This window comes from Jatrophihabitans sp. YIM 134969, assembly GCF_054456675.1.
Genome location: NZ_JBTJEQ010000003.1, coordinates 114499 through 172169 on the forward strand (window position 1 = coordinate 114499; position 57671 = coordinate 172169).

A 57671-nucleotide genomic window follows, 5' to 3' on the forward strand; every position below is an offset into this window, starting at 1 on the left:
TGAGCTCGGCCGCGTACATCGTGGCCGGGGCGTAGCGGAAGGTGAAGCCGAGCTTGGTCTTCAGACCCTTGGACTCCGCGAGGTCGGCCGCGCGGATCACCTCGCGGTAGTCGTGGTTCACGGGCTTCTCGCACAGCACGTGCTTGCCGTTCTCCAGCGCGGCCATGCTCACCTCGAAGTGGGCGGTGTCGGAGGTGACGACGTCGATGACGTCGATCTCCGGGTCCTCGACCAGTTCACGCCAGTCGGTCGCCACCCGGGCGATGCCGAAGTCCTCGCCCACCTGCTTGGCCGCCGCGTAGTCCTGGTCGGCGACCCCGACGACCTCACAGCGCGAGTCGCGCTGCCACCCGGGGATGTGCGAGCGGACGGCCCAGCGACCCGTCCCGACAACTCCCACTCGCAGCGTTTCACTCGACATCAGCGGACACTCTCCCTGTTCTGCTTGGACAACTCGACGGTGGTCTCGGTCGCTCGGCGGCACCGACTGAGGTGGTCGCTGCCGAGGTCGATCAGTTCGGTGCTCCACGTGTCACACGCGGATTCGTGCAGAGGGCAACGGTCGGCGAACCGGCACGTCGCCGGCGCCTCCAGCAGCGAGGGCGGGGAGCCTGCGACCGTCCGCAGCCGTTCACCCCGGCGCACGGCCGAGGGCAGGGCCCCGATGAGCGCACGGGTGTAGGGGTGGCGCGGACTCGAGAGCAACGTCGCGGTGTCCGCCTGTTCGACGATCTGACCCGCGTACATCACGGCGACGCGGTCGCACACCTGCGAGATGACGGCGAGGTCGTGGCTGATGAGCACCAGGCTCATCCCGAGGTCGCGCTGCAGGTCGAGCAGCAGACCGAGGATCTGGTCCTGGATCAGCACGTCGAGCGCCGTGGTCGGTTCGTCGGCCACCAGCAGCCGCAGCGGGCGGGCCAGGGCGATCGCGATGAGCGTGCGCTGCAGCATCCCGCCGCTGAACTGGTGGGGGAAGTCGTCGAGCCGCGACTCCGCGGCGGGCAGGCCGACCTTCTTCAGCAGGTCGACCGTGCGGGCCCGGCGTTCCCCCCTCGGCACACCCGCCGCCGCCAGCGCCTCGGCGACCTGGTCACCGATGCGCATGACCGGGTTCAACGAGGTCATCGGGTTCTGCGGGATGAGCGCGACCTCGTGGCGCCAGAGGGCCCGCAGTTCACGGTCGGACATCGTCACCACGTTGCGCGCGGCACGGTCGTCCGCCGGGCGGATCGTCACCTCGCCCGCGACCCTCGTGGCACGGGTGGGGCGCAGCCCGATGAGCGCCCGGGAGGTCACGCTCTTGCCCGAGCCGGTCTCACCGACGATCCCGAACACCTCGCCCTCCCGCAGGGTGAGGTCGACACCGTCAGTGGCGTGGACGTCACCCGACGGCCCGGGGATGGTGACGTGCAGGTCGCGGACCTCGAGCAGCGGCGCGTTCACGCGTTCCCCCGCAGGGCGTCGTTGAGACCGTCGCCGATGAGGCTGAGCGACACCCCGAGCAGCACCAGGGCGAGGCCCGGGAACAGGGCGAGGGTCGGGTTGGTCAGGATGTAGGACTGCGCCCCCGAGATCATCGCGCCCCACTCGGGCGTGGGCTGGCGGATACCGACACCCAGGAAGCCGAGGGAGGCACCGAGCAGGACGTTGCCCACCGCGTCGACCATCGCGAACGTGGTGACCAACGGCAGGATGGTCGGCAGGACGTGCCGGACCATGATCCGCCACCGTCGGAACCCGAGGCACCGGGCGGCGATGACATACCCGTAGCCCTTGGCGGACAAGGTCTGCGCGTGGGCGATGCGGGCGTAGCTGACCCAGCTCGCGACCCAGAGCGCGATGTAGAGGTTGAACAGGCCGGGTCCGAGCGCGGCGATGATCGCGATCACGAGCACGACGAACGGGAACGCGAAGAACAGGTCGACCACCCGCATGACGAGCTGGTCGAACCAGCCGCCGAGGTAGCCCGAGACCAACCCGATCGCGGTGCCGACGACCAGGGTGACGAGCGTGGCACCGAACGCGATGCCGAGGTCGTACCGCCCGCCGTAGAGGATCCGGGCGAGGATGTCGCGGCCGAACTCGTCGGTGCCCAGGGGGTGACCCGCCGTGAACGGTGCCGCGAGCGGGTTCACCGGGTCCAGCGACGTCGGCGACAACGACGTGAACAGCGGCGCTCCGACGCACGCGACGACGATGACGAGCAGCAGCACCACGCCGATCCACAACCCGGGCCGCCCGGACAGGCGCCGGGGCATCGGGATCCGGATGGTGCGCCGGGCACCGGCGGCACGGGCCGCCGTCCGCGGGTCGAGCGCGTCGGTGGCGTCGAGGGCGAGGTCGTCGGCGATCGGGCCGGGCTGCTGGGCGCCGGGGGACGTGAGGGTCATGCCGTCACCCCGCCGTCACGGCCGCGACGCGCGGGTCGAGCAACCCGTGCACGGCGTCGGTGAGCAGGTTGACCAGGACCACGAAGACCGCGAGGACGAACGCCACCGCCTGCACCACCGGGTAGTCGCGGTTGTCGACCGACCCGACGAGCAGGCTGCCGAGGCCGGGGATGGAGAAGACGTTCTCGATGACCACCGTGCCTCCGACGAGGAAGGCCAGGTTGATGCCGAAGACCACGACGACCGAGCTCAACGCGCTGCGCAACACGTGACGGCGGATCACGGCGGCCGGCGAGATGCCCTTGAGCCGCGCCGTCGTGACGAAGTCCGACTGCAGGACGTCGACGGCGCTGGCCCGCAGGCTGCGCACCAGGACGGTGGAGAACGGGATCGCGAGCGTCACCGCCGGCATGATCAGGTGGTAGAGGTGACTGAGGAAGCCGCTGCCGTACCCGCCGATGGGGAACCAGTCGAGCTTGAGGCCGAAGACGTAGATGACGAACACGCCGAGCGCGAACGAGGGCAGGGCGTACCCGAGCGTGAAGAACATGCGGGTGCCCTGGTCGAGCGGACCCCCGCGACGGACGGCGGCGGCGATGCCGAGCGGCAGGCTGATCAGCACGCACAGGATGCCCGTCATGAGCACCAGCAGCAGGCTCGGTACCAGGCGTTCACCGATGAGCGCACCGACGTCGCGCTTGTACTGGTACGACGTGCCGAACTTGCCCTGGAACACCGAGGCCATGAAGTGTCCGTACTGCCCGAGCAGCGACTGGTCCAGGCCGAGCGACTGACGCAACTGGGCGCCGGAGGCGTCGGTGTAACGGTTGCCGAGGATCTGCTGGACGGGGTCGCCCGGGACGATCCGGATGAGCAGGAAGCTCACCACACTGATGCCGAACAGGACCGGGATGACGTTGCCGATGCGGCTCCAGGTGATGCCGGTGCGGTTCACGCGGTCCTCCTCTCTCCGATCACGGGCGGGGTCGTTCGGGTGCCGGGCGACTCGCCCGGGCGGGACACGCGGCGGGGGTCCGCGTGTCCCACCCGGTTGGTGCGGGACGTCAGTGCTGGTCGACGGTGAGGGTCAGCAGCGCGTCGAGGTAGGAACCCAACGGCGAGACCGAGAAACCCTTGACCCAGGCGCCGGTGGCGTAGCGGAACGGTGCGTAGGCGAGCGGGATGTAGGGCGCCTGCTCCGAGATGTTCTGCTGGACCGTCTTGTAGGCCGCGGCGCGGGCGGTGGCGTCGGTCTCCGAACGCGCCTGCTCGACGAGGGCGTTGGTGGCCGGGTCGCTCCAGTACGAGCTGAACACGTTGGCGCCACCGGTCGAGTCGGCACCGAAGGTGGCGACCTCGTCGGGGTCGATGATGTCGTTGGTCCAGTACCGCATGCCCATGCCGTTGGTGCCGGTGCGTTCCTTGGCGTACGCCGTCGACTGGTCCGAGGAGTCGATGTTGACGGTGATGCCGATCTTGGCCAGCTGGCTCTTCACGACGACGGCCTGGGCCTGGCCCGCGGCGTCACCGCTGACGGCGATGAGCGGGATCGTGAAACCGCTGGGGTATCCCGCCTCGCTGAGCAGCTGCTTGGCGCCGTCCACGTCGGTCTTGGTCGTGGTGGCGGCGCTGTCCCAGTAGAGCGACTTGTACGGGAAGAACGTCGTGGCCGGCACCGCGTTGCCCTGGTAGGCGAGCTTGTTCATCTCGTCGAGGTCGAGCGCCATCTTGATGGCCTGGCGCACCTTCGGGTTGTCCAGCGGCTTGGTCTTGACCGGCAGGATCATGAAGTCGACCCGGGTGGAGGGGAACAACCCGACCCGCAGGTCCTTGTTCGCGGTGATCTGCTTGAGCACGTTGCCCGGCGGGTTCTCGATGACGTCGACCTGCTTGGACTGCAGCTGCAGCACGCGCGTGTTGTCGTTGGTGACGACGCTGATCTCGACCTTGTCGATCTTGGGCTTGGTACCGAAGTAGTTCGGGTTCGCCTTCAGCGTCACCAGGCTGTTGGGGTCGTAGCTCGACACGGTGAAGGCACCGCTGGTCACCGGGTGCTCGAAGAACTTGCTGTCGCTCTCGACCTTCGCCTTCGGCAGCACGGAGAACGCGTACATCGCGAGATCCGCGAGCAGCGGGGCGTGCTGCTGCTTGAGCTTGATCACGACCGTCTTGTCGTCGGGCGCGGTGACCGACGTGACCGGGGTGATGAGGAATCCCCAGCCGTCCTCGACGTTGCGCGCCCGGTCGATCGACCACACGACGTCGGCCCCGGTGATCGGGCTGCCGTCGGAGAACTTCGCGTCGCGCAGGTGGAACGTGTAGGTGAGGCCGTCGGAGCTCGTGTCCCAGCTGCTCGCGAGGTCCGGGATGATCTCGGTGCCCGCGGAGTCGGTGCGGACCAACCGGCCGTAGAGGTTCTGGTCGATCCAGATCGTCTCGTTGGCCGAGTTCTCGGCGGGGTCGAGCGTGTCGATGGCGACGCCGTTCGCGATCTTCAGGGTGTCGACGGCGCTGGTGGCGTCGGGCTTCCCGACGTCGTTCGACGACGACGCACTGCTGCTGCCGCCCCCGGAGCCGCCGCACGCGGACAGGGTCAACGCGGCGACCGTGGCGGCGACGACGAGGCCACGGGTACGGCGGGATCGAGCGGTGAGAGGCACGGCTTCTCCTGGGTTTTCGGGTGGGGGAGCGTGTTCTGGTGGAGGGGCTCGTTCGGGTGGAGCGCGGCTACGTCGCCGGGACGGGCACGGGGTCGAGCAGGTGGCACGCCGCGACGTGGCCGGGCGAGCTCTCGATCGCGGGGGGCTTCTCGGTGCGGCACACGTCCATGACGAACGGGCACCGCGTGTGGAACGCACACCCGGCGGGCGGGTGCACCGGGTCGGGCAGTTCGCCCTGTGCCGCAGGCGTCGTGGAACGCCGCTTGCCGAGCGTCGGCGCGGCCACGAGCAGGGACTGCGTGTAGGGGTGCGCGGGCTCGGCGAGCACCCGCTCGGCCGGTCCCTGCTCCACGACGCGGCCGAGGTACATGACGGCGACGTCGTCGGCGAGGTGCGCGAGGACCGCGAGGTCGTGCGTGATGAACAGGTAGGCGAGACCGAGGTTCTCCTGCAGGTCGACGAACAGGTTCAGGACCTGGGCCTGCACGCTGACGTCGAGGGCCGACACCGGCTCGTCCGCGACGATCAGCTGGGGCTCGACCGCGAGAGCGCGGGCGATGCTCACGCGCTGGCGACCGCCGCCGGAGAGCTGGCCCGGTCGACGGTCACGCCACGACACCGGCAGGCCGACCCGGGTCATGAGCTCGTCGATGCGGGCGTCACGTTCGGACCGGGCCGCCATGCCGTGGACCCGCAACACCTCGCCGAGGGTCTGCTCGACCGTGCGGTACGGGTTGATGGAGCTGTAGGGGTCCTGCAGCACCACCTGCACGTCACTGCGGAACGCCCGCTCCTGACGGCCCCGCATGGCGGCGAGGTCGCGGCCACGGTAGGTCACCCGCCCGCTCGTCGGGCGTTCGAGCCCGAGAGCCAGCCGGCCGAGCGTGCTCTTGCCGGAGCCGGTCTCGCCGACCACGCCGAGGGTGCGGCCGCGCCGCACGGCGACGTCGACCCCGGTCACCGCGTGGAGGCGGTCACGACCGCGGCCGAACACACCGCCGCCGCGGACGGGGTACGTGCGGCCGACGTCGTGCGTCTGCAGGAGCACGTCGTCGCTGTCCTGCGGGGCGGTCTGCGGTGCGGACACGGTGACTCCTTCCACGGCGCTCGATGGCCGACTGTCGACAATCGCCACTCTGGGCCCACGTCGGAACCGGTGTCAAGACCCCGCGTGTTCCGAAGTCGTGTCGCGATGTTTCGCCGACGTTTCCCCCGTCGTCACCGACTGATCCCCGCCTGATCAGGCTCGCCACACCGTGGACAAGGCGATCGGCCGGGTCTACGGTTTGTCGACAATCGACCGCCGGGAGGCCCGAACCGTGACACCCGTCGACGTGGTGGTCACGTCGTACCTCGAACCCGAACTCGTCACGGCCATCGCCGCCGTCGACGAGTCCCTCCGCGTCCTCTACGACCCGGCGCTCGTGCCGGCGCCGCGGTACGCGTCCGACCACGGCGGCACCCGACCCGAACTCGACGACGCGGCGCAGCGCACGTGGGAGGAGTGGCTCGGCCGGGCGCGCATCGCCTTCGACTTCGACTGGCAGGACCCGGCGGGTCTCCCCCGACGCGCGCCGCACCTGGAGTGGGTGCAGGCGACCAGTGCCGGGATCGGCTCGTTCGTCACCCGCACAGGGCTCGACCGCACCGACCTCGTGCTCACCACCGCGGCCGGTGTGCACGGCCGTCCCCTCGCCGAGTTCGCCCTGACCGGTGTGCTGCACTTCGTCAAGGGCGTGCCGTACCTGCGGGCGCAGCAACGCGAGCACCGGTGGGAGCGGTACACGACCCGCTCGGCCGCCGGTCTGCACGCGGTCGTCATCGGTCTCGGCTCGCTCGGCCGGTCGACGTGCGACCTGCTCGGCGCCGTCGGCCTGCGGGTGACGGGGGTCGGTCGACCGGGCCGGACCTACAACGTGCCGTCCGCTGCCGCCGTCGTGTCCACCGACGACCTCGACGACGTCGTGACCGGTGCCGACGTCGTCGTGCTCGCCTGTCCACTGACCCCCGAGACCGAAGGCATCTTGTCGCGGGCACGTCTCGAGCGCCTCGCACCCGGCGCGGTCGTGGTCAACATCGCCCGGGGCCAGTGCCTCGACGAAGCGGCGTTGCTCGAGGGTCTCGCCACCGGCCGGCTCGGTGGCGCCGCCCTCGACGTGTTCGGCGTCGAGCCGCTGCCGGCGGACTCCCCGTTCTGGGACCGTGACGACGTGGTCGTCTCGCCGCACTCGGCCTCGACGCTGGCCAGCGAGAACGCCTCGATCGTGGACCTGTTCTGCCGCAACCTGCGGGCGTGGCTCGACGGCCGACCGCTCACCAACGTGTACCGCCGAGACCTCGGCTACTGACGAATCCCCGACAGGAGAACCCCGTGACGTCCCTGTTCCACCTCGCCGTTCCGGTCCACGAACTGCCGGCCGCCGAGCACTTCTACGGCGAGGTGCTCGGTCTCGAGCGCGGCCGGGAGAGCGACCACTGGATCGACTGGGACCTCGGCGGCCACCAGATCGTGACGCACGTCGTCGGCGAACGGTCGACACCCGCGGGGTACAGCATGGTCGGCGACCACGAGGTCCCCGTGCCGCACTTCGGGTTGGTGCTGGACCTCGAGTCCTTCCACGCCCTCGCCGGCCGTCTGCGCGACGCCGGCCACGAGTTCGTCATCGAACCCACCCTGCGGTTCGAGGGCGAGCCCGGCGAGCAGTGGACGATGTTCTTCCTCGACGAGTCGGGCAACGCCATGGAGTTCAAGGCGTTCGCCGACGTGTCCCAGCTGTTCGCGGTCTGAGCGCCGTGGACGTCACCTTCGACTACACCGGCCGGGTCGTCGTCGTCACCGGCGCCGCCCGCGGCGTGGGGCGCGCGCTGGTCACCGCGTTCGTCGAGTCCGGCGCGTCGGTGTTCGCGACCGACCGCGACGCCGACGGCCTCGCCGAGACCTGCGCTCCGCACGGCGACCGCGTGGCGTCACTGGTCGCCGACGTCAGCACCGAGGACGGCGCCGACGCGATCGTCGCCGGCGCGGTCGCGGCGTTCGGCGGGCTGGACTTCTGCGTGAACAACGCCGCTGTCGCCCCGCACGCCGCCCTGCTCGAGGAGCGGGTCGAGGTGTGGGACACCGTCTTCGCGGTGAACACCCGCGGCACGTTCCTCATGACGAAGGCCGCGGCGAAGGTCCTCATCGACCAAGGCCGGGGCGGCCGCATCGTGAACTTCTCCTCGGGGGTGAGCAGCCGCGGCTCGGCGGGCGCCGCCGCCTACGCGAGCAGCCGGGCGGCCACCGAGGCGTTCTCCCGTGTCGCGGCCATCGAACTCGCGCCGTACGGGATCCTGCTCAACTGCGTGAGCCCCGGGCTGATCGACACCCAGCCGAAGCCGCTGCCGCCGGGCATGGCCGCCGCCCTGTCCCAGCGCATCCCCGCCCTCCCCCTGGCCCGGCCGGGCGAACCCGAGGAGGTCGCCCAGCAGGTGTTGTGGCTGTGCAGTTCGGGCGCGTCCTACGTGCTCGGCTCGGTCCACCACGTCGACGGCGGTGCCCAGGTCGGATCGCGCGCCGGCCACGCCATCGTCGACGAGGACGTGCGGTACGACTGGGTGACCGGTCGCGCACGCTGACACCACGTGGGCGCATCGCGTCAGTCCGCACTTCGGGTGGCGGCGCGGGCGTACAGCCGCGCCCGGCGCCAGCCCCGCAGCGAGCTCACCACCGCCAGCTCACTGGCCGTGGTCAACTCCTCGGAGCGGATGTCTCGCTCGACCAGCACCCCCGCATCGAGCAGCCGCTGACGCTCCACCCCGGGGAGGCAACCACGGGTCAGCGGCGGTGTGCACCACTGATCTCCGGACCTCACCACGAGATTCGCCCGCGTCGTCTCCATGACGAAACCGTCGGCGTCGACCAGGACCACGTCGTCGGAGTCGGGGTGACGCGCGGTGGCGGCCTCGTAGTGGGCGCGCCGTGTGGTCTTGTGCCGCGTCCACTCACCCGCCGCGGTGACGGCCGTGTCGAGCGTCAACCCGACGACGGCGTCGGGGTCGTCCGCGGTGAACGGCGCGTCCTCGATCCGTGCGGCGCCGTCCGCGCCGACCAGCAGCCGCACGCGACGTGGCTGGTCCACGAACCCTTCGACGGCGGAGTCGATCACGCCCCGGACCACCCGCAGGTCGACCGGGACGCCGAAGTGGACACCGGACGCGTGCACCCTCGCGAGGTGGCGGTCCAGGTTGCGGAGCCCGGTCCCCGGGTCGAACCTCATCGTCTCCAGCAGCTCCGCGCCGCCGAGAGGGCGCCGGTCGAGAACCCCGGCTTTCGCGAGGAGTTCGTCCCACTCCTGGGCCGCCTCCGAGCTCCACGTGATGCCACCGCCCGTGCCGTACACCGCGTGCCGGGTCTCCGCGTCGAGAACCACCGTGCGGATGGGAACCGAGAAGCGAGCTCGGAACTCCGATCCCGGGGGCGCGACCATCCCGACGGCTCCGCAGTAGACGCCGCGCGGCGCGTCCTCCTCCTCGGCGATCAACCGCATCGCGGCGACCTTCGGTGCGCCGGTCACCGACCCGCACGGGAACAGGGCTGTGAACACGTCGAGCAGATCGGTGCCGGAGCGGGGTTGCGCGCTGACGGTCGACGTCAGCTGCCACACCGTCGGGTACCGCTCGGCCGTCAGCAGCGAGTCGACCCGCACCGTCCCGGGCCGGGCGATGCGTGACAGGTCGTTGCGCAGCAGGTCGACGATCATCACGTTCTCCGCGCGGTCCTTCTCGCTGGCCAGGAGCGCCGCACGGACCTGCTCGTCCTGCGGCGCGGTCGCCCCGCGGCGCGCGGTGCCCTTCATGGGTCGCGTCGTGATCCCGGAGTCGTCCCACGAGAAGAACAACTCGGGACTCGCGCTGACGACGACCGGCCCGCGCCCACGGAACGGCCGCTCGTCGACGAAGGCGTTGAACGCACCGCCCTGCGCGTGGACCAGTTCCGCGTACAGGTCCAGGGGATCCTCCTGCGGCGTCGCGCGCACGCGGGTCGTGAGGTTGACCTGGTAGGCGTCACCTCGGGCGATGGCAGCGCGGATCCGCTCGACCCGGGCCGCGTGGTCCGCCGCCGTCCAGTCGGGTCGCCAGTCCGGGCGGTCGGGAGTGCCGTCGACGACACGCCGCGCGAACCCGATGGCCCGCTCCCGGCTGGGCGGGCCGCCGAGGCCGAACCAGACCAGCGGCGTGGACCCCGACTCGACCGGACGCACGCGCATCGCCGGGTCCAGCGCGGGCGCAGCTTCGTAGGCGACGTGACCCCACGCCCACGCGCCGGCACGCGTCTCCGCGTCGACCACGGCCAGCACGTCGCGGACCTCGTCGAGTCGGCGGGCGGCCACCACGCGGTGCGGCGGCGCGAAGACCCAGGCGGTGTCCGCCCGCAGGTCGTCGAACCGGGCGGCGGTCGTCTCCACGCCCGCATGGTCGCAGCAACGCCCGTGCCTGCGGCGGAGCCCCTTGCGCGCAGTCATCGAAAGCGGGCGGGGTACCAACACCACTCACCCGGGCTTGTCCGTCGCTTCCCTGCCGAGCCGCGCAGAACGAGCCTTACGCGCGCACTGCCAGCGAACGGTCGCGCCGCGCAGAACGACGCCTCTTTGTGTCAAGTGCCCGGCGGTGGGTCGTGGTTCTAGGCTGGTGACGGGCCCGGGAGTGACCTGTCCGAAGAGCCGGTGTCGGGGTGTGAGCCGGTCGCGCTGGAGTCAGAGTCGTGCCCCGGTTGTCCTCCCGGGCTCCCTTCTCGTCGTGGTCGGCGGGTGTCGTTGACCATCGCTCGATAGAGGGCGGTGGTGATCTGCCGCTTGAGCGATCGCAGGGCCATCTTGGGGCTTTGACCCTGGGCGATCTTGCGGTCGTAGTAGGTGCGGCCGATGCTTTCGCGGTGCGCGATCTGCGTGACCGCGACCAGCTGAACCGCGTAGTTCAGTTGCCGGTTTCCCCTGCGTGACAGACGAAAGACCTGGTGCGGACCCGACGACACCTCGATCGGGGCGGTGTCGGCGTAGGCGGCGAACCGGTCCGCTGATGGGAACCGGCGCACGTCCCCGGTCATCGCCAGCACCATCGCAGCGACCACCGGCCCGACACCGTAGATGTCGGTCAGGCTCGTGCCGGTCATACCGATCTCGGCCCGCAGCCGCTTGTCGATCTCACGCAGCTGCTCGTCGAGGCGGCGCACGTCGGCGACGAGATCGCGGGCGACCTCGAGCCGGGCCGCGGCGACCGGGCCGACCGGGGTGAAACCGTCGAGCAAGGCGGCGGCCTGGCGGGCCGACAGCCTGCGGTCGAACCCGCCGGCGATGAGCTCGCCGAGCACCGTGTGCAGCTGGTTGACCACCCGGGTGCGGTGGTTGCCGAGTTCACGGCGGCGGCGGACCCAGATCCGGATGACCTCGACGTGGTCGGTGCTGCTCAGCGCGGTGAGGCCGGGGTTGCGCAGTGCGACGACGGCATTCGATCGGGCGTCGTTCGGGTCGTTCTTGTTCACGGCTGTCGTGCCGAGCAGCCGGACTCGCGCGGCCAGCTTGGGTTGGACGTCGACGACTCGTTCGCCGGCGCCGATGAGCTGCTGCGCGAGCAGATAGCCGAGCCCGGACGCGTTCTCGACCGCCCAGGTGCGTTGCGGCCACGGTGCCGCCCACTCCAGCAGCCGTTCGAGCTGCACCGCCGAGGACCGCACGCGCAGGTTGCCCAGCGGCAGCTCCTGCTCGTCGACTGCGACCGCGGTGTGTGACGCCTTGTGCGGGTCGACCCCGATCACCACTGCCATTTGCTTGTCCTTCCGTCGCTCCGGTGGGACCGTCGCGGCGGGCAACTCTGATTTCAGAACATGCGCGTTCGCGCCTCTTTTGAACCACGCAGCGACGAGACCCGGCAGGCCAGCACGTCGTTATCAAGCCAGACCACGACGGCCGGCAGAGGCTTAGCGAGCCGACCCACCGGATCCCCGGACGCTACGACCAAACGGCCGCCTGCGCCCAGACCCAGTCTCAATCAGAGGCGTACGGGCGCGTTCCGGTGAACGCGGTCCGCCCCCAGAACGAGGCCCTCGGCGCGCGTCGACCTGAAGGTGGCGGCCCTCGGAATGACGTGTAGGCGTGGGCGCAGCGGAGCGCCACGGCGGCGTGGTCGGTCTTCGTCTTCGCCGGTGGTGCTACGTGTGTCGAGCCTCGCGGCAGTTCCGAGACAGGTCAGCGTGCGTGCACCAGCCCATGCACGATGCTGGTCAGACAGGCCGTGAACGTGACATCCGGGTCATCGTGCTCGAGCGCGGTGAAGGCAGCTGCGATCAACGGGAAGGCATCGGCGGCGGGTGGAGCGCTGCCGCCAGTGTGGTCGGCTTGCTCCTCGAGTGCCCACCCGACCACGAAGCGTGAGATCGCCACGGTCACTCGGGCGGCGCTGGCGGCGCTGAACCCGAGCCGTCTGAGCACGTCGAGTTGGGCCTCGATGCCGGGGTACTGAGCGGCTGGCGGTGTGGAGCCTGCGTGGATACGCGCGCCGTCGCGACGCGACAGCAGGACGCGACGGAACTGCTCGCCCCGCGCCACCAGCCACCGCTCGACAGCCTTCACGCTCGGCCGGGGTCCAAGGGTCTCGAGGGAGGTGCCGGCGTCGGGTAGCTGGCGCATCATTGCCTCGGCCATCGCGGTGACCACGTCGTTCTTGGCTCGGAAGTGCCAGTACAGCGCCGGCGACTGCACTCCGAGGCGCTCGGCGAGCAGTCGTGTCGACAACCGGTCGAGGCCGACGTCGTCGACCAGGTCGAGCGCGGTCGCGACGATCACGTCTTGGTCGAGTCCGGCCCGCGGCATGACAACAGACCTTATCAGCGCTAAGGTTGCTTGATGCTTATCAGCGATAAGGACGCGGTCGACGTCGTGGTCGTCGGGGCGGGGCCCGTCGGGCTGCTGCTCGGCGCGGAACTCGCCCTCGGCGGAGCCCGGGTCGCCGTGCTGGACCGGCTGACCGAGCCGGTCGCGACCATCAGGGCCGGCTCGATCAACGTGGCGAGCGCCGAACTGCTCGGTCGGCGCGGGTTGCTCGACCAGCTACGAGCGGCTCAGGCGCACACGGTGGAAGCCATGGCCGCCGGGGTCGGCGGTGTCGGCGCGGAGAGGCTGGCCGCGATGGCCCGTCGTGGCGTCCGCGCGGCGCACTTCGCGGCGATCCCGCTCGACGCCACCCTCGCCAACGACGACGACCGACGCCTCGCGGGCCACCTCGAGGCCGTCGACGCCACGTTCGTGCCGCAGCAGGCACTGGAGACGGTGCTCGCCGCGCACGCCGCCCGCTCGGGCGTGCAGGTCCACCGTGGTGTGGTCTTCGCGGGATGTGTCGAGGACGGGACCGGGATCACCGTCGAGACCGACCACGGTTCCATCCGCGCGTCGTGGTTGGTGGGGTGCGACGGCGGCCGCAGCGCGGTACGGCACGCAGCCGGCTTCGAGTTCCCCGGCACCGATCCGGAGATCACCGGCCGGCAAGCCGTGGTCGAGCTCGCCGACGACTCTGGTCTGAACCGGGGATGGAACTGGAGCACGCGCGGGGTCTACTGCTACGGACCCACACCGGGTCGGGTCCTGACGGTGGAGTTCGGCGGAGCGCCGACCGAGCGCGACGCGCCCGTCACCGCCGACGAGGTGCAACGGTCGTTGCGCCGGGTCACCGGCCTCGACGTCGAGGTCACCGGCCTGCGCGGCGCGGCGACCCGGTGGACTGACAACGCCCGCCAGGCCACCACGTACCGCCTCGGGCGGGTGCTGCTCGCCGGCGACGCCGCGCACGTCCACTCCCCGTTCAGCGGTCAGGGACTGAACCTGGGTCTCGGCGACGCGATGAACCTCGGCTGGAAGCTCGCCGCCGTTGTCACGGGAAGGTCACCCGCCTCGCTGCTCGACACCTACAGCGCCGAGCGGCACCCGGTGGGTGCCTGGGTGCTCGACTGGACCCGGGCCCAGATCGCGTTGATGCGTCCTGACGACAAGGTCGGCCCACTGCGTGCGGTTGTCGGCGACCTCGTCGGGACCCGCGACGGGATGACGCACATGGTCGCCGAGATCTCCGGCGTCGCCCGCCGCGTCCTCCACGACGAGGACGACCCGGCGGTGGGTCGCACCGTCCCGGACCTCACCCTCGACGACGGTGCGTCACTGCGTGACGCCTTCACGGCGGGCTTGTTCGTCCTCGCCGGACCCGACGTGGCGACCGATCTGGTCCGGCCGTGGGCGGGCCGCGTCCGCACGGTGGCACTGCAGGGCCGCCGCGCCTTGCTGGCTCGACCCGATGGCGTCATCGCCTGGACCGGCGACGTCGCACGTGACCCGGCTGGCCTGCAGTGCGCTCTTCGACGCTGGATCGGTGGCGAACGACCCACATCTGTCCCCACGTGATCCGGAGGCGTTCGACCGGGTGTCACAGCCGAGTTGGAGGCGCAACCAATCGAGGGGATCACGCAGTCATCTGTCTCGGCGACACGTACCGACGCAACGCGCAGATCGACTGATCTGGCGGTCGGGCAGCAGGAGCTTGCGTCTGCACCTATCGAGGCGTCGGTGCGCGCCACGGAGACAACAGCGACGAGCGGGGTTCCGGCACTCGGCGGAGAGCCGTGGCGCGACAACGCGGGACGCGTCCGCTCGATGTGATCTCGGAGCGCGTCGCGCGTACTGCAGGACGAAGCGAGGAGCGGCCGGGAGCTCAGAACCCGTCGTCGACCTCGAACTGGACGCTCTGCATCGAAGCGACATGCTCGCGCGGTACTGCGACGTGCGCAGGGTGGACGAGGTACGCGCTGAAGTCCTCCGTGCGCTCGAACTCCGTGACGACCGCGTAGTCCGCGTTGGTCGGGCGCACACCGAGGTCAGGTCCCTGCCGGATCCGGATGCGGAACGGCACCTGATCCGGGAGAGCGGCGAGCGCGGAGCGGAACGCCTCGATGTCGACGCCCGAAGCCGAGTCCTTGAACACCAGCGTCAGGCAGTGGATGAGCATGTCGACCTCCTCGGGGCATCGAGGTTCCCTCGTGAGGCAACACCATGTCAACCCCTAGCAGTTAGCGATCACTGACAGATCCGCTGGACACCGGTTGCCTGAGACATGCCGGGGCCAGACAACGCGTTGCAACAGCTCGGAACACCGATTGCCTTGTGGAGCGAAGGAGTCCACTGACCTCTCCAGCACAGCACTCTTGTAGTTAGTGCTCATTGACATCCTGCCTCAGCACTGCCTACGTTCTCCCCGCCGGCACCTGCACGTCATCCGGACCCCCGTCGAGCACAGAGGAGTGACGATGAAGCTGGGATGCTCGTTCGCGACGTCGCTGGAGACCCCGGAGCACATCCGCATCGCGGAGCAGCTCGGATACGAACGTGCGCTCTGCTACGACTCGCCCGCGCTGTACCCCGACGTGTGGATGGCCCTGGGGCGAGCCGCAGAACTCACCGAACGGATCGTGCTCGGCACCGGCGTGCTGATCCCGTCGCTGCGCCACCCCATGGTCACCGCCTCCGCGATCACCACCCTGGTCAGCGCGGTCGGCTCGGACCGGGTGCTGATCGGTGTCGGCAGTGGGTTCACCGGCCGGATGGCGATGGGCAAGCCCGCGGTGCGGTGGGCCGAGGTCAAGCACTACATCGAGATCGTCCAGGCCTTGCTGCGAGGCGAGCAGGTGGAGTGGGACGGCGCGATCATGCAGATGATCCACCCCGACCAGCGCTTCGGACCCGGACCGGTGGAGGTCGCGTGGGGCGTCGCGGGCGAAGGCCCGATGGGCACGAACGTCGCGCGCGACGTCGGCGCCGAGCTGTTCCGGATCAGTGCGCCAGAACCGGGCTTCGACAGCCAGATGATGATCGTGTCCGGCACCGTCCTGGACGACGGCGAGGACCCCGACTCCCCGAGGGTCGTCGACGCCGCCGGCGGCTACGCCGCTCTGTTCCTGCACTGGGCCGTCGAGCACAACCAGATCGACGCATTGCTCGGCGAACCGGGACACGTGTGGGCCGCCGCGTACGACCACATCCCGAAGAACGTCCGGCACCTGGCGATGCACGACAAACACGTCGTCGGCGTCAACGACGTCGACCGGCCGTTCGTCAACGGCGCGGTGCTGACCGCGTCCGGCGCCGCCCTGCCGGCCGCCGCGTGGCGAGAGCGCATCGACGCGCTCGAAGCAGCCGGCGTCGAGTACCTCCACTACCAGCCCGCCGGTTCCGACATCCCGCGCGAGCTCGAGGCCGTCGCCTCCGTCTTCCACCGGTGAGCGGCGAGAGGGGAAAGCCCGTGCGGGAACTGCGTTTCGTCGAGGTCGAACCCGACGGGCCGATCGGGACCGTGTGGCTGAACCGGGCCCCGGTCAACGCCACCGACCAGCAGCTGTACGACGAGATCCGTCACCTCTTCAGCAACCTCACCGACCACCTGCCCAACGCCCGGGTCGTGGTCCTCGCCGGACGCGGGCCCCACTTCTGCGCCGGCAACGACCTCGCCGAGTTCCAGACCATGGATCCGGAGAACGCGCCCGACCGGTTGAAGACCGCCAGGCAGGCGTTCTGGGCGATCTACGACTCACCGGTACCGGTGATCGCCGCGGTGCACGGTGTCGCCGTCGGCTCCGGTCTGGCGATCGCCGCCTCCTGCGACCTGGTCGTCGCCGCCGAGGGTGCCCGCTTCGCCACCCCCGAGGTCAACGTCGGTGTGCTCGGCGGCGCGAAGCACCTCTCGCGCCTCGTCCCCCAGGGCATCGTCCGCCTCATGCACTACACCGGCGACCTCTACCCGGCCGAGAAACTGCTGCCCTACGGCGGCATCGTGGAGATCGTCCCCGCCGACCAGCTGCTCGACACAGCCCGCGAGCTCGCTCGGTCCATCGCCCGCCACAGCCCGGTGACCCTCCGCCTCGCCAAGCAGAGCCTCAACGGCATCGAGTACCTGGCACTGAAGCCGGGCTACGAGTTCGAGCAGAGCCTGACCCGCGAGCTGTCGGGACACGACGACGCCAAGGAAGCCGTCACCGCGTTCCTGGAGCACCGCCCACCCGTCTACACCGGACGCTGAGGCCACCGTGACCTCCGGCAACGCCGAACCGATCGAGCAGTTCCGCGCCCGCGCACGCGCCTGGCTCGCCACCGTCGACCTCCCAGTCGTCGAGGAGGATCTCGACAGTCGCTTCACCGTCCTGCGGGAATGGCAGCGGACGTTGTACGCGGCCGGCTGGCTGGGCATCGGGTGGTCGACGGACCCGGGCGGACCGGGACGTGGTCCGCTCCACCGACTGGCGTTCTCCGAGGAGCTCGCCCGGGCCGGCGCCCCGTCGCCGATCGGCCTCATCGGTCTCGAGGTGGTCGGGCCCTCGATCGACCGCTACGGCACCCACGCGCAGCGCGCTGAGTTGCTACCCCGGCTGCTGTCCGGCGACGACATCTGGTGTCAGGGCTTCTCCGAACCCGACGCCGGTTCCGACCTCGCCTCGCTGCGCACCCGCGCCGTCGTCGACGGTGACGACTTCGTGGTGTCCGGTCAGAAGATCTGGACCAGTTGGGCCCACGAGTCGCAGTGGTGCGCTCTGCTCGTCCGCACCGACACCACCGTGCGCAAGCAGGCCGGCATCAGCTACCTGCTCGTCGACATGAGCAGCCGTGGCATCACCACCCGCACGATCGAGCAGATGACCGGTGACCGTGAGTTCTGCGAGGTGTTCCTCGACGAGGTGCGCGTGCCCCGCAGCGCCCTGCTCGGCGCCGTGAACGAGGGCTGGTCGATCGCGTCGCACACGCTGGGCAGCGAACGGGCGTCCGCCGCCGTGCGCCGCCGCGTCGAGTGCGATGTCGCGCTCGGCGAGGCGGTCGCCGCCCTGAGCGAGCACCTGGCCGCGCATCCGGACATCGACGCCGGGCAGCGTCGACGGGTCACGTCGGCCATCGGTCGGTGCCACACCGCGCTGCGGGCGCTCGAGGCCCAGACCCGCCAGACCGCCGTCCGGCTGGCCGACGGGGTCGGCCCCACGCCGGTCGACTCCGTCGACAAACTCCTGCTCAACGACGTCGAACAACTCGTGTTCGCCGAGGTCGCCGCGCTGCTGGGACCGTGGCGCGCCGTCGCCGACTCCCGACCGCTCGGCCTGCGCAGCGACCGGTGGTCCCGTGAACACCTCTACTCCCGCGCCGCGTCGATCTACGGCGGCTCCGCCCAGATCCAACGCACCATCGTGGCCGAGCGACTCCTGGGACTCCCCCGTGGCTGACACCTCCGACCAGTTCGCCGTCGCGGCCGACGAGTACCTCACGCGCCGCTACGCCGCCGACCGCCGCCGCGCCCTGCTGCGCACCGGCGGTTGGGACTCGGCGCTCGCGGCCGAACTGGCTGACCTCGGGTGGTACTCCCTCGCCGTTCCCGAGTCCCGGGACGGGCTCGGCGCGTCCTTGTCCGACCTCGGCGCGATGTTCACGCAGGCCGGCCGGCACCTGCTCATCGGTCCGCTGCTCGAGAACATGCTGCTGCCGGCTCTGCTGGACCGGCCCGGTGACGAGGTCGGGCGCGTCGCCGTCGCGTCCGCTGTGCGCACCGGAATGCCGCTGGCCCTGGTCGACCCTGGCGCGTCCGAGGTCTGGTCGCAGGATCTGGGAGCAGTCACCCTGACCGACGGCACGCTGCACGGCAGCATCGCGGCCGTGAGGTTCGCCCAGCACGCGGCCGCGCTCGTCGTGGTCGCCAGCCACGGCACCGGCACCGTCGTGTGCCTCGTCGACCCGCACGACGACGGCGTCAGCATCGAACCGTTGCACAGTGCGGACCCGGGGGTCGCCTTCGGCCGGGTCGACCTCACGGGTGTCCGCGTCGACGTGGCCGTCGACCGGGACGACGCGGAACTTGTCACGCGCCTCCGGGCCTGGGCCCGACTGTTCCTCGCCTGCGAGCTCGACGGGCTCGCGCGCAGTAGCGTCGACGACACCGTCGCGCACCTGAAGACCCGCGAACAGTTCGGCCGCCCGATCGGGAGTTTCCAGGCGCTGGCTCACATCGCCGCCCAGATGCACACCGCGTCGGCCGGCCTGCACAACCTGTGTGTCGCCGCGCTCGCGGACGCCCACACCGCTGACCTCGCCGACCTCGAACTGCTCGCGATGACGGCCAAGGCTCACGCCGCCGAGACCGCGGTCGCGGTGTGTGAGTACGCGATCCAGCTGCACGGCGGCATGGGGTTCACCGCCGAGACCGACGTCAGTTGGTACTACCGACGCGTCCTGGCCCTGCGGGCCTGGTACGGCGACGGACCTGAACTCCACGACCGGATCGGCACATCGCTACTGGACCGGGCCCTCGTCACGGCGCAGGGCAGCAGGACGGAGAACCCGACGTGAGACCCACCCGGCTCGACCCCGAACGCGCCCGCCGGCACGCCGCATCCGGAGAGTGGATCGGCACCCTCGTCGACCAGCACCTCGCCGCGGCGACGCTGAGCACGCCCGACCGCATCGCGGTGATCGACCGCGAACGGTCCTGGACGTACGCCGAACTCGATCAGGCCGTCGACCGGTTCGCCGCTGTCCTGCAGGCCCGCGGCGTCGACGCCGGTGACGTCGTGTCGTGGATCCTCCCGAACTGGGCGGAGGCGGTCGTGGTCCACCTCGGCACACTGCGGGCTGGAGCGGTGAGCAACCCCATCATCCCGATCTACCGCGACCGCGAGACCGGCTTCATCCTGCGCCAGGCCCGGACGAAGGTGCTCGTGGTTCCCGGCGTTTTCCGCGGTTTCGACTACCCCGAGATGGTCGAGGAGATTCGCGGCGACCTCCCCGATCTCCGCACGGTCGTCGTGGTCGGGGAACCGGCCCACGCGAACCACGTTCCCTTCGCGTCCTTCCTCGCCGACGGTCGCCCCGACGCCGTGCGGCGCGATCCGCGAGACGCCGACGACGTCGCCCTGCTGCTGTACACCTCGGGCACCGTCTCGGCGCCAAAGGGCGCTCTGCACAACCACAACACCCTCGACTACGAGAACCGCGGCATGATCGAGTTCTTCGGCCTGAGCGGCTCCGACGTCGTCTTCATGCCGTCACCGGTCGGTCACATCATCGGTGTGCTCTACGGCATGCAGCTGCCGTTCATGCTCGGCACCACCGTCGTCCTGCTCGACATCTGGGACCCGGGCCGAGCCCTCGAGCTCATCGAACGACACCGGTGCAGCTTCGTCGTGGCCGCCACCCCGTTCCTCCACGGCCTCGTCCACCACCCGGACCTGCCCGGACGCGACGTCAGCTCTCTGCGTGTGTTCGCCTGTGGCGGCGCCGACGTTCCACCCGAACTGGTACGCACTGCAACGACCGCCCTGGACTGCATGGTCAGCCGGGGCTACGGATCAACTGAGTTCCCCACCGCGAGCGCCTGTAACGACGCCGATCCGCTGGGCAAGCGGGCTCACACCGACGGCCGCCCGATCGAGGCCGCCGAGGTGCGCATCGCCGACGACGGCGAGCTCCAGGTCCGCGGGCCCGAGCTGTTCTTGGGCTATCTGAACAGTGCCCTCAACGACGATGCGTTCACCGGCGACGGTTGGTTCCGTACCGGCGACCTCGCCCGGATCGACTCCGAGGGCTACGTCGAGATCACCGGCCGCAAGAAGGACATCATCATCCGTTCCGGCGAGAACATCAGCGCCAAAGAGATCGAGGACGCGCTCTTCGAGCATCCCCGTGTCGCGGACGTCGCGGTCGTGGCGTCGCCGGACCCCGTTGTCGGTGAACGCGTGTGTGCCGTCGTCGTCCCGCGATCCGACGAGAGCGTGACCCTCGACGAGCTCGTCACCTGGCTCGGAGAACGGCGCATGGCGCGGCAGAAGCTGCCCGAGCGGCTCCTGGTCGTCGACGAACTCCCCCGCAACGCCAGCGGCAAGATCCAGAAGTTCAAGCTCCGCGAGCTCGCCCGCGAGTCCGCCGCTGCCCCCGCCCCGGTGCCGGCGACCTGACCACCCCACCCACGAAGGAGACAGCGATGCAGCAGCACACCCGCACCGAGTTCGCGTCCGGACACCAGTTCCTCGAAGGTCTGCGCTGGCACGACGGCCGCCTGTGGGCCAGCGACTTCTTCAGCAAGCAGGTCATGACGTTCGCCGACGACGGGACCGCCACCGTCGTTGCCGTCGTCGACGGCGCCCCGTCGGGACTGGGCTTCCTGCCGGACGGAACACCCGTGGTGGTGTCCCAGGCCGGTGCGACCGTCGAACGGATCGAGGCCGACGGCACGACCACCACCTTCGCCGAGTTCGACTCGATCGCGGGCGGCCCCGGCAACGACATGCTCGTGACCGAGGCGGGCCACCTCTACGTCGGCAACTTCGGCTTCGCGATCGGGACCGAGGACCCGAAGCCCACCACCCTCGGGCACATCGACGCGCAGGGAACGCTGACCGCGGTCGAGGGTGACGTCTTCTTCCCCAACGGCATGGCGATCACCCCGGGCGGCAAGCTCCTACTCGCCGAGACCTTCCGGCACCGGATCAGCAGCTACGACATCGCTGCAGACGGATCGCTGTCGAACCAGCAGGTGTGGGCGCAACTCGACGAGGCCTACAACCCGGACGGCATCGCGCTCGACAGCGACGGCGGGGTCTGGTTCGGCAACGCCCTCACCGAGGGCGACGCCAGCGGCTTCTACCGGGTCGTCGAAGGCGGAGAGATCACCGACAAGGTCGGGGTGCCCGACGCGCAGGCCGTCGCGTGCGCCTTCGGCGGCAACGACCTCGCCACCCTGTACATGACGTGCAACGCCACGACCCTCGCCGACTTCGTCCAGGGCCGGTCGACCGGCACGATCGCGACGGCGTCGGTCGGACGCACGGGAGCCGCCGGCTCGGCCGGCGGGTGAGGACGCCGGTCAGCCGCGTCGGTCGGACCCGGAGTTAGGATCCCGGAAACGGACACGAGGAGGGCACAGGCTTGAGCCGTGCTGCCCCGGACCCGTCGGCGCGGTCGACGTCCCGGCCACGCGAGCGCCGTTCCGACATCGCACGGAACGCCGGCGAGTTGTTCGCCGCGCGCGGGTTCCACGCCGTCCGCATGGACGACATCGCCGAGGCCAGCGGCGTCACTGCGCGTGCGCTGTACCGCCACTACGCGAACAAGCAGGCGTTGCTCGCCCACGTCGTCCTCGACGACCAGCAACGACTCGTCGACACCCTCGACCGGCTGACTTCCACCGCCGCTGCCGACCGTGACGTCGACTCGACCTTGCACGCGATCGCCGATGCGGCCCTCGAGAGCCGTCAGCTCTCACCGTTGTGGCAACGCGAGGCCCGCCACCTCGACCCCGAGGCCTACGGCCGCGTGCGCGACCGGACCAGGTCGATGTCCCGGCAGTTCACCGACCTGCTCATCGACACCGACCGGCCGGACGTCGACGCCACCACCGCCGAGGTCCGGACATGGGCCGTGGTCAGCATCCTGACCAGCTCGGGCCTGCACGAGCCCGCTCTTCCCCGACCCGCCCTCGACAGGGAGTTGGTCGCGGCCAGCCGGCGGGTCATCGACGTGCCGGCCGAGGACGTCTCCATGCCCCGTCACGTCGTCCCGGTCGAGCGCATCCCCCTGTCGCGGCGGAATCAACTGATCCATGCGGCCGCCAGGGCGTTCCGCGAGAAGGGTTTCGGTGGCGTCAGCATCGACGACATCGGTGCCCAGGTCGGGTTCGTCGGGCCGGCGCTGTACCGGTACCACGAGAACAAAGCCGAGATCCTGGTCGCGGCGGTCAACCGATTCACCGAGTGGATCGCGCTGGAAGCACTGCGCGCCATGCGGTCACCCGACCCCGACGAGAACATTCTGGCTGAGTTGCTCCGCGGGTACATCCGGGTCGCCCTCGATGCGACCGACCTGCTCGCGGTGTCGCTCACCGAGCGACCGCACCTCCCTGACGCTGCCCGCGAGCGGTTCGATCGCGCGAACGCCGATCAGAGCGCGGAGTGGGAGAGGTGGCTGCGGGTGGCACGCCCCGACCTCATCGAAGATTCGGCGGCCGTCCTCGTTCGCACCGCCAAGGCCGTCGTTGATGACAGCGTGCGGATTCCACACCTCCGCCGCCATCCCGACCTGGCAGCCGAACTCCTCAACGTCACGCTCGCCTGCCTGGGGCTGACGGCACCGGCGACGTCGGGCTGACCGGCTGGAAGGACGTCCCCACGACCTAGCAAGCTGTTGCCACGTGGACGAAGTCAACACTTGTTTCGCGCCCTCACGCGGAACGAGGGTTGCTTGCGCTCTTACTGTGACGCGTACGAGCAGGTGGGGCCCTAGGCGCGCTCACGCCGAGAGGCCGCCACACTGTTGCGCCGCACGCGGCCTGGGGCGATGTCAGCGAGACGGTCGGTGAGGTCGTCGAGTTGTGGTGTCAGCGGCGGCCAAGGGAAGTACGGCATGCTCGCCCGGAGGGTGGCCAGGCCGTGCAGTCCGACCCACCAGGCGGTGGCCGCGGCTTCGGCTGACACTGCCGTCGACTTGCCGGATTCTCTGCAGTCATCGACGGCGTGGAGCAGGATGCCGAACGCTTCGGCGCCGACCATGGTCGTGACGTCGTTGGGGGCCTCGGGGCGTAGGACACCGGCTGCGTCGTGGTGACGTTCGAACAGCACCCGGTACAGGGAGGCGTGCTCCGTTGCGAACGCGAGATAGGCGTGGCCGATGGCGTGGAGCCGAACGACGGGGTCGGGGTCGACGGTGGCTGGTCGGAGCGCGTCGGTGAGACGGTCGAACGTGCTCACGATGAGGGCGCGGAGGATCTGCTCGCGGTCGTCGAAGTGCAGGTAGATCGACGGCGCGGTGATGCCGATGGTGCGGGCGATCGCCCGCAAGGTGATGGCGTCGTCGCGGCCGGTTCGTTCCAGGATCGTGCCGGCTGCCGAGACGATGTCGTCGCGCAACTGGGCGCCTTCCCCGCGCCGGTTCCGCGCGCGAGGACCCCTCGAGGTGTTCATCGCGGTGCTCATGTTTGAAACCTTACGGGTGTGTACACACTGACGTACGTAAACACCCGTAAGGCGTCGGGCCGCGTGACTCGACGCATGAACCCAGGAGAGCGACGACCGTGACCCCAGGGACAGCGGTGAGCGCGTGGCGCACCATCCGAGCCGGCCACGCGCCGTTGGCGTGGTTCGCCGTGGCCATGGTCGTGGTGGGTGCGGTGTCGGCCGTCGGGTACGCCGCCGACCCCCGCGTCCTCGTCGGTGCGCCGATCTGGGCGAAACCCCTGAAGTTCTCCATCTCCTTCGCCGTCTACGCCGTCACCCTGGCCTGGATGATCTCGCTGCTGCGCCGACCCCGCCTGCAGAAGCTCGCTCGACGCACGGGCACGGTGCTGGCCGTGGCCTCGGCGGTGGAGATGACCGCGATCGTCGGGCAGGTCATCCGAGGCCAACGGAGCCACTTCAACGAGACCACCCCGTTCAACGCCGCGGTGTACGCCGTCATGGGCGCCACGGTCGTGGTCATCTTCACCTGCACGGTCGTCGTCGCGGTCGCCGTCGTCATGACTCCCCTGGCCGACCGCGCCGTCACCTGGGCGGTCCGCCTCGGCCTGGGCCTCAGCCTGGCCGGCATGGCCGTCGGTTTTCTGATGGTCGTTCCTCGCGCCGCCCAGCTCCGGAGCAGCAGCAAGATCGTCGGCGCCCACAGCGTCGGCACCCCCGACGGCGGACCCGGTCTGCCCTTCCTGGGCTGGAGCACCACCGGCGGCGACCTGCGCATCGCCCACTTCATCGGCATGCACGCCCTGCAGGCCCTTCCGCTGTTCGCCCTGGCCCTCACCCTGCTACCCGCCGCCGCGAGACTCACCGCCCGTTCCCGCGTCTGCCTCGTGTTCGTCGCCGCAGGCGTCTACGCCGGCATCGTTGCCATCACCCTCTGGCAGGCGCTCCGGGGCGAGTCGATCGTCCACCCCAGTCCCGCCACCACCCTGGCCGCCGTGGTTCTGCTCGCCGCCAGTTTCATCGGACTCGTCGCGGTGTCGCGCACCGCGCGCCGCGATCACCGCCACAACTGGATGCCACACCAGACGCGGCGAGAGACCGAAGACACCACTCCGGCGACCGCCTCAAGCACGGCCACGTCCTGATCGACCGGCATCAGTGAGCTGTCCGCTCCGACCCATGCACGGCTGCTCGTTGAGCAGATCGACCCACCTGAGCGCCACCGGCTGTCTGACGGCGGCGCACGGATCGGGGCGTACGTGCACGTTCACGCGAGGGCGGTGTCCGACCACGACGAGCCTCAGGCGGGCGATCTGCCAGACCATTCACCTGTCGCGACAAGGTCCGTCTGATGCTGAACCACGCGCCGCAGGACGTGCTGCCTTGCGATCGTCGTGACTCAAGCGGATGGGGAGAACGAGCGGACGTAGGCCAGCGCCGCGGTCATCGACACGCGGAACGGCGTGACGTCACCCAGGGTCTGACTGAGGTTGACACCTCCCTGCAGGCCCGCGAGCAGCGCTTGGGCGAGGTCGTCGAGGTCGGCGTCCGGGCGTAGTTCGCCTCGTGCCCGCATTCGGCTCAGACCCGCGAGCAGGACGCCTTTCCAACGCAGGAACCCCGCGGTGAGGTCCTCGCGGGCGGCCGCGTCGCCGGTGGCGAGTTGGCCGGCGAGGGTGTTCAGGGTGCAGCCACCTCGTCCACCGTTCACTTCTCCGCGTGCGACGGCGGCGTCAGCCAACGCCTGCAGGGCGTCCAAACTGTCGAGCGGGCCGAGATCGGGCACACCGCCGACCGGACACCGACGTCGCGAGCTTCGACCGGCAGTTCGCGATCAACACGCGCGCACCGTTCCTGCTGGTCGCAGCGATCGCGCCCCGCATGGCGGAACGCGGATACGGGTCGATCATCTCGATCAGTTCCACGGCCGCGACCTCACCGGCCCCGATCGGCGCCGCGTACGGCGGGTCCAAGGCGGCTCTGGAACTGCTGACCCGATCGTGGGCAACCAAGTTCGCACCCCACGGCGTTCGCGTGAACGCAGTCTCCCCGGGCCCCGTACGGACGGCCGGGACCGTGGCGATGCTCGGCGAACACGTCGAGATGCTCGGCCGCGGCAACCTGCGAGGACGGGTCGGCGAACCGGAGGAGATCGCGCAGATCGTGGGGTTCCTCGCCTCACCCGCCAGTTCGTACGTCAACGGATCGATCCTGGTCGCAGACGGCGGTGCACTGAGCACCATGCCCGCGTGATCGGGGCCGGCCGAGATCAGAACCGTTGACCTGCGCGGACAGTGACGCCCTCGACCGGCGCCCACAGCGAGGCGTCGGCGCGGCTGGGGCGTCATCGCAGACGCTGCCGTCGAACGGGCGTCGGAGTTCGAAGCCAGACGCCCATCCCCCGAGAGCGGAGGCGGCGACGAGTCGGCTCGGTGCGCTGTGCGCTGCCTGAGGTCGCGCAGTCTCCGGCGGGGGTTCCCGCCACCGATGTCGAGATCCTCGCCACCGGTCTTGAGCTCGAGACGGTCGTCGACGCCACCATCGTGCGCGGAGCGCTCGACCCCGCCCTGGTCGCCGGACTCGGCCGCGCCAACTGGTGCCGGCCGCGCTGCACCGACCACCCGACGAATGCCGCTCCACACCCCGCGCCTTCCCTGACGGCACGGCTCGAAACGGCTTGCGGCCACCGCGGTGGCAGCGGGGCGCGCTCACCCGTGGCGCACGCCGGCATTTCTCACCCGTCCGCCTGCAAGCAGGCCGCAAGCGAACTACCAGTCACGCGCCGCATGGTCCTCTCATGACGACGACCAAGCACCAGATCATGTTTCCCGGCCAGCACGCCTCACCGGCGGGTCCGGTCGACCTGACCACGATGTACCTGTTCCACTTCGCCTTCCGGCGTGACATGGCCAAGTTCGCGGCCGCCGGGGCGACCACACCGCTCGAGGACGACGAGACGTGGCGACGGCTGGCGGCCCGATGGGATGTGTTCTCCCGGCAGCTCCACCACCACCACGAGGCGGAGGACCGCGTCCTGTGGCCCTGGCTCCGAGGAAAGGCGACGCTCGGCGACGTCGCGATGCTCGACGCGATGGAGCACGAACACGAGGCCATCGACCCAGCGCTCGCGGCGATCACCGAGGCCTTCGGTCGCCTCACGCAACCCGGCAGCGACCGGGCCGATGTGCGGGCGGCGCTCGTGGTGAGGCTGGCAGGCGTCCGGGAGCTGCTCGATCGTCATCTGGCGCACGAGGAGTCCGACGCGATGACGCTGCTGCAGCGGGTCACCACCCAGCGGGACTGGGAGGTCATGGAGAAGCAGTTCTCGAAGGGCAGCCCTCTGAGCGCGCTCGTCGAGATGGTGCCGTGGGCGGTCGACGGCGTCGACGACCTGACGTTGGGCCGTCTGCTCCACGACGCCGCGCCGCCGATGCGGGTCATCCACCGGCTCACCCGGCGGCGTTTCGAGCGTCGTGAACGGGCCGCGTTCGCCTATGCCTGAACACCCGACTGCACGCGGTCTCGGACCCGCTGGACCCACTGCAACACCGGCTGGGCAGCCCACGCCGTCGCGACGGCCCCGGCATCGTCGGCATGACGCACCGCCGTCGCGGACTCGCCGACGGTGTGGGCCGCCATGGCGAGGAAGGCGTCGACCGGACCGACGATGATCGCCGACCCCGCTGTGGCCGGGCGGCCGGCCAGCGGAGCGAGCCGCTCGTACATCGCGGCGGCGAGCGCCCGGTCACCTGTGTGCATCGCGGCCTCCGCGGCCATCGACCACACAGCGGACGAGAGCCAGTCCTCGACATCGAGGCGGAGGTCGCGCGCGCCCACGTATGCCACCGCCTCGTCGACACGCCCGGTCCGCCCCAGCAACGCCGCGATGAACGACTGCACCGGCAGACCGTCGTCGCTCTGGCCTGCCAGCAACGTCGCGACGAGCCCTTCGTACTGCCCGCTCCACAGCAGGTGCATGACAGCGACGGCACCCACCGCATCGGCCGACTGGTGCAGGTCGAGCAGGTCCGCGGTCCGCGCGAGTGCGGCGAGGTCGGTCTCCACCGCCGTACCGCGCATCGTCCGCCAGCCCAGTTCGACACTGTCGACGACGACGGTGTCGAACAACAACCGCTGAGCTCGAGCGGCTGACCGGGCCTCGTCGAGGTCATCGGCGAGCCGTTCCGTCCAGCCGAGGTCGCTCGAGGCCGAGGCACGGGCCGTCAACGCGTCGGCGAGCGCCTGCTGATCGTCGAGCCGGCGAGAGAGACCGACGGCACGCTCGGCGAGCTGGTGCTGCTCCGCTGACCTGGACGGCCGCCACAACGACCGCGATCCCGCGAGGCACGCGGCGAGAAGCAGCCGTTCGTCGCCGAGCCGATCCGCCATGGCGATCGCCTCGTCGACCAGAGCGTCGAGCTCCGCGTGCGACGCGGCGTAGTAGATCTCGCTGGACAGGCTCAGCATGACCCTGCACCGCAGAGGATCGTCGCCGTGGGGGAGGTCGGCCAGCAGCCGTCGCAGCGCCGCCACCACGACGTCGTCGACCCGGCCGTACGGGCTGGCGAGCCACAACGCACCGTCTGTCGGGAGGGTCGCGGCGGCGAAGGTGCGTTCGAGATCGCCCAGCGCCTGCGCGAGTTCCAGTGCCTCGTGGACGACCGGGCGCATGTCGGACCAGCGCCCGGCGAGGCGCGTGGCGTCCGCCAGTTCCAGCAGCAGATCGCAGCGGTCCTCATCGAGGGCGAGCCGATCGCCGACGACGACCTCGAGTGCGTCACGCAGGAGCAAGGTGCACTCGTCGTAGGCGTGGACACGACGTGCCGCCGCGGCGGCCACACGGGCCGATCGCCAGGCGTCGGCGGCGTGCGACGGTCCGGCCGACAGCCAGTGCCGTGCGATCTCGCTCTCGACTCCCGGCCGGCCGCGTCGGCACAACGCCTCGGCCGCCGCAGCGTGCAGACGGGTGCTGCGCGTCGCCGTCACCCCGGCACGGGCAGTGTCTCGCAGCAGGTCGTGCACGAAGCGGAACCGGTCGACACCGGTCTCGTGCACCAACTCGGCGGCCTGTGCGGCTTCGAGCGCATCCAGAGCCGCGTCGTCGCCACACCCGACGACGGCGGCGACGGTGGTGACGTCGAACTCGCGTCCCAGTACCGCCGCCACCCTCACGATCTGACCGGCCTGAGGAGCGAGCGTGGACAGCCTCTGCGCGAGCACCTCACGGATACCGGGCGGAACAGCGTCGCTGGTCGCGCCATCACGCCGCAGGCGGGCGAACTCGGTGAGGAAGAACGGGTTGCCGCCCGTGCGGTCGGCCCACTCCGTCACTTCCACGTCCGTCAGCGTCGCGCCGTTGGCCGCGACCAGCGCCGCCACAGCGGACACAGCGATGCCGCCGAGCTCGAGGCGGAGAGCATGGTGACGGCCGAGTGTTGCCGCGAAGTCCAGCAGCCGCGCCGTGGCCTCGGAGCGCCAGGTGAGGACGACGAGCAGATGTCCCTGACGCTCGGACGCCGCCAACATCGTCAGCATCCGCAGGGTGGACGGGTCCGCCCAGTGCACGTCGTCGACGATCGCCAGCGTCGGACCCTCCCTGGCAGCGTCGACGAAGGCGTCGATGCTGTCACCCCACGCACGGAACTGCCCGCCGGTGTCGTCCCTTCTGGAAGTCGAGAGTGCAACGCCTGCAGCGGCGAGCAGGCGCGACCACGGCCACAGTGCCGGCACACCCTCGTCTTGCGGGCAGCGCGTGTCGAGCACAGCTGTTCCTCGCGCTGCAGCGTGCGACATGAACTCGCGAGTCAAGCGGCTCTTGCCGACGCCCGGTTCGCCGGTGATCACGGCGAAGCGGGGACCGCCGAGTTCCGTCACCGTCTCGTCGTGGAGCGCGATGAGTCGACGCATCTCCTGTTCCCGGCCGACCAGGGGTGGTTCGGTCAGCGGCCGCGCTGAACGTCGTCGAGACCGGGCGCCGAGTGTCGGGTCCTGCTCCAGCACCCGACGATGGAGGTCGACGAGCTCTCGTCCCGGGTCGACGCCGAGTTCGTCCGCGAGCACGGTGCGTGCGGCAGCGAGACTGGAGAGCGCATCGGCCTGCCGTCCGGAGCGTACGAGCGCCAACACCCGCAGCGCCCAGAACCGCTCACGCAACGGATGCGCGGCCGTGAGCCCTTCCAGGTCGGCTGCGGCGGTCGCTTCCCGGCCAAGCCCGATCTCCAGGACCGCGCGGGTCTCCAACGCCAGCACACGCAACTCGTCGAGTCGTGCCCGGGCCGCAGCGGCCTCGGACGCGTCAGCCAACTCCTCGAAGGGCGTGCCGCGCCACAGCGCCAACGCCGACGTGAGGCGGGCGAGCAGGTCATCGGCCCGCTCCGACGTGAGTCGGGGCAACAACCCCGTCACGTCACGGTCCGCACCGAGACCGGATTGGACGGACTCGATCCCCGCCTCGAACCGGACGACGTCGAGCACGGCGTTGTGCAGGGCGTAACCGCCCGGGCCGAAACGCAGCGGGCCCGGCCCTGTCCGCCGCGTTCTGTCGGGTTCGAACGCCCGGCGCAGCCGAGAGATGTGGGCCTGCAACGTGTTCTCGTAGCTCGCCGGTGGACGGCCGTCCCACAGCAGGTCGGCGAGGGTGTCCAGCGCGACGGGCGCACCCCGGCGCAACGCCAAGGCGGTCACCACCTGTCGCTGGCGGGGCGTGCCGAGCGCCACGCGTCGATCGTCGATCGTGACCGACACCGGGCCGAGCACCGAGACCTCGACGGCTCCGACCATGGCGACACCCTAAGCACCGCCCGGCCTCGGCGGGGACCGGCCGAACATCTCATGCCGTGACCCTCTGGTCCCAGACGACCACATCGGGACATCCCAGTCGGCTCTGTAGACCGAGAGCTCGTACGCAGTCCCGCGCGGACAGCAGGCCGTGCCGCGTTGTTCCGCTCACGGACTCCGCACCTCCGAGATGGTGCGGTCTCCGAGTCGTTCTCGAGCCGCTGGCTGGGCGCCGGTCAGGGCTGTCGCGACCGCATGCTGAACATCACCGGGAGGTCCTGACCGGTCACCTGCCACCGCAGCAAGCCGTCGGCGCCTCGGGTCGCGAGGTCGCGGTGGGCGTCGGTCTCGACGGCGAGGTGTTCGTCGAGTCGCTCGACCACGAGTCCGGCGGCGACGGCGGCGGTGACCAGCTCGCCGAGAGAGTGGGCGTATTCGACGGTGGCGTTGTTGACGGTGTCGTCGGCGCCTGGAACGTAGCTGCCGGTCTGGTCGTTCTGGCGGATCGGGCCGGAGTCGGCGTAGGGGAAGTCGAGCAGCAGCGGATCGACCCCGCCGCACATCAGGTACAGCGGGTGCAGATCGGTGACGGCGAGGACGCCGCCCGGTCGCAGCGTCGCGGCGGCCTGCTGCATCCACTTCGTCAGGTCCGAGACCCAGGTGAACACCCCTCGGCTGGCGTAGCAGACGTCGAAGCCGCCGTGCAGCTCCGCGGGGAGGTCCAACACATCGGCCTCGAGGAACCTCACCCGGTCCGTCACGCCGGCCGCGGCAGCGACAGCGGCCGCCTTGGCGACTGCGACCGGTGAGAAGTCGACCCCGACCGCCGAGCGCGCGCCCGCTCGTACCCAGGACACGGTGTCCAAGCCGATGTGGCACTGCAGGTGCAGCACATCGAGTCCGGCCACGTCGCCGACGACGTCGTGGTCGACCCTGTACAGCGTCGATGCGCCGGCCACGACGGCGTCGGTGTCGTACACGTCGTCGTGCCCGTGCAGCCCGGCCCGTTCGTCCCACCAGCAGAGGTTCTCTGCGGGGCTCGGCGCGGTCACGGCCGGACCGTACCGTGCACGGCGCGGGCCCGGCGGGCGTAGAGCCGTGGACCGACGCGGGGAACCACGAAGCGCACCACCGCCGGAGCTGCCGCGAGCATCTGCCGGACCACCACGGGGTCACCTTCGTAAGCGAACATCCCCATGGCGAGCAGCAGATCCGGCTTGGCCATCGCTGCGGCCGCTCGTTTGCCGATCGTGTTCCACTCAGCGTCCGTGACGACGGACGCAGCCAGCGGCAGCGCCACCCTTTCCTCGGTGTCGAGGTGCTGACGGAGCAGATCGTGCAGATGCCGCAGCTGACTCGCGAGCGCCGTCCGATGCTCTTCGTCGGGGTGGTCGGTCCAGGCCGTGCGGGCGAGCCCGACGGCGGCGAGCGCGGTGTCGATACCGGTGTGCTGATCGTCGATCCGATCGAGCGCGGCGAGCGCCGACTCCGGCAGCCGGTCACGCAGCAACGGCCACAGCAGCTCGTCCTCGCCCTCGTGGTGGTGGTGGAGCATGTCGCAGACAAACCCGAGGTGGGTGTCGACGATGCTGGCCGCGGCCCGGTCACCGGCCGCAACCCTTTCGACGGCCGGCGCGGCGAGTCGGAACTCGCGCAGCAGGGCGGTGTGGACGACGAGCATGTCGCGGGTGTCGACCAGGGGTGGTTCCGGCTGGGCCTCGGCGGCGCGTGAACACACCCAGCGGGCCTCGACCGGGTGCCACCAACAACGGCTGGAATGGGCGTGGGGTGAAGCGAGGATCTCCATGCCGGACAGCCTGATGCCCCGCTGCGTTGGACGACATCCCAGAAATGTGGGCTTCCGGTGAGAACCACCGTCCATGAGACTGGCGCCATGCCGACATCCCTGTCCGACGTGGTGCAGTCGCGATCTCGCGGGTGCAACGATCTACCCTCGGTCGCGAACGCGGTCTGTGACGCCTACCGCGCCCGTGTGCGTCACGGCTTCGCGTGCTTCGCGACGATGGATCCCGCCACCGGCCTCATCAGCTCGGCCACCAAGACTCGGCCACTCGAGATCGGCGACGAGGAGTTCGCCGCCGCGGAGTACGGCGGCCCGGACCTCAACCTCTTCTCGGAGATCAGCGCTCGACCCGAGCCGGTGGGCGCGCTGTCGGTCGACACCGGTGGCGAACCCGACCGCTGCCGACGCATGCGAGACTTCCTGCGACCCCGCTTCGGGTTCAGCGACGAACTCCGGGTTGCGTTCCGGTCACGGGGTCTGCTCTGGGGCGGTATAGCGATGTACCGCGAGGCGGGCGACCCGCCCTTCACCGATGCGGACACGGCGGTCGCGGTGTCGGTGCACAGCCAAGTCGCCGAGCTCATCCAAGCCGCACTGTTCCACGCGCAGTCGCCGCCGGCCAAGGCCTGTCCGGGTCCGGCGGTCGTCGTCGTCGGCGCCGATGACCGGGTGGTCAACCTGACCCCCGCAGCGGAACAACGCGTCGCCCAGCTCGGCGGCTGGGACAGCGGTTCCCTGCCCGCGACCGTGCTCGTCAGCGTCGCCGCGGCACGCGCCGAGGACCAACTCGCGGTCAACCGTGCCGTCGGAACGGACGGCAGCTGGGTCACCATCCGCGCAACCAGTTTCGCAGCCGAACCGGGCGGGGCCACGGTCCCCGATGTTGTCGTCACCCTCGACAGCGCGTCGGCCGCGGATGTCAGCGACCTCGCGCTCAGCGCCCACGGTCTGAGCCCGCGTGAGCAAGAAGTCACCGGCCTGGTGCTGCGGGGCGCATCGACCTCGGCCATCGCCGCGTCGCTGCACCTGTCCCCTCACACCGTCCAGGACCACCTCAAGTCCGTCTTCGCGAAACTCGGCGTCAACAGCCGACGCGCACTGGTGCAACGGCTGGTCGTCGACGCGCTCTAGAACCCGCTGGTCAAGGTCGATGTCCGCCCTCGTACCGCATTGAGGTGCTGAGGCCGGCGTTGCTGGGGCATCTCGGTCACCGCGAAGCGGACGCGGGCGTCGACCGCGTAGACGGTGGAGGCCTGCGCCGCGGGTGGGAGGTCCGACTTGAGTGTCGACGTCAGCGCGGCGGGTGACTTGACGGACGACTCCGCCGAGGCGGTCCAGGCGACGGCCGTCGTCGCGGCTGAGGGTGGGACGGGTTGGTTCGCCTGCTGTGCACGTGAGCTCGGTCAGGCACGGGCGGAGTGAGCTGCTGGCGTCGCTCACCCCGCCTCGGCAGTCCGGGGCCTGCTCCAGGCGGGGTGGCGGATGGGGAAGGCCGTCGGCGCTCGAGCCGGACCGGCGTCCCCTGAGCGGTAGCGTCCGTCCCCCCGAAACCGGCGCGGCCGACGTTGGTGACGTCACGGCCACGAACAACCAGAACATCGAGGTCGCGCCGTGTCGGACGGTGCCGTCGTCCGCGGGGGTTCGGTCGACGGCACCGTTGACGTGATCATCAACGGCAGGTCGAGGTTGCGCGAGCGGGGAAGCGATGTCGGCCACACACTGTTAGCTCCCTGTTACCCCGGGTATCACCTGCTCGCTGGCGTTGTTCGGGGGATCGACGTTCCAGCGCACGGGGAAGAGGCTCGGCCGGTCGCCGTCGGGGGACCGCGACCGGCGAGCCCACCCGTTCTGGTCCCGAGGTCTGACCGACGTGATCCACGTGCCGGGCAGCACCTGAACCGCGATGGCCGCGGGCTCCCGGAGACGCAACAGCCTGTGCAACCGGCCTCGGAGCAACCTGAGGGATCGCAGTCGGCGACCCGATCGCCGTCGCGCGGTGAGGTGGTTTCGTGGTGAGCCTGACCATGACAACCGGGGTTGGCCTACGTCCTCGAAGGTCGAGCAGGCCGAGCCCCGTTCCGCGGACACCCCGTGCGATCTCGGCGCAAGCGCCGTCGCCACCCGCGTGCTCTGGTCCTCAGACGGAGTTGCGACACCGCCGACTGATTCGACTACGTAGCCGCACCAAGTCGCTTCAAGCGCCTTTCCGCTCAGAGGCGGCGTTGGGTCACGCAGTTTGAGTTCATCTCGGGCGAGACGGTCGGCGCCGTTGTGGAGTTGCGGCGGCAGAGGTGGGGTGCGTAAGGACGGCATGTCGGCCCGGGCTGCAGGCAGCTGTTCGGAAGACTCTCGCAGCGCTCTGAATGGGGGCCGGCCGCGTTGACGAACAGCCGTCACGACATCCGGTTGATGCGCTGCTGCCCTTCCTGCTTGGCCTGCTGAGCCTGCTGCTTGACGCTCGGTGCGTTGCGGATCGCCTGCCGCATGAGCGGCTTCTCGCTGTCGTACTTCGCGAGGACGATGTCCCAACGGAGGATCTTGCCGTACGACAGCGATCCGAGGCTGTTCTGGATGAGCCCCTTCACCGCGGCCGCGACGCCAACCGAGCCATGACCGCTGCCGACGATCGTGAGGGTCGACGTGGCCGGGACGGCAGAGGGGGTCAACGCCCACCGCTCCGCGACTGCGCCGTTCCCGACCCACGCGGTTCATGGCCGTCACCGGCTCGCGTCCACGTTGTCGAGCGCAGGACCCGGCGACGCCCCGCCGGGCCACGGTCCGGCGGGGCGCGGGTCGTGCCAGATCAGGTCAGCTTGGTCGTCAACACGTTCAGGTTCCAGCTGCCGAGACCGGTGGTGTAGTCCCAGCCGGGCGTGGCGGTGTAGACGCCGTTGACGCCGGCGAGGACGTCGTGGAAACCGGGCGTGGCGACCGGAACGGTCGCGCCGTGCTGGGCCGCGGTGTAGAGCGCGTACAGCTTCGGCGGCGCAAAGCCCAGCTTGTTGCCGTGGCTCGCCTGCAGACGGGTCCACAGGCCCATGGCCAGCGGCGAGCTCAGGCTGGTACCGCCGATGGTCTCCGGGGTGCCGCCGACGTAGATCTGGGCGCCGGTCGTCGGGTCCGCGTCGAACGCGACATCGGGGACGCCCCGCAGGCCGGCCGCGGCCGTCGGAACGACGCCGGTCTGCCAGGCGCCGCCGGTCTCGACCGGGCTCGCCCCGCCGCCGCCGGCGTTCCAGGCGATCTCATCGGTGTAGTTGTCGCTCGCGTCGGTGAGCAGTGTCGTCCCGCCGACCGCGGTCGTGTACGGCGACGACGCCGGGTACTCGGTGTCGGGCAGGCCGGCCCCGGGCACGCCGTTGGTCGGGGCGACCGCGCAGGCGCTGCCGGTGTCCCCGGAGGACGCGAAGAACGTCTGCCCCTGCACGGCCGCCTCGGCCAGGGCGATGTCGTCGACGAGCATCGAGCCGTCGAGGTACGGGAGCAGATCGCACTCGCCGAGGCTCGCCGAACCGCTGCTGGCGACGTCCTGGCTGACGAAGCCGTTGATCGCGCGGGCGAGGTCGGAGTCGGTCAGCGAGGTGGCGTCGTAGAAGTAGAGCCGCTTGACGTTGGGGGCGACGCCGGTCGAGGTCTGAGAGTCGAGGTCCCACTCGTCGGCGCCCGCGGTGTCGGTGCTCGACGGTCCGGTCTTGACGATGGTGACAGGGACCTGCCGCAGCTTCTGTGCCGTCTCGGCCGTGCGCAGGTCCTTGACCGTCGAGGTGAGGTCGCCCTCGGCGATGACGGCGAGGCTCACCCCGTCGCCGGCCTTCGTGGCCGAGGCGTTGTAGACGGTCGTGTACTCCTTCGGGAAGTAGCCGGTCGTCTTGGGCAGGGTGGGGGCCGCGGTCGGGTGCGCGCCCAGGGTCGTCAGACCCAGCACGGCGGAGACCGTCCCGGCCAGGCTCGCGGGGACCTGAGCGGTGCTGGTGTTGGCCAGGACCTCCGAACCGGCCTGGGAGAACCGGGCGATCGCGGTGTGGAACGCCGACGACGCCTGCGCGACCGTGGCGCTCGCTGTCACCTGCAACCGGTTGGCCGAGACCGTCACGCCGCTCATCCCGGCCGAGGACAGGTACGTGGCGACTGTCTGCGCCTGCGCCGCAGTCGCGCCGAAAGCCGACGCGAACTGCGTCGGGGTGAGGAAGTGCTCGAACGCCGGCGACGACGGCGTCGACTGCTGCGCGATGAGAGCGTCGAGGCCCGCACGGTTGTGCGGGGTCAGGCCGACGGTGATGCGCAGCGGCGTCGCAGGATCGGCCGCGCCCAGCAGCGTTGCAGCCTGCAACGGCAGAGCCCGGGTCGCGGTGTCGGTCCACGCGGCGGCCGCGTCGGCGTTCGCCGCGGCGAGTCCCGGTGCGACGAGGGCACCGGCGACGACGCACACGCCGACCGCACGGCGACGACGGGAGGACGGGGAGGGCAGAGGCACGGGTGGGCTCCTCGGTGGAGTCAGGGGATGGTGCCCGGTCCAACATCTCCTGCCCGTCTCGGATACGGCCACGGTCGAACCATGACACGAAGACATCCGAGCTCTTGCGTTCATGAAGACGACGTCAAGCCCAGCCACCTGGGTGCAGGTCGCGGAGGGTGACCGAACCGGTCCGCGGTCAGGGTCGCGGTGCCACGACCAGCAGACAGGTGTCGTCCGCGGGGGCCTCGGGGACCATCGCCGCGACCACGACGTCACGCAGCGCCGCCGCCCCCTCCGCACCCACGGCACCGGCCACGACCTCACCCAACCGGTCCAGTCCCTCCTGCACGCTCTGCTGCCGGGTCTCGACGAGGCCGTCGGTGAACATCACCAGCGCCGAACCGCATGGCACCGCCGTCGAGGTCTGGGCGACCGGACGCCCGGCGATGACACCCACCGGTGGGTTCACCACCCCGTCGAGCTGATGCACCCGTCCTGCCGCGTCCCGCAACAAGGCGGGGGGATGTCCGGCGCGGGTCCAGGTCATGGTCGCGTCGGCGCCGGAACCCCGATCACGGTCCAGGATCCCGTAGAACAGGGTCGCGAACGCCACGTCGAGAACAGCTCGCGACAACTCGTCCAGCCGCCCGACGACGTGCGACGGTTCAGGGTCGGTCCACGCCAGGGCACGGGTCATGGACCGCAGCTGCCCCATCGCCGCCGCCGCCTTGAGGTCGTGGCCCATGACGTCTCCCACCGCCAGGGCCACTCGTCCGTCCGGGAGCTCGATGACGTCGTACCAGTCGCCCCCGACCGACACCCCGGCCGTCGAGGGCACGTACCGGGCGGCGATGTCGAGTCCGGCCACGGGCTGCAGACGCGGGAGCAACCCCGTCTGCAGCGCCAGGGCCGCTTCGTGTTCACGCGCCGACGCCGCCGCGAGTTCGTCGACGGCCAGGCGTTCGCTCGCCACCGCGTCGTCGCGGGACTCCACGGCCCGGACCCGCGCGGTGACGTCGTCCTGCACACCGACGTAGTGCGACACCGCCCCCGACGGTCCGCGCAACGGCGTCAGTGACAGCTGGTTCCAGAACGGCTGACCGTCACGTCGGTAGTTGAGCACCGTCTCGGTGACCGAACCGTCCCGTTCGAGTCCGTCGCGGATCCTGGCGATGGTGGAGCGGTCGGTGTCCGGGCCCTGCAGGAAGCGACAGTTCCGTCCGATGGCCTGGTCCGAGCTGTACCCGGTGACCCGCGTGAAGGCGCGGTTCACCCAGATCAACGGTTCGTCCGGCGCCGAGGGGTCGGACAGACACATCGGCACGTCGGACGCCTCCGCGGCTGCCCGCCACACCGTGAGGTCGATCCGGTCGGCCGGCTCCGACGGTCCCCCACCCGTCACAGAACGTCCGTCCGGGCGGGCTGGCGCTTCACGACCCGGTGGCGACCGACGCCCACACCGTCTTGCCGCCTCCGCCCGGGAGTGACTCGACACCCCACGCCTGGCTCAATGCATCGACCATGAACAACCCCCGACCCGTTCGTTGCGTGTCGTGAGGCAAGCTCAGATCTGAGGGAGGCACGGACGTGTCGTGGTCGAGCACACCCACGTCGACGGCGAACGGCCGAGCTCGCAGCCGCAACTCGATCTCCGGTCGTCCGTGACGCACCGCGTTCGACACCAGCTCGGACACGATGAGCTCGACGTCGCCCATCGTGTCGACCGACAGATGTCCCCACCGGGACACGACGAGTCGGCGGGCGGTGGTCACGGCCGAAGGATCAGCCGGGAGTGAGACCGTCAGCGAGCCGTCGTCCTCCTCGGACAACACGAGATCGGCCGTTGTGGAGGTGAGGTGCTCGGGACTCGACACATGGGTGCAGTCCCCACCATGAGCACCCACGCAACCCTCAGATGCTGATCCGGTGCTGGATGTCGCGGTCGTCCATCTCTGAGACCTGTTGTCACCGACACCTGGCGCTGTGACGTTTGAACGTGTTCAGTGGTGTCGTGACGATCCGTGGCGCAGACCCCCTGGGCAAGGCCGAGGCTCCCGGGGTGCTGCGCGTCGACGCCGTCGGCGACTTGGACTTGGCGACCGCAGAGAAGTTCCTGACCGACGTCGTGTCGCAACTCCCGGCTTGGCCTCTCCACCGCGTTGAGGTCGACATGTCGCGGGTCGAGTTCATCGACTCGACCGGACTCGGCGCCTTGGTCGAACTGCGACGCGCCGCGTTCGCCCACGGCGCCGACACGAAGCTCGTGAACGCAGGCCACCGAACGGAGCGGCTGCTCCAGATCGTGGGCCTCGACACGACCTTCCTGTGAACGGCTCGTCGTCGACGACGGCCGAGGCGTCACAGCCGAACAATGCGGAGTCGCAAGGGGAGCGACACGTCCGGCACGTTCGACGCGTTCGGGCTCATGGGTCGTCGGTCCGGTCGCGCGTCGTCGCTCACAGTCGGTCGCACTGCACCAACGCGGTGTCCGGAGCGTGAACTCGAGTCTCACGACGCGGTCGACCGCAACGGCTCCGCGTCGCGCGCTGGGAGAGGGTCGACAGACATGACACCGAGGCCGGCGCAGGGAACGTCCACGTCCCCGTCAGGGTGCCACGTGGTCGGCCGCACCCCGCCCGCCGTCGAGTGACGACGGGCGAGGCGATCCGGCCCGCACCTCGTCAGTCGTCGGCCCGAACCGTCGGCTCGTCCCCCGAGCGAGCCGACCCTGGCAGTCTGGTCGAGACGCGTGGGGCTTGACGTGGGTCGATCTACCCACGCGGTTCGGCGCCACCGGCTGCCGGGGGACAGCCGATGGCGCCTCCAGTCCGTCCTGGGTGATGACCGGGATGTCCGCTTGATTCCGAAGGTCACGAATTCGCGCCGATCGCGCTGGCGAACGTTGGTCCGGCACGGGCCAGGCGGGTCAGGTCCGGCATCAACGAGGCGGGAGGACCGGTCGCGTCCCGGGCAGGGTTTCTCCGTGACCGAACAGAGTGTCGCCCCCTCCCCGCATGACCGCACCGGAACGGAGTACGACGTCGTGGTGGTCGGTGCCGGTAGTGGCGGGATCGCCGTGGCGACCGGGGCCCGAGACCGGGGGATGCGGGTGGCGATCGTGTCGGCCGGCTTCGTCGGTGGCGAGTGTGCGTTCGTCGCCTGCATCCCGAGCAAGAGCCTGCTGCGTTCGGCCCGCGCCCGGCGCGAGGCCCACGAGGCCGATCGCCACGGTGCCGCACCGGACCCGCTACCCACCGGACCCGACGACCGGGCCTGGACCGCCGCCGTCAGGCGGCGAGACTCCGCCGCCAACAACCGTGACGACAGCAACGAGGCCCAGCAGGTCAACGACGATGGCATCGACGTCATCCGAGGGTTCGGACGGATCACCGGGCCGGGTCAAGTCGAGATCGACGGGCGTCGGCTGACCGCGGATCGCATCGTCCTCGACACCGGCTCGACTCCCGTCATCCCCGACATCGACGGACTCGACGACGTGCCTACCTGGACCTCGGACCAGGCCCTGTCGTCCGACGAGCGGCCCGACCGGCTGCTGATCGTGGGCGGCGGGCCCATCGGGTGCGAACTCGCGCAGGCCTACAGCGCGTTCGGCACCGAGGTCACCGTCATCGACACCTCCGACCGACCGGTGTCCGCCGAGGACCCGGCGTTGGGTGCCGCCATGCTCCAGGTGCTGCGCCACAACGGCGTCCACCTCATGCTGGAAGCCCGTCCCGAGAAAGCCTTCCGCGAAGGTGACGACGTCGTCCTGCAACTCGAGGACGGACGGCGGGTCACCGGCGACCGGGTGCTGCTCGTGACCGGCCGCAAGCCCGCCACCGACGCACTGGATGCCACGAAGGCCGGTGTCGAACTCGACGAGTCCGGGGCGGTCGTCGTCGACGACCGCTGCCGGGCCGCCGACGGCGTCTGGGCGGTCGGTGACGTCACCGGCGTTGCGCCGTACACCCACACCGCCACCCACCAGGCAGCCGTCGTGGTCGACGACATCGGTGGTGGCGAACTCGCTCTTCGCGTCCACGCCGACGCTCTGCCGCGAGCCGTCTACACCGACCCGCCTCTGGCGGCGACCGGTCTGACCGAACAGCAGGCCCGAGACACCGGCGCTGACATCGTCGTCGCCGAGGTCGACCTGGCCGACGTCAGCCGCGCCGGCACCGAAGGAGACGGCCCACTCGGCCCAGAGAACTCGTCCGGCGGGATCCTGCGGCTCGTCGCCGACCGCACCCGCCGGGTGCTCGTCGGCGCCGGAGCTGTCGGACCCGACGCCGACTCCTGGATCACCGAGGCCACACTGGCGATCCGGGCGCAGATACCGATTGACCTACTCGCCGAAGTCGTCCGTCCGTTCCCCACCTTCGCTGAGGCGTTCACGGCCGGATACCGCGAACTCCGCGGTCAGCTGTCGTGACGGTCAACCCCCGTCGCAGGCCCGCCGATCTCCCTCGGCTACGGGCCTGCCCATCTCGGGCACCTCGGAGGATCTGCAACAGCCGCTGGGATGTGATGCGCTGAAGGCGGATCCCGCACGGATGCATCGGGACGCAGTGCCAGCCGTTGCGCAGTTGCGTGTCCGAGACGGGGCTGTCCGTCCCACGAGCAACTCCGCAGTCGACCTACACCTGCTTCGAGTGCAGCAGGGTGAACGACCCGTCGGCAACCAGCAGTGTCGTGACCGGGGCAACCACCTTCTGGTCGGTGTCGCTGGAAAGCGCCAGCGCCCAGTCAGCGTGGGGGGCCTCTGGGACGGTGAACTCGACGACGTTCTCGGCGGCGTTCAACAGCAGGGCGAACGCGTCGCCACCGGGGTGCCCGAAGACGAACGCGATGGACCGGGCGTCAGAGTTGTCCCAGTCGGCCTCGTCGAACGGCTGGTTGTCAGACCGTTGCACGGTCACCCAGTCGGTCACGCCCTCCTTGCGCTGCTCGCGGAACCAGGCGGGTCGGAGGGCCGGGTGCTCGGCACGTAGCTCGATGAGGGTGCGGGTGAACACGAGCAGATCGTGATCGACCGCGGCCCAGTCGAACCAGGACAGCTCGTTGTCCTGGCAGTAGGCGTTGTTGTTGCCGCCTTGTGTGCGGCCCATCTCGTCTCCCCCCAGCAACATCGGCACTCCGGCCGACAGCAAGAGTGTGGCGAGGAGGTTGCGTCGGGCGCGAGCGCGTTTGCGGTTGACGTTGTCGTCGTCCGTCGGGCCCTCGGCGCCGTTGTTGAACGACTTGTTGTCGCTCTCACCGTCGTTGTTGTCTTCGCCGTTCGCGGCATTGTGCTTGCTGTTGTAGCTGGTGAGGTCGGCGAGTGTGAACCCGTCGTGAGCGGTGATGAAGTTGACGGAGGCCAGCGGTGAACGCCGGTCGGCCTCGTAGACGTCGGGACTGCCGAGGATGCGCTGGGAGGTGGCGCCCAGGGCGCTGTCCTGACCACCCCAGAAGCTGCGGACGTCGTCGCGGAACTTGCCGTTCCACTCCGACCACCGCGCCGGGAACCCGCCGACCTGATAGCCCGCGGTGTCCCACGGCTCGGCGATCATCTTCACCGAGGCGAGCACAGGATCCTGGGCGATGAGGTCCGTGAACGCGCTGTGCTTGAGGTCGTCACCGCCTTGCCGGGTGAGAGTCGTCGCGAGGTCGAACCGGAAGCCGTCGACGTGCATCTCGCTGACCCAGTACCGCAGCGAGTCCATGATCAACCGCAGCGCGGCAGGCTTGCCGACGTTCAGGCTGTTGCCGGTGCCCGTGGTGTCGAAGTAGTGCGCCTCGTCGCCCTCGACGAGGCGGTAGTAGTCGCCGTTGTCCAGACCTTTGAAGGAGTAGGTCGGGCCCAGGTCGTTGCCTTCGGCGGTGTGGTTGTAGACCACGTCGAGGATGACCTCCAACCCCGCCGCGTGCAGCGCCTTGACCATCGCCTTGAACTCGGCGACCTGACCACCGGCGTCACCCACCGAGCTGTAACCACCGTGCGGGGCGAGGAACCCGATGGAGTTGTAGCCCCAGTAGTTGCGCAGGCCCTTGTCGGCCAGGTGATCGTCCTGGACGAACTGGTGCACGGGCAGCAACTCGACGGCGGTCACGCCCAGGTCGGTGAGGTGCCGGATGGCAGCGGGGTGGGCGAGGCCCGCGTAGGTCCCCCGGATGTCGTCCGGAACGTCGGGATGGGTCGCAGTGAAACCCTTGACGTGGGTCTCGTAGACAACGGTCTGTGCGAGCGGGGTGAGCGGACGGTCGTCGTAGCCCCAGTCGAAGTCACGGTCGGTGACCACGCCCAGCGCGGTCTTGCCGGCACCGTCGGTGGTGTCCATCGTCCCGGGGTCGTTCATGTCGTGGGCGAACACCGCTTGCCCGGACTCCGGTTCCCCGGTGATCGCGGTAGCCATCGGGTCGAGCAGCACCTTGTGCGGGTTGTGACGGAGACCGGCGGCCGGGTTCCACTCACCGTGCACCCGCAGGCCGTACGTCGTTCCGATCTCGACGCCGTCGACCAGGCCGTGGAACACCGTGGCCGTCCGGTCGGTCAGGCGGGTACGGGTCTCCTCCCCCTCTGCGAACACGCAGAAGTCGACTGCGTCGGCGGTCGAACTGTGCACTGCCACGTTGGCGCGGCCGTCGGGGCGCAGAGTCACGCCGAGCGGGTAGGGAAATGAACGGTCGGGCGAGTTCGTCACGGGATCCTCAGGAGTCGGTGCTGCAGTCGTCGCTTCGGACATGCCCACCACAGCTCCTCCGCAACCGCCCACGCCGCTCGGCTCAGCAGCTCCCGAGGTGCGTCCTGGCCGTGGCCCTGAGTCGGGGTGGCAGAGCCGAGATGTCATGGTGGGCCCGACAGTGAGCAAGTCCCCAAGTCCCCAAGGGGTGCGTTCATCGTCTGCACACCGATGTGAGCTGGTCGCAACACGGGGCAGGCACACGCGACTCGCGCTCACTCGCGAGACACTCCGGAGAATTGTTCGATGCGGTCGAGCAGTTCCTCCAAGCCGGCGTCGAACTCCTCCGGCCACACGCCCGGCAGCGAGGCCGGCGGCCAGCCGGTGTACTGCTGTTCGGGCACGTTCCCGGTCAGCGGGTCCAGCTGCTCGGTGGGGCTGTCGCCGGGCTTGGGGTCGGCGAGCGTCATGGCGCTGGTCTCCGACAACAGGGAACCGAGCAGGAAGCCGTTGGAGCTGCGCCAGATGAACAGGCCCTGGTCATCGGTGAACCCTGCTCGGACAAGGCGGTGATCCTCGACTCGATCCACCGCAACGACCGACTCGCGGACAGGCGGGACCGCTCGGAGTCAGTCGGCGAGCTGTTGTCGGAGGCGTTCACAGTGCGCCCTGCGAAGTACCGCCTGCGCGGTCAGGACCGAGCTGAGCGAGCCGGACCACGAGGGTGCAGACACTCCTTGCGGAACAGGAAGATGAGGGCTGCACCCGCTACGCAGGTCGGCGCGTGGGACCCGCCCGGGTAGACACTCCGGTACCTACCCGGGCGGGCGCGAAGTGGAGGGTTCGCCACCATCGGTGGCCCGACCCTCCGCAGTGTGTCACCCTCATCCCCCGATGGAGCGCGACGCAGATGGAGTACCACCGCGAAAGGCGCATCGAACAGGGTCCGCCGCCTTGTCGTACGGCTCACGTTGACGGTCGAGTCATCCACGCTCGGCTTGCGTTGACGAGTGCTGGCGGGTCGGTTCTGCCGCTCCGTCTACGTGGGTGAACAACCGTGACGTCCGTCCAGCACGAGCAATCCGGACCAGTGACGGAAGAGCGGTCAGGTGCACCCCGAGGATGTAGACAGCACGCAATGGCGATGAGACCGGCCCGCCGATCTGGTTCAGGATCCGAGGCCGGCGGCGTAGAGGCCGCCCACCTGGGCCGCGATCAATGTCGTGGTGAAGTAGGCAGCGAACCGTACCGACCCCGCGAAGTAGTAGCTGGTGGGGATGGACACCCAGTTGTCGAGGTTGTCGTAACCGACACGCAGGTACATGGCATTGGTCGAGTAGGTCTGCGCCGTCGTGACAGTGGGATCCTGGGCGACCTGGGCGCCGTCGACGTAGAGGGTCATCCCGTTGGTGCCGAGAGTGACGACCACCTGATGCCAGGCGCCGTCGTTGTAGCTGGCGGTGCTGTTGACCGTCTTGACGGCATTGGGGTAGACGCCGAAGTACAGCTGCCCGGAGTTGTTCATCCACACCTGCCTGTCGTATTCGGTCGACGCTCCTGTCGCGGCATTACCGAAACCGATGAGCCGACCACCCCGCGTGGTGGTGGTGTTGAACCAGACCGACTCGGTGAAGCTGGAATCCAGAGGGAGCGCGGTGGTGCGGGAGACGAACCCGGTGCTGCCGTTCAGGACGATGTTGTAGGCGGTGCCGCTGACGGTGTCACGTGGGCAGGCGGTGCTCACCCTGCGGTAGGAGACGCCTCCTACGGTGTAGAGGCCGGTGCGGTTGGCGCCCGAGATGTCCCGCGCCATTCCGGCAACGTTGAGCACTCCGGTGTCATCGAGCGGCCAGGCGACCGACGCGCCGAGGGTGGTGGAGGCCTGGGCACAGGTCCAGAACGAATTGGTGGTGACGGCGTTGGCGGCGTTGGACAGCCGTGCAGAGTATCCGCCGACAGTGCCAGGCACCTTGACTGCGACCACCAGGGCCGCACCGGTGGCGAGCGCGAGTATGGACGCCAGGAGTCTGGGCGACGGCGGGCGAACGTTCATGTGGGCATGGCGATGGCAGGAGAAGCCGCATCAGACAGTCCGACCTCGAACGCAGGGTGGGGATGGCGGCGGAAGCCGATGCCGAACACCCACAGCGAGGGCGCCAGCCACACGAGAGCCAGCAGCAACCAACCACCCCACGACAGGTCGAGCTCAGCCATGATGGCGTAGCGGCTGCTGCCCCCGGTCTTCGCGAAGTGGACGGTTCCGACCTCGCCCGCGCCGAGATGGACACTGTCACCGGTGCCGTGACCAGGAAGCGGCAACACCGTCACGGGGAGCAGACCGGTGGAGACGGCGGTGATGACGGCGCCATCTGGTCCGCTGGTGGTTTCGAGTTGCACCAGTCCGACGAACGGGTGGATCACGAGCGAGGCCACGGCGTACAGCACCGTGAAGCCCAGTAACCGGACTGGGCCGCGACGATCAGGCTCCAGCCACCACCGAGTGAGGGCGACGACGACCGTGCCGCCAACCAGGAGCAGTGGCAACGCCCGGGCGAGGTAGCCGAGCCCGGGGACGACAAGAGTCACCCGGCCCACCAGCTCGCGGTCTGTGGTTCGCCACGGGTCGTCGCTACCGTTGATGTCGCCACGGGTGGTGACGGCATTGTTGTTGACTGCAACGATCCGGTGAGTGTAGGTGAACGCTGCGGCTCCAACGGGATGGAAGGACACCACGTCGCCGACGTGAAGTTCGTGAACGCGAGTGGGTCGGGTGAGGACGAGCGCGCCAACGGGGGCGGCGGTGCCCATGGACGGCGTGCGGATGACGAACCATCGACCGCCGCTCGACCAGAACACACCAACCGCCAGGAGCACACCCGTGACCAGTACCGCAGCCGCCACCGACGCCACGAGGCGACGGGTGGAACGTCCGAAGTGGTCACGGGGCAAGACGTCTCCTTCAACCGGTTCGGTGACCACCGTCGACCTCACCTGCTTTCCTCTGGGGTCGACCCGCCACGCCGCGCCCGGATCGGCCGTTGCGGACCGACCCGGGCACGGGCGAGAGGAGCTGGCGCCTACAGCCTCAGCTACCGGCGGTGAACAGCCAGACGAGAGGTTGGGTGACGGTGAGGCCCTGATAGGCGTTGGTGAGACCCGCGGGCAGCGTGACGGTGAAGTTGAATGTCACGGCGGCGTTCGGCGACATCGAGTTGATGTTGTAGGCACCGTTCGTGTTCGCAGCGGCCAGGGTGGTCCCGGCCGGGATGACGTTGGTGGTGGTTCCCCCGACGACCTTGTCGAGCTTGATCGTCATCTTCGAGCACAGATCGGTCGCGCTGCCGGCCACGTTGCCCGACTGGGCGCACGCGCCGGGAGTGAGCGTGAAGGCGCTCGCGGTTGCCGTGCCGGTGTTGCTGATGACGATGGTGGCCGAGGAGGTGCCACCGGGAACGAGGTTGGCGACGCCGCCGAACTTGTTGATCGTGGTGCAGGTGGCGGAGTTGACCGCGACCGAGTTGGTGTCGGTGCTGTTGCAGGTTGTCGTGGCCTGTCCGACCGTCTGGCTCTCGGTCATGACGAGCGTGCCGTCGGTGACGGTGTTGGCGCTGTTCGTGATCTGCGCGGTGAACGCCGACAGCGTGCCGGTTGTCGACAGCGCAAGTGCGGCGGTGGCGCCGACGCCGGCGAGGACGGCCAACGGGGCGAAGCGACGGCGACCGGACCAGCGGGAGCGTGTCGGGAGCGAGCGGCGAGTTGGCATGGGGGGACGCCTTTCGGGGGAGGAGGTCGGGGGCCTACGCCCGCCACAGGTACCCGAATACGTGCTGCTTCAAGCCTCTCGGACGAGAACTTCTTGATGCTCGAGGGAAATCAGCCCAGGGTGGAGCGAGTATAAGCGGCTTATTTCCCGATATTTAGCCACATTCGGACTGCACCGCGTTTCCTCATCGTGATGAACCTCTTGAGATCTGTGCGACTTGACAGAAGTGTCAACTCGCGTCGATCGCGGGCACGGTCCGGGCCGCGGAGGCAGCGCCCAGGAGCGGCGACGCGCCCAGTTCCGCCTCGAGGAGGGCGTGGGTGCGTTGGAGGTGGGTCGCGAGCATGACCCGCGCGACGTCGAGTAGGCCGCCGATGTGTGGATCCGCCAGTTGGCAGACCACCTGACTTCTCACGCGGCGACTCGACACCATGCCGGCTCGCCGGAGAACGCTGACCTGCTGCGACAGGTGGGACAGCTCGAGACCGGTGTCGGCTGCCAGCTCGCCGATGGTCTGTTCCCGCTCCGCGAGGAGCTCGACCACGCGAACGCGCGCGGGATGAGCCAAGGCCTTGAAGAGTGCGGCGCTGGCTTCCGGCATGGCACGACCAGGCGTGAACGGCACAAGCGAACGCTACCGCTTGCTTGACGACTTCGTCGCTTGACGAAGTCGTCAAGTCAGGACAGGGTTGCTGACGGGCAAGCCCATGTCAGCGCGATGACTCGGTGGCCACCGAGCTCGGAACAGTCGCACCGACCGATGACGGCGGCAGTCCGGTCAGCACCACGTCCTCCGCGATGGCCCGCAACTTCCGGTTCTGGCTCTGACTGGCCTGCACGAGCAGTTGGAACGCGGCATCGTCCGTGACTCTCATCGTGGACATCAAGATTCCCACTGCCGCGCCGATGCGTTGTTGGTGGGGCATGGCGGACCGCAGGCCGGCGACGTCGGTTTCGGCCTGCAACGCCCTCTGCCTCCAATGGGCGACCTGGGCCTCGAGGACGGCGACTCGTGTGTCCGTCGCCGCCGAGTCGGAGGCGTGGGTCACTGGATGGAGGCTAACGACTCGGGACTTACACCGTAAGGCGGCTGACGATGCGGGTTCGGACGCTCCACCTCTGCGCTCGCGGGCTTCACCGACCGCACGGTGGGCGTGCTGCAGATCGACCGCTGGTTGCGGCGCTCCCGATCGCTCTCGTCACATTCCTGCCCGGTGGGCCGGTGCCCGCCTGACGCATCACAACATCTCAGACGGGGCATACCGGACCGCATGACGGCGGCAGCCACCCCCGATCCCGCCTCGGTGGTCCCCACGCGTCCCGCCAGCTGTTCGAGGACACCACGCGACGACGGCGACACTGTTGTCCTCGCCTTGTCCGCGGACGCGACCGCAGTGGTCGAAGCGCGCCGGTTCGTGGCCGACCGGTGGTGCTGGCTGGACGGCGTCACCCTGTCCGACGTCGAGCTGGTGGTGTACGAGCTCGTCACGAACGCCGTGCGACACGGTCGACCCGACATCGAACTACGACTCCGTGTGGAGCCGTTCGCTCTCGACGTTGCCGTGCTCGACCACGGCTCTGACGACATACCCGATGACACCGCCGTGAGCGGGACGACCTCGCCGACCGGCCGCGGTCTGGCGATCGTGGACCGGCTCTCGAGCTTCTGGGGTGTCGAACCCGCCACGGATGGCGCCCCGGGCAAAGTCGTGTGGGCCAGCATCACCCGTCGGCGCTGAAAGCCTCACGTCGGGGCGGCCGGCATGGTGCTCCGCGCCGGCGGCTCGTGCCCCCTCCAAGGACCTGAACGCGTGAGTCGGTCACACCGAGCGAAGTGTTGGGCGCGAGGCCCCTCCGTAGGTGGGCACGAGAGCAAGCAACCGACCGACGCGCCGATGAGCGAGACCCGCAGAACCGTGATGGTGGCGCTCGCGCGGCTCAACCAGCGGATCGCACCCACCCGTTCGGGTACGGCGAGGAACGCTTCTTCTGTGGCGTGTTCGCAGCGGTGGGATCTTCGTGTCCGGCGATGGATTCGCCACCTACCAGGGCATCGAGGCCATCGCCGGTTCTGGCGCCGAGCGCGACTCGTCATCGATCGAGTTCACCGCGATCCACGTCATCCTCGCGGTGGCGCTCGTCCTCGGGGAGCGTTGTTGCGCAGGGCGCTCGTGCAGGTCGCCACCGAAGCCCGGACCGCCCACCGGTCGTTCCAGGAGTTCGTCGTCCGCAGTCCGGGCCCGACGGTCAAGACCGTCGCGAGCGAAGACACCGTCGCAGTGATCGGGGTCCTGGTCGCGTTCGTCGGCACCGTGCTGCACCAGGTCACCCACGTCGCGGCATGGGACGGCATGGCGTCGTTGGTCATCGCCGCTCTCCTCGCGTACGTCGCGGTGGTGCTCGGTCGCGACACCAAGGAGCTGCTGATCGGCGACGCCGCCGACCCGATGCTGCCCGCGACCGCGTACGCCGTGATCAGCAGCTACCGCGAGATCGTCGCCGTGCCGAACATCGTCACCACGCAGCTCGGCCCGGCCTCCGGCCTCTCGGCCGCGCGGTGCAGGTCGACGACCACCTCAGCGCGACCGCGGTCGAATCCGTCGCCGCCGACATCGAACGATGTCCTGCACGAGCCTTCGCGCGACCTCGGGCAGGTGTTCACCGACCCGTCGCGTGTCACCGCCGACGACCTGCTCCGCCTCGGTGACCACGTGAGCCAGACCCTGGCCGAGGTCACCGACCTCATCGGCCCCGACGGCCTCGACGGCCTCGACGGCCTCGACGGCCTCGACGGCCTCGACGGCCTCGAGCGGTTGGATCTTCCTCGACGCACCCGCACCGCACATCGGATGCGCACCACGCCGAGGTCCCCGCGACGCACACCGCGCATCCGGCCGTCCGTCGTCCGGCCCACCCGATCTGCACCACATCTCGCGAGAGGGACACAACGCGCCCTGGCTGCCACTGCCGACGCTCACCGCGATGGCCCGCAGGACGACGCCCCCGCTGCGTCGACATCCCGACTCGCGACCACGACACCGGCATCCTCGCGCTGCCGGCCGGCCCGTCAACCGAGCGCCAGGCCGAACCTTTCGTGGTGGACCAGCGGAGATGGTGGGACGACGGGATCTCATGGATGTTGAACTCGTGGTCTCCGAACAAGTCGTCCACGCGGTCGGGTACGAAGGGCCCGAGATCGAGCTGCGCCTCCGTGTGGAGCCGTTGGCTGTCGACGTCGCTGTCCTTGAACTCGGCACCGACAGGAGCCCGGACGGAGTGATGAGTGATGCCTCTTCGTCATCCGGCCGAGGCCTGGCGATCGTCGGACAGCTCTCCAGCAACCGGGGTGTCGAACCTGTCGCCACTGGCCATCCCGGGAAGGTGGTCTGAGCACACCTCTCACACCCGAGCTGACCTGCAACACATCAGCAAGGGGTTCGCCGGAATCCATGACGACCTCCACGGTCCTCACCGCGTCAGCGACGTGTTCACTGAGCTCTCGGAGAGCAGGGTTGCGGAACTGCACGGGCTTGCAACGGTCACCCGTGGAGACCGCGACGTCCGTGGAGCGAGCAGTTCCCCAGTCGAGGGCCGTACACGGCCAGCTCCACACGCGAAACACCCCGACGAGAGAGGGATGGCGCTCTCGAGGCCGGGCGACGTGGTCCGGTTGACCTGTGTGCCAGCTCGCTGGGGCGTGAAAGCCCCAGGCGCAGCGGACATCCTCAGGCGATGACCAGCGCTGAGGACACGTGGACCGAGCTCCGCTACTCCGGCAAGCAGATTCTGCCTGAGACGGACGGAGTCGCCGATGAACTGGACGCGGTGAGCTGGTGGGATGTCGAGGCCGTGCGCTGTGGTTTCGACAGTGAAGAGGTGACGGGTCGGGGGGCGGTTGCCGTGTTCGACGTGCGGCGGCCCGCCGCGCTCGCGACAGCTGTCGCTGCGTACGGCGGGAACGTCGCGCACGTCGGCGCCGTGCTCTTGACTTCTGACGGATGCCCTCGCGAGGGAATCGTCGACGGTCCCATCGACAGCATCGTCGTGTTCTTGGGTGTCGATGTCACGACGGCCGGTGCCGACGCTGGCCTACCCCTGCGCTCGGCTGACCTCATCCGTCAGCGCTTGGCAGGCTCCAGCGCTCTCATCGCCAGCTACCCGCGCCGCCACACCGAGGACGAAGTGGCTCCTTCGTTCCTCGACGGTGTACCGCAAGCGGTACGCACGGCTTGGGCCGCACGCGGACTGACCCACGCCGGCCGAGGGGTCTGGACTCTCCCGCTGGTGGGCGATTGATGCATTCGACGAACATGTGACCGCGTGAGCCCGAGGATGATGCAGACAACCGACAACCAGACCGTCGGCAGCAGCCGCTACGGAGTGGCGCAGGCACGGCCCGGCTCACGCGTGAGGGAACCCGTCCTCGCCCACTGATGGTCTGCCCGTGGGCGAACGCACACCCTGCGTGCGGGAACCGTGTCGCAGCGACCGAGAAGCTCCGCGCGGCACGGGTGGCCTCACCGAGCTCTCGACAGCTTCACCCCTGCCGATCCGCCACGATGAGGCGCCATCCCACGTCGAGACTGGACAGCTCGAGCAGGTCTGCGTGCGTGCGGTGCCACCGCCCGGATGACAGGTCGGCGCGCAGGTCCGAGATCCCGCGCTCGACGATCGACGGGTCGAGCAGCGCGAAGCCAGACATCCCCGCCCGGACCGACGGGTCGAGGTACGCCTCCGGTCGGCGCCAGTACGCCGGGACGAATCCGTCGACGCAGTCCCACGGCACCGGCAACACGCGCACCTCGACGCGCTCGCCGAGCGCCGCCGACACGTCCACGAGAGACGCGACACGCCCCCACGCCTCAGCCATCTCAGGCAGGTAGTGCTCGACCAACCAGAAGTTCGCGTGCGTGGTCGAGTCGAAGTGCACGACCACGACCCGACGCGCCACACGCCGCAACTCCGCGAGCCCCGCCCGCCAGTCCGGCCAGTGGTGCAGCGTGGCGAACGCGGTGGCAACGTCGAACCCGTCGGTCGCAACCGGTAGGTGCTCCGCGACACCACGCACCACGAGCGCGGCACCGGGGGGCCGCTGCGCGATCATGACCGACGACGGCTCCACGGCGAGCACGGTGCGGCCAGGCGACTCGTACGACCCCGTGCCCGCCCCGACGTTGACGACCGTGCGGGCATCATCGAGCGCCCGGTCGACCTCGAGCTGCCAACGCGGATCGGGTCGTCGCCCACGGTGGTAACCGACACCGATCCGGTCGTACACCTCGTCAGCCACCCACGCATCGTCCCGCAACGTCCACGGTGTGCGCACGGTCCGGTTCGAGCCATCGACGCCTGCATCCTGCACGCCTCCCCTCGACAGCATGCGGTTCCCGGTGACTTCGGGTCAGGTGCGGCGCTGCTCGATCACAGCGGCAAACTGCGGGCGTCGGACCTTTCACGATGAATCCGTGACACCGCACGAACACGCCTCGCCTCACCCCACGGCGACGCCCGAGGTGCCCAGCCGCGGAGGACACTCTCCGGCATGCCCGTTCTCCGAGACGACCGCGGACCCGAGACGTGAGTGCGGAGAGCGTTGTCGCCGACGTCGTGGGGGTGATGGTCACCGTGGTCGAGGCCTGCGGTGCCGCCGTCATCGCCGTCGGCGCCGCCTGGGCGTTCATCCGGTTCCTGGTCACCGCAGCGGGCAAGCGACGCACCGAGGCGTTCGTGCCCATCCGACTGACCCTGGGCAGGTTCTTGGCTCTCGGGCTGGAGCTGCAACTGGCTGGCGATGTGTTGCGCACCGCCGTAGCACCCAGCTTCCACGAGATCGGCCAGCTCGCGGCCGTCGCCGCCATCCGCACCGCGTTGAACTTCTTCCTCGCGCGGGAGATCCGGGAAGAGCGCGCCCAGGTCGATGCCGACCACGCTCGGGCTCGGCAGACGGATGCTCACCGGGGGCCGGCTGGTAGCACCACGCCGTCGTACGAGGTGCCAGGTACGACGGCAACGACCCTGTAGCGCAGAGGCCACACCAAGCGTTGTCGGTCGCACGCTGTGCGCGGCGTCGACGCAGCGCATGGTCAGGTGTTGCCGGAACAGCACGAACTCGTCCGCGCCTCTCCACGTCCGACCGCCGCGCCACCGCTCCGCGCCGACTCCGAGGTACAGCCGCTGTCTGCCGCGCGATCTCACTCGAGGGCAAGGTGCGGGGCGCCGCGGCGCGCACTGGTGTCTCTCGTGTCAGATGGCCGTCGACTGTGGTGCGATGCCCGCGAGGGCTGTGAGGGTCGCGGCGGAGAGGTCACATGGGCTGCTGACGGCCGGGCCGGTCATCAGCCGGAAGAACACCGGGCCGACGAGCAGCGCTGTCGCGCTCGAGAGCGAGACAGCCGGGTCGAGGTCACCGCGTGAGCGCGCCCGCTCCAGGAGCGGTCCGGCGGCGTCGTCGAACAGCGACACCGAGGTCATGAGCTCGGCAACCGCGCTGTCGTGCTGCGCCTCCCCGACCAGGGCCCGATACCCCGCGCCCGCATCCGACGTCGTCAAGAACGCCGTCACAGCGGCGAGGAACGTCGTGAGTTCCTCGGCCGTGGTGTCGGCCGCAGGGACCTGCAGTTCGCGGGCGGCGTCGGTGATCGCTGCTTCGAACAACACTTCGGCCTTGGTGGACCACCACCGGTAGACGGTCTGACGGCCCACGCCGGCCCGCTCGGCGATGCCCTTCATGGTCAACGCGGCGTAGCCCACCTCGACCAGCAGGTCGTCGACGGCGTGCAGGATCGCGGTTCGGGCCTGCTCGCTGCGCGGGCGGCCGCCCCTGTCACGCGCGGTGGTCACTTCTGCATCGTAAACGAGACACCGTGCCCCGTAACGGTGGTAGCTTTCGAGACATGAAGACCCGTAACCGGGTGGTCCCGGCTCTCGTCCTGGCCTTCGCCTTCGAAGCCGCGGCTACCACCGCCCTCCTGCCCTTCGTCGTCGTCTGGGCCCACGACCGGGTCGGACTCGTCGGAGTTGCCGCCGGACTGCTGTTCGTGGGCCAAGCGCTGGGCGAGTTCGGCGCCGGAGTCGCGGGCGGCGGCCTCGCCGACCGCGTCGGACGACGTCGCGTCCTCGTGATCGCCAGCGCTGGCACAGCCGCGGCATACGGTGCCCTCACGGTCACGGACGTCTCCTGGGCCGCCATCGTGCTGTTCCTGCTCGCCGGTGTCTTCGAGTCGGCTTTCCACCCGACCGTCGCGGCGATCGTCGGCGACGTGACGCCCGAGGAACAACTGCCGCACGCCTTCGGTCTGCTGACCGTCGGCTCGAACCTAGGGCGGATCGCGGGACCGTTGCTGGGTGCACTGGTCGTGCTGGTCGACCTCGACGCCGTGTTCGCCCTCAGCGCCGGCCTGCTGCTGCTCGCCGTCGTCCTCGAAGTCGCCGCGGTCCCGCGAGACGCTCCTGGGCGCGCGGCCGAAGGGGACGACGAGCCGGAGATCCCTCCCGGCACGCTGCGGGCGTTGCGCGCCGATCGCGCGCTCGCCGGCCTCGTCACGGCCGGTGGACTGCTCGCCGTCGCCGGGACATGGTTCGAGGCCGACGGTCTCGTCGCCCTGCGCACCCAGACCGCCGTGGGGACCACAGGTTTCGCATCACTGTTCACCATCGCCGCGCTGGTCACCATCGCCGCGCAGGTCCCGATCACCCGCCTGACGGCACGAACCGCTCCGGGCCGTCTGCTCCTCGTCGGAGGCCTGCTGCAGGGCACCGGCCTCGCTGCCCTCATCGCCGCGCCCGCCGGCTACACCGTGCTCGTGGTGGCCGTCGTGATCTCCGCGGTCGGAGCGATGCTCTACGGCCCGACCGTCTCGACCCTGGTGACCCGCCGCGCCCCCATGCACCAGCGAGCGTCGTACCAGGCAGCGTTGTCGATCAGCCAGGACGTCGGCACTGCGCTCGGCCCGATCAGTGGTCTCGCTCTGCTCCGGGTCGCGACAGCCGCCGGACTGTGGTCCGTCGCCGCCGGTGCGTCCGTGATCTCCGGGCTTCTCGGCCGAGCCGCGGTGGCACGACCAACAGCCGAGATCAGCGATCCGCCTGTTTCCACAGCCAGGTGACGGCCGACGGACCCGCGTTCCTCTTCGCGATCCGACTGTGAGCGAGGACGCGGCTGTCGGGGTCATGGCACCGACGCTTGCGACATCTACGGTGGGAGCACATCGCCGCGGCCAGATCGCCGCCGCCACCCGGATGTCGGACCGCCCACGGATGATGGCCAGGTGAACCGCACCAACCGGCTCTACGCCCTCGTCGAGGAGTTGCGGGCCGTTGCCCCGCGCCCGAGGACATCGTCCTGGTTGGCGCGTCGCTTCGAGGTCAGCACCCGCACGATCGAGCGCGACTTGATCGGGCTGCGCGACGCGGGTGTTCCGATCTGGTCCGAACCCGGCCGAGGCGGTGGCTACGCGCTCGACCCTGCGCACACCCTCCCGCCGCTCGCCCTGACCGCCGCGGAGGCCTTGGCCCTGTCGGCGGCGTTGCGTTCGGTCGCGTCGTCGCCGTTTCGGGACGACGCGCGCAGCGCCGCCCACAAGGTGCTAGCCGGTCTGCCGGCCGACGTGCGCCGGCGCGAGGAGCAGCTCGCCGAGCACGTTCATGTCGTGCCGGGCGACGCTGCGGCTACCGCGCACGAGCAGGCCATCCGCGATGCCGTCGCCCAGCACCGGGTCGTACGCCTGACCTACCGTGGCCGGTCCGGTGCAGAGACCGGACGCGACGTGGAACCGCTCGGGCTGCTGTGGGCCGACCCGTCCTGGTACCTGGTCGGGTGGTGCCGCCTGCGGGGCGGGTTGCGAGGGTTCCGACTCGACCGAGTGCTGGCCGCCGATCTGCTCGATGAGCACCCAGCGCCCCGCGACGATGCCGTACTGCGACGTGAGCTCGCGCGGCTCGACGCGAGGCCGCTGGGTGCGATGTGACCACGAACACCGACAGGACGCTGTCGCCGTTCACTTCGACAGTAGGCGTCATGACCTTGGACATCGCACGCGCGACCGCCCTCGCCGACTCGTGGCTGCTCATGTGGAGCGAGGCCCCGTCGCTCGCCCACCACCTCGTCGCCGACCCGTTCGCACTCTGGCTCGGTGTCGGTCCCGTCGCCGACGCCATCACCGACGCCGCGGGCCTGCAGGCCTTCGTCGAGCGCTACCACGCGGCCACACCCAACATCTTCACCACCCGAGTGGTCGTCGCTGACCCCGTGACCAACCGCGTGGCGCTGACGTGGGACGTCGAGCGGTCTGCCGGGCGCGGCATGCTGTCCGGGATCGACGTCCTCGACCTCGACGACGAATGCCGAATTCGCACCGTCTGGTCGGTCACCGGCGCCCGACTCCTGCCGAGCCGCTCGGGGTCGGTTGTCTGATGGACCGACCGTCCCGGCGAGCAACCCCGAGGCAGCTACAAGGCGAGCCCGGACGATGCCGTGGTCGCAGTGCAGGCGCGCTTGTTGCTACGGGCCGGCTCGGCTGCGGCTTCGCCTCCGCAGACAATGCACGACTGAGACATCAACACCGTCGACGCCTGGTGACGGTGCGCGTGAGGGTGCCTTTCTGCGACTCCTCCGGCGCATCGCGGCGTGGCAGCTTCGTCTCCCTCCAAGACTTCGATCATCCGTGTCGTCTCTCCACGATCTGCCGAGTCCGCGGCGCGCTGATGACTGGTGACGGGGTTCGGAGCGACACGCCGCTGCCGGGCACGAAGGCGGTTTCGTGCCCGGCAGCGGGGTCTGGGCGGGGCTGCGATCAGCCCACAGGGACGAGCTGCCAGTTCTGACCGAAGTTGCCGTTGCCCGTGACGGAGTACTGCTGCACGTACGTCGAGTCGGTCAGCGTCCCGCCGGTCAGGTCGAGCCCGAGCCCGCTGGTGCGGTTGGTGATCTTGTAGAAACCACTGCCCACCGAGGTGAACGCCCACTGCTGGTTCGAGTTGCCGGTACCGCTGATGGCGTACTGCTGAACCTGGGTGCCGTTCGTGGTGCTCCCGCTCGGGTTGTCCAACGCAGCGCCGCTGTTGACGTTCACGATGTTGTAGTAGCCGGACCCGGCGTCGACGAAGCGCCACTGCTGGTCGCGGTCCCCGCTGTCGGTGTACTGGACGATCTTGGCGCCGTTCGCGGTGGAGG

General features: G+C 69.8%; 54 protein-coding genes (2 of these 54 only partly in view). 25 read left to right on the top strand and 29 right to left on the bottom strand.

All coding sequences use genetic code 11. The features are described 5' to 3' along the window. The 6 genes from ACXR2U_RS02990 to ACXR2U_RS03015 form a co-directional block, all read right to left on the bottom strand. Positions 1-421, bottom strand: the beginning of a protein-coding gene (locus ACXR2U_RS02990) for a Gfo/Idh/MocA family protein (RefSeq protein WP_458823437.1). It extends 725 nt beyond the left edge of the window; 421 of the gene's 1146 nt are visible here — the first part of the coding sequence; it begins with the start codon at positions 419-421; its stop codon lies off the left edge, out of view. Beyond that, positions 421-1446: an ABC transporter ATP-binding protein gene (locus tag ACXR2U_RS02995; protein ID WP_458823438.1), complete on the bottom strand. Its 1026-nt coding sequence runs from the start codon at positions 1444-1446 to the stop codon at positions 421-423. Before ACXR2U_RS02995 ends, ACXR2U_RS02990 begins: the two co-directional genes overlap by 1 nt. After that, positions 1443-2393 (bottom strand): ABC transporter permease, encoded by a 951-nt coding sequence (locus ACXR2U_RS03000; RefSeq protein ID WP_458823439.1) that lies wholly within the window; start codon positions 2391-2393, stop codon positions 1443-1445. Before ACXR2U_RS03000 ends, ACXR2U_RS02995 begins: the two co-directional genes overlap by 4 nt. A 4-nt stretch (positions 2394-2397) precedes the next feature. Beyond that, positions 2398-3348 carry an ABC transporter permease gene (locus tag ACXR2U_RS03005; protein WP_458823440.1) on the bottom strand — a complete coding sequence of 317 codons (951 nt, stop codon included), beginning with the start codon at positions 3346-3348 and terminating at the stop codon, positions 2398-2400. 109 nt (positions 3349-3457) lie between these two features. Then, on the bottom strand, positions 3458-5053 hold the full coding sequence (locus ACXR2U_RS03010) for an ABC transporter substrate-binding protein (protein WP_458823441.1): 1596 nt from the start codon (positions 5051-5053) through the stop codon (positions 3458-3460). Positions 5054-5120: 67 nt separating this feature from the next. Next, the gene (locus ACXR2U_RS03015) at positions 5121-6140 is read right to left on the bottom strand and encodes an ABC transporter ATP-binding protein (protein ID WP_458823442.1); all 1020 of its coding nucleotides are present in this window, start codon (positions 6138-6140) and stop codon (positions 5121-5123) included. Positions 6141-6372: 232 nt separating this feature from the next. On the opposite strand from ACXR2U_RS03015, the gene ACXR2U_RS03020 reads away from it, so the two are divergent. Genes ACXR2U_RS03020 through ACXR2U_RS03030 form a run of 3 tightly spaced genes read left to right on the top strand, consistent with a single transcriptional unit; the run spans position 6373 to position 8668 of the window. Continuing rightward, positions 6373-7401 carry a D-2-hydroxyacid dehydrogenase gene (locus ACXR2U_RS03020; RefSeq protein WP_458823443.1) on the top strand — a complete coding sequence of 343 codons (1029 nt, stop codon included), beginning with the start codon at positions 6373-6375 and terminating at the stop codon, positions 7399-7401. Between the two features lie 23 nt (positions 7402-7424). Beyond that, positions 7425-7841: a VOC family protein gene (locus ACXR2U_RS03025; RefSeq protein ID WP_458823444.1), complete on the top strand. Its 417-nt coding sequence runs from the start codon at positions 7425-7427 to the stop codon at positions 7839-7841. A 5-nt stretch (positions 7842-7846) separates the two neighbouring features. Then, entirely contained in the window at positions 7847-8668 is an 822-nt protein-coding gene (locus tag ACXR2U_RS03030) for an SDR family NAD(P)-dependent oxidoreductase (protein ID WP_458823445.1), read from the top strand. A 20-nt stretch (positions 8669-8688) separates the two neighbouring features. Here ACXR2U_RS03030 and pabB read toward each other — a convergent pair whose 3' ends face one another. The 3 genes from pabB to ACXR2U_RS03045 all read right to left on the bottom strand — a co-directional run bounded on the left by pabB (position 8689) and on the right by ACXR2U_RS03045 (position 12897). Then, positions 8689-10497 (bottom strand): aminodeoxychorismate synthase component I, encoded by a 1809-nt coding sequence (pabB, locus tag ACXR2U_RS03035; protein ID WP_458823446.1) that lies wholly within the window; start codon positions 10495-10497, stop codon positions 8689-8691. Positions 10498-10712: 215 nt separating this feature from the next. Further along, positions 10713-11852, bottom strand: coding sequence for an IS110 family RNA-guided transposase (locus ACXR2U_RS03040; RefSeq protein ID WP_458823447.1), 1140 nt, complete (start codon positions 11850-11852; stop codon positions 10713-10715). A gap of 421 nt (positions 11853-12273) precedes the next feature. Next, on the bottom strand, positions 12274-12897 hold the full coding sequence (locus tag ACXR2U_RS03045) for a TetR/AcrR family transcriptional regulator C-terminal domain-containing protein (RefSeq protein WP_458823448.1): 624 nt from the start codon (positions 12895-12897) through the stop codon (positions 12274-12276). 33 nt (positions 12898-12930) lie between these two features. Here ACXR2U_RS03045 and ACXR2U_RS03050 point away from each other — a divergent pair, with 33 nt between their 5' ends. Further along, positions 12931-14475, top strand: a complete 1545-nt coding sequence (locus ACXR2U_RS03050) for an FAD-dependent monooxygenase (RefSeq protein ID WP_458823449.1) — start codon at positions 12931-12933, stop codon at positions 14473-14475. 307 nt (positions 14476-14782) lie between these two features. On the opposite strand, the gene ACXR2U_RS03055 is transcribed toward ACXR2U_RS03050, so the two are convergent. After that, a complete protein-coding gene (locus ACXR2U_RS03055) occupies positions 14783-15076 on the bottom strand; it encodes a Dabb family protein (protein WP_458823450.1) in 294 nt (97 codons plus the stop codon). A 298-nt stretch (positions 15077-15374) separates the two neighbouring features. Between ACXR2U_RS03055 and ACXR2U_RS03060 the strand changes: the two genes are divergently transcribed. The 7 genes from ACXR2U_RS03060 (at position 15375) to ACXR2U_RS03090 (ending at position 23235) form a co-directional block, all read left to right on the top strand. Next, positions 15375-16346, top strand: coding sequence for an LLM class flavin-dependent oxidoreductase (locus ACXR2U_RS03060; protein ID WP_458823451.1), 972 nt, complete (start codon positions 15375-15377; stop codon positions 16344-16346). A 20-nt stretch (positions 16347-16366) separates the two neighbouring features. Further along, a complete protein-coding gene (locus tag ACXR2U_RS03065; RefSeq protein ID WP_458823452.1) occupies positions 16367-17140 on the top strand; it encodes an enoyl-CoA hydratase-related protein in 774 nt (257 codons plus the stop codon). Between the two features lie 7 nt (positions 17141-17147). Beyond that, complete coding sequence (locus tag ACXR2U_RS03070) at positions 17148-18326, top strand: acyl-CoA dehydrogenase family protein (RefSeq protein WP_458823453.1); 1179 nt, start codon at positions 17148-17150, stop codon at positions 18324-18326. Further along, complete coding sequence (locus ACXR2U_RS03075) at positions 18319-19443, top strand: acyl-CoA dehydrogenase family protein (RefSeq protein WP_458823454.1); 1125 nt, start codon at positions 18319-18321, stop codon at positions 19441-19443. The genes ACXR2U_RS03070 and ACXR2U_RS03075 overlap by 8 nt, the downstream gene beginning before the upstream one ends. Next, positions 19440-21047, top strand: a complete 1608-nt coding sequence (locus tag ACXR2U_RS03080; RefSeq protein ID WP_458823455.1) for an AMP-binding protein — start codon at positions 19440-19442, stop codon at positions 21045-21047. Before ACXR2U_RS03075 ends, ACXR2U_RS03080 begins: the two co-directional genes overlap by 4 nt. 26 nt (positions 21048-21073) lie before the next feature. After that, the gene (locus ACXR2U_RS03085) at positions 21074-21946 is read left to right on the top strand and encodes an SMP-30/gluconolactonase/LRE family protein (protein WP_458823456.1); all 873 of its coding nucleotides are present in this window, start codon (positions 21074-21076) and stop codon (positions 21944-21946) included. A gap of 71 nt (positions 21947-22017) precedes the next feature. Then, positions 22018-23235 (top strand): TetR/AcrR family transcriptional regulator, encoded by a 1218-nt coding sequence (locus ACXR2U_RS03090; protein ID WP_458823457.1) that lies wholly within the window; start codon positions 22018-22020, stop codon positions 23233-23235. 131 nt (positions 23236-23366) lie between these two features. Here the strand turns inward: ACXR2U_RS03090 and ACXR2U_RS03095 are convergent, their stop codons facing one another. Next, positions 23367-24059: a TetR/AcrR family transcriptional regulator gene (locus ACXR2U_RS03095; protein ID WP_458823458.1), complete on the bottom strand. Its 693-nt coding sequence runs from the start codon at positions 24057-24059 to the stop codon at positions 23367-23369. 116 nt (positions 24060-24175) lie between these two features. On the opposite strand from ACXR2U_RS03095, the gene ACXR2U_RS03100 reads away from it, so the two are divergent. Further along, positions 24176-25183: a hypothetical protein gene (locus tag ACXR2U_RS03100; protein WP_458823459.1), complete on the top strand. Its 1008-nt coding sequence runs from the start codon at positions 24176-24178 to the stop codon at positions 25181-25183. A 254-nt stretch (positions 25184-25437) separates the two neighbouring features. On the opposite strand, the gene ACXR2U_RS03105 is transcribed toward ACXR2U_RS03100, so the two are convergent. Beyond that, positions 25438-25824, bottom strand: a complete 387-nt coding sequence (locus tag ACXR2U_RS03105; protein WP_458823460.1) for a TetR family transcriptional regulator C-terminal domain-containing protein — start codon at positions 25822-25824, stop codon at positions 25438-25440. Here ACXR2U_RS03105 and ACXR2U_RS03110 point away from each other — a divergent pair. The 3 genes from ACXR2U_RS03110 (at position 25758) to ACXR2U_RS03120 (ending at position 27540) form a co-directional block, all read left to right on the top strand. Then, positions 25758-26291 (top strand): SDR family NAD(P)-dependent oxidoreductase, encoded by a 534-nt coding sequence (locus ACXR2U_RS03110; protein ID WP_458823461.1) that lies wholly within the window; start codon positions 25758-25760, stop codon positions 26289-26291. The two genes, ACXR2U_RS03105 and ACXR2U_RS03110, sit on opposite strands and share 67 nt — an antisense overlap. A gap of 179 nt (positions 26292-26470) precedes the next feature. After that, on the top strand, positions 26471-26839 hold the full coding sequence (locus tag ACXR2U_RS03115) for a hypothetical protein (RefSeq protein WP_458823462.1): 369 nt from the start codon (positions 26471-26473) through the stop codon (positions 26837-26839). Further along, positions 26836-27540, top strand: coding sequence for a hemerythrin domain-containing protein (locus tag ACXR2U_RS03120; RefSeq protein WP_458823463.1), 705 nt, complete (start codon positions 26836-26838; stop codon positions 27538-27540). The genes ACXR2U_RS03115 and ACXR2U_RS03120 overlap by 4 nt, the downstream gene beginning before the upstream one ends. Here the strand turns inward: ACXR2U_RS03120 and ACXR2U_RS03125 are convergent. From ACXR2U_RS03125 to ACXR2U_RS03135, 3 genes are all read right to left on the bottom strand, one after another. After that, positions 27531-30818 carry a BTAD domain-containing putative transcriptional regulator gene (locus ACXR2U_RS03125; protein ID WP_458823464.1) on the bottom strand — a complete coding sequence of 1096 codons (3288 nt, stop codon included), beginning with the start codon at positions 30816-30818 and terminating at the stop codon, positions 27531-27533. The genes ACXR2U_RS03120 and ACXR2U_RS03125 overlap by 10 nt on opposite strands. 233 nt (positions 30819-31051) lie before the next feature. Further along, the gene (locus tag ACXR2U_RS03130) at positions 31052-31867 is read right to left on the bottom strand and encodes a class I SAM-dependent methyltransferase (protein ID WP_458823465.1); all 816 of its coding nucleotides are present in this window, start codon (positions 31865-31867) and stop codon (positions 31052-31054) included. Continuing rightward, a complete protein-coding gene (locus tag ACXR2U_RS03135; RefSeq protein WP_458823466.1) occupies positions 31864-32622 on the bottom strand; it encodes a hemerythrin domain-containing protein in 759 nt (252 codons plus the stop codon). The genes ACXR2U_RS03130 and ACXR2U_RS03135 overlap by 4 nt, the downstream gene beginning before the upstream one ends. An 87-nt stretch (positions 32623-32709) precedes the next feature. Here ACXR2U_RS03135 and ACXR2U_RS03140 point away from each other — a divergent pair, with 87 nt between their 5' ends. Continuing rightward, positions 32710-33750 carry a response regulator transcription factor gene (locus ACXR2U_RS03140; protein WP_458823467.1) on the top strand — a complete coding sequence of 347 codons (1041 nt, stop codon included), beginning with the start codon at positions 32710-32712 and terminating at the stop codon, positions 33748-33750. A 1262-nt stretch (positions 33751-35012) separates the two neighbouring features. Here ACXR2U_RS03140 and ACXR2U_RS03145 read toward each other — a convergent pair. The 4 genes from ACXR2U_RS03145 to ACXR2U_RS03160 all read right to left on the bottom strand — a co-directional run bounded on the left by ACXR2U_RS03145 (position 35013) and on the right by ACXR2U_RS03160 (position 38979). After that, positions 35013-35285, bottom strand: a complete 273-nt coding sequence (locus tag ACXR2U_RS03145; RefSeq protein ID WP_458823468.1) for a hypothetical protein — start codon at positions 35283-35285, stop codon at positions 35013-35015. Between the two features lie 137 nt (positions 35286-35422). After that, the gene (locus ACXR2U_RS03150) at positions 35423-37093 is read right to left on the bottom strand and encodes a S53 family peptidase (protein WP_458823469.1); all 1671 of its coding nucleotides are present in this window, start codon (positions 37091-37093) and stop codon (positions 35423-35425) included. A 178-nt stretch (positions 37094-37271) separates the two neighbouring features. After that, complete coding sequence (locus tag ACXR2U_RS03155) at positions 37272-38477, bottom strand: PP2C family protein-serine/threonine phosphatase (protein ID WP_458823470.1); 1206 nt, start codon at positions 38475-38477, stop codon at positions 37272-37274. Between the two features lie 28 nt (positions 38478-38505). Further along, entirely contained in the window at positions 38506-38979 is a 474-nt protein-coding gene (locus tag ACXR2U_RS03160; protein WP_458823471.1) for an ATP-binding protein, read from the bottom strand. A 107-nt stretch (positions 38980-39086) separates the two neighbouring features. Here ACXR2U_RS03160 and ACXR2U_RS03165 point away from each other — a divergent pair, with 107 nt between their 5' ends. Together ACXR2U_RS03165 and ACXR2U_RS03170 are read left to right on the top strand one after the other, a co-directional pair. Then, positions 39087-39404 carry an STAS domain-containing protein gene (locus tag ACXR2U_RS03165; protein WP_458823472.1) on the top strand — a complete coding sequence of 106 codons (318 nt, stop codon included), beginning with the start codon at positions 39087-39089 and terminating at the stop codon, positions 39402-39404. A 654-nt stretch (positions 39405-40058) separates the two neighbouring features. Next, positions 40059-41507, top strand: coding sequence for a dihydrolipoyl dehydrogenase family protein (locus tag ACXR2U_RS03170; RefSeq protein ID WP_458823473.1), 1449 nt, complete (start codon positions 40059-40061; stop codon positions 41505-41507). Positions 41508-41712: 205 nt separating this feature from the next. On the opposite strand, the gene glgX is transcribed toward ACXR2U_RS03170, so the two are convergent. The 7 genes from glgX to ACXR2U_RS03205 all read right to left on the bottom strand — a co-directional run bounded on the left by glgX (position 41713) and on the right by ACXR2U_RS03205 (position 48549). After that, positions 41713-43800 (bottom strand): glycogen debranching protein GlgX, encoded by a 2088-nt coding sequence (gene glgX, locus ACXR2U_RS03175; RefSeq protein WP_458823474.1) that lies wholly within the window; start codon positions 43798-43800, stop codon positions 41713-41715. Between the two features lie 212 nt (positions 43801-44012). Further along, positions 44013-44327, bottom strand: a complete 315-nt coding sequence (locus ACXR2U_RS03180; RefSeq protein ID WP_458823475.1) for a hypothetical protein — start codon at positions 44325-44327, stop codon at positions 44013-44015. Between the two features lie 578 nt (positions 44328-44905). After that, complete coding sequence (locus tag ACXR2U_RS03185; RefSeq protein ID WP_458823476.1) at positions 44906-45790, bottom strand: LamG domain-containing protein; 885 nt, start codon at positions 45788-45790, stop codon at positions 44906-44908. Continuing rightward, positions 45787-46728 (bottom strand): S26 family signal peptidase, encoded by a 942-nt coding sequence (locus ACXR2U_RS03190; RefSeq protein ID WP_458823477.1) that lies wholly within the window; start codon positions 46726-46728, stop codon positions 45787-45789. The genes ACXR2U_RS03185 and ACXR2U_RS03190 overlap by 4 nt, the downstream gene beginning before the upstream one ends. A gap of 94 nt (positions 46729-46822) precedes the next feature. Then, positions 46823-47500: a hypothetical protein gene (locus ACXR2U_RS03195; RefSeq protein WP_458823478.1), complete on the bottom strand. Its 678-nt coding sequence runs from the start codon at positions 47498-47500 to the stop codon at positions 46823-46825. A 229-nt stretch (positions 47501-47729) separates the two neighbouring features. Then, positions 47730-48125: an ArsR/SmtB family transcription factor gene (locus ACXR2U_RS03200; protein WP_458823479.1), complete on the bottom strand. Its 396-nt coding sequence runs from the start codon at positions 48123-48125 to the stop codon at positions 47730-47732. Between the two features lie 85 nt (positions 48126-48210). Continuing rightward, positions 48211-48549: an ANTAR domain-containing protein gene (locus ACXR2U_RS03205; RefSeq protein WP_458823480.1), complete on the bottom strand. Its 339-nt coding sequence runs from the start codon at positions 48547-48549 to the stop codon at positions 48211-48213. Between the two features lie 222 nt (positions 48550-48771). Between ACXR2U_RS03205 and ACXR2U_RS03210 the strand changes: the two genes are divergently transcribed. The 3 genes from ACXR2U_RS03210 (at position 48772) to ACXR2U_RS03220 (ending at position 51796) form a co-directional block, all read left to right on the top strand. Beyond that, on the top strand, positions 48772-49239 hold the full coding sequence (locus ACXR2U_RS03210; protein WP_458823481.1) for an ATP-binding protein: 468 nt from the start codon (positions 48772-48774) through the stop codon (positions 49237-49239). 432 nt (positions 49240-49671) lie between these two features. Then, positions 49672-50643: a cation transporter gene (locus tag ACXR2U_RS03215; RefSeq protein WP_458823482.1), complete on the top strand. Its 972-nt coding sequence runs from the start codon at positions 49672-49674 to the stop codon at positions 50641-50643. 589 nt (positions 50644-51232) lie between these two features. Continuing rightward, a complete protein-coding gene (locus ACXR2U_RS03220) occupies positions 51233-51796 on the top strand; it encodes a hypothetical protein (protein WP_458823483.1) in 564 nt (187 codons plus the stop codon). 241 nt (positions 51797-52037) lie between these two features. Here ACXR2U_RS03220 and ACXR2U_RS03225 read toward each other — a convergent pair whose 3' ends face one another. Further along, entirely contained in the window at positions 52038-52790 is a 753-nt protein-coding gene (locus ACXR2U_RS03225) for a class I SAM-dependent methyltransferase (protein WP_458823484.1), read from the bottom strand. A 326-nt stretch (positions 52791-53116) separates the two neighbouring features. Here ACXR2U_RS03225 and ACXR2U_RS03230 point away from each other — a divergent pair, with 326 nt between their 5' ends. Continuing rightward, positions 53117-53521: a DUF1622 domain-containing protein gene (locus ACXR2U_RS03230; protein ID WP_458823525.1), complete on the top strand. Its 405-nt coding sequence runs from the start codon at positions 53117-53119 to the stop codon at positions 53519-53521. Positions 53522-53743: 222 nt separating this feature from the next. On the opposite strand, the gene ACXR2U_RS03235 is transcribed toward ACXR2U_RS03230, so the two are convergent. Next, positions 53744-54340, bottom strand: a complete 597-nt coding sequence (locus ACXR2U_RS03235; protein WP_458823485.1) for a TetR/AcrR family transcriptional regulator — start codon at positions 54338-54340, stop codon at positions 53744-53746. 53 nt (positions 54341-54393) lie between these two features. On the opposite strand from ACXR2U_RS03235, the gene ACXR2U_RS03240 reads away from it, so the two are divergent. The 3 genes from ACXR2U_RS03240 to ACXR2U_RS03250 all read left to right on the top strand — a co-directional run bounded on the left by ACXR2U_RS03240 (position 54394) and on the right by ACXR2U_RS03250 (position 56912). Next, positions 54394-55605: an MFS transporter gene (locus ACXR2U_RS03240; protein WP_458823486.1), complete on the top strand. Its 1212-nt coding sequence runs from the start codon at positions 54394-54396 to the stop codon at positions 55603-55605. 162 nt (positions 55606-55767) lie between these two features. Beyond that, positions 55768-56466: a helix-turn-helix transcriptional regulator gene (locus ACXR2U_RS03245; RefSeq protein ID WP_458823487.1), complete on the top strand. Its 699-nt coding sequence runs from the start codon at positions 55768-55770 to the stop codon at positions 56464-56466. Positions 56467-56516: 50 nt separating this feature from the next. Next, on the top strand, positions 56517-56912 hold the full coding sequence (locus ACXR2U_RS03250; protein WP_458823488.1) for a hypothetical protein: 396 nt from the start codon (positions 56517-56519) through the stop codon (positions 56910-56912). Between the two features lie 379 nt (positions 56913-57291). On the opposite strand, the gene ACXR2U_RS03255 is transcribed toward ACXR2U_RS03250, so the two are convergent. Beyond that, a protein-coding gene (locus ACXR2U_RS03255; protein ID WP_458823489.1) for an RICIN domain-containing protein crosses the window boundary here: on the bottom strand, positions 57292-57671 show its 3' portion. The gene runs 1582 nt beyond the window's last position; the window shows 380 of its 1962 coding nt (coding positions 1583-1962); its start codon lies off the right edge, out of view; its stop codon occupies positions 57292-57294.

Coding starts and splice junctions, on each gene's coding strand:
- ACXR2U_RS03000 (WP_458823439.1), bottom strand. CDS start 2,393: ATGACCCTCACGTCCCCCGGCGCCCAGCAGCCCGGCCCGATCGCCGAC.
- ACXR2U_RS03040 (WP_458823447.1), bottom strand. CDS start 11,852: ATGGCAGTGGTGATCGGGGTCGACCCGCACAAGGCGTCACACACCGCG.
- ACXR2U_RS03045 (WP_458823448.1), bottom strand. CDS start 12,897: ATGCCGCGGGCCGGACTCGACCAAGACGTGATCGTCGCGACCGCGCTC.
- ACXR2U_RS03050 (WP_458823449.1), top strand. CDS start 12,931: ATGCTTATCAGCGATAAGGACGCGGTCGACGTCGTGGTCGTCGGGGCG.
- ACXR2U_RS03055 (WP_458823450.1), bottom strand. CDS start 15,076: ATGCTCATCCACTGCCTGACGCTGGTGTTCAAGGACTCGGCTTCGGGC.
- ACXR2U_RS03060 (WP_458823451.1), top strand. CDS start 15,375: ATGAAGCTGGGATGCTCGTTCGCGACGTCGCTGGAGACCCCGGAGCAC.
- ACXR2U_RS03085 (WP_458823456.1), top strand. CDS start 21,074: ATGCAGCAGCACACCCGCACCGAGTTCGCGTCCGGACACCAGTTCCTC.
- ACXR2U_RS03095 (WP_458823458.1), bottom strand. CDS start 24,059: ATGAGCACCGCGATGAACACCTCGAGGGGTCCTCGCGCGCGGAACCGG.
- ACXR2U_RS03120 (WP_458823463.1), top strand. CDS start 26,836: ATGACGACGACCAAGCACCAGATCATGTTTCCCGGCCAGCACGCCTCA.
- ACXR2U_RS03125 (WP_458823464.1), bottom strand. CDS start 30,818: ATGGTCGGAGCCGTCGAGGTCTCGGTGCTCGGCCCGGTGTCGGTCACG.
- ACXR2U_RS03135 (WP_458823466.1), bottom strand. CDS start 32,622: ATGGAGATCCTCGCTTCACCCCACGCCCATTCCAGCCGTTGTTGGTGG.
- ACXR2U_RS03140 (WP_458823467.1), top strand. CDS start 32,710: ATGCCGACATCCCTGTCCGACGTGGTGCAGTCGCGATCTCGCGGGTGC.
- glgX (WP_458823474.1), bottom strand. CDS start 43,800: ATGTCCGAAGCGACGACTGCAGCACCGACTCCTGAGGATCCCGTGACG.
- ACXR2U_RS03185 (WP_458823476.1), bottom strand. CDS start 45,790: ATGAACGTTCGCCCGCCGTCGCCCAGACTCCTGGCGTCCATACTCGCG.
- ACXR2U_RS03195 (WP_458823478.1), bottom strand. CDS start 47,500: ATGCCAACTCGCCGCTCGCTCCCGACACGCTCCCGCTGGTCCGGTCGC.
- ACXR2U_RS03210 (WP_458823481.1), top strand. CDS start 48,772: ATGACGGCGGCAGCCACCCCCGATCCCGCCTCGGTGGTCCCCACGCGT.
- ACXR2U_RS03220 (WP_458823483.1), top strand. CDS start 51,233: ATGACCAGCGCTGAGGACACGTGGACCGAGCTCCGCTACTCCGGCAAG.
- ACXR2U_RS03230 (WP_458823525.1), top strand. CDS start 53,117: ATGGTCACCGTGGTCGAGGCCTGCGGTGCCGCCGTCATCGCCGTCGGC.
- ACXR2U_RS03240 (WP_458823486.1), top strand. CDS start 54,394: ATGAAGACCCGTAACCGGGTGGTCCCGGCTCTCGTCCTGGCCTTCGCC.
- ACXR2U_RS03250 (WP_458823488.1), top strand. CDS start 56,517: ATGACCTTGGACATCGCACGCGCGACCGCCCTCGCCGACTCGTGGCTG.